At 71.2% G+C, this 57,671-nt stretch carries 47 protein-coding genes and 1 tRNA gene (2 of these 48 cut by a window edge); 28 read left to right on the forward strand and 20 right to left on the reverse strand.

The features are described 5' to 3' along the window. The 5 genes from carB to WMF28_RS11290 all read right to left on the reverse strand — a co-directional run. Window positions 1-357, reverse strand: partial view of a carbamoyl-phosphate synthase (glutamine-hydrolyzing) large subunit gene (gene carB / locus WMF28_RS11270; RefSeq protein ID WP_437602186.1) — the beginning only. 2,916 nt of this gene lie to the left of the window's left edge; 357 of the gene's 3,273 nt are visible here — the first part of the coding sequence; its start codon is at window positions 355-357; its stop codon lies off the left edge, out of view. Window positions 358-360: 3 nt separating this feature from the next. Next, window positions 361-1,524 carry a glutamine-hydrolyzing carbamoyl-phosphate synthase small subunit gene (gene carA, locus WMF28_RS11275; protein ID WP_437602187.1) on the reverse strand — a complete coding sequence of 388 codons (1,164 nt, stop codon included), beginning with the start codon at window positions 1,522-1,524 and terminating at the stop codon, window positions 361-363. A 364-nt stretch (window positions 1,525-1,888) separates the two neighbouring features. Further along, window positions 1,889-3,607, reverse strand: coding sequence for a carbamoyltransferase family protein (locus WMF28_RS11280; protein WP_437602188.1), 1,719 nt, complete (start codon window positions 3,605-3,607; stop codon window positions 1,889-1,891). A gap of 162 nt (window positions 3,608-3,769) precedes the next feature. Beyond that, window positions 3,770-4,987: a molybdopterin molybdotransferase MoeA gene (locus WMF28_RS11285; protein WP_437602189.1), complete on the reverse strand. Its 1,218-nt coding sequence runs from the start codon at window positions 4,985-4,987 to the stop codon at window positions 3,770-3,772. After that, window positions 4,984-5,532: a MogA/MoaB family molybdenum cofactor biosynthesis protein gene (locus WMF28_RS11290; RefSeq protein WP_437602190.1), complete on the reverse strand. Its 549-nt coding sequence runs from the start codon at window positions 5,530-5,532 to the stop codon at window positions 4,984-4,986. Before WMF28_RS11290 ends, WMF28_RS11285 begins: the two co-directional genes overlap by 4 nt. Window positions 5,533-5,805: 273 nt before the next feature. Here WMF28_RS11290 and WMF28_RS11295 point away from each other — a divergent pair, with 273 nt between their 5' ends. From WMF28_RS11295 to rodA, 8 genes are all read left to right on the forward strand, one after another. After that, on the forward strand, window positions 5,806-6,777 hold the full coding sequence (locus tag WMF28_RS11295; protein WP_437602191.1) for a prolipoprotein diacylglyceryl transferase: 972 nt from the start codon (window positions 5,806-5,808) through the stop codon (window positions 6,775-6,777). 659 nt (window positions 6,778-7,436) lie between these two features. Beyond that, a complete protein-coding gene (locus tag WMF28_RS11300; protein ID WP_437602192.1) occupies window positions 7,437-8,372 on the forward strand; it encodes an RNA recognition motif domain-containing protein in 936 nt (311 codons plus the stop codon). Window positions 8,373-8,564: 192 nt separating this feature from the next. Then, window positions 8,565-8,726, forward strand: a complete 162-nt coding sequence (gene rpmG, locus WMF28_RS11305) for a 50S ribosomal protein L33 (protein ID WP_437489944.1) — start codon at window positions 8,565-8,567, stop codon at window positions 8,724-8,726. A 112-nt stretch (window positions 8,727-8,838) separates the two neighbouring features. Next, a complete protein-coding gene (locus tag WMF28_RS11310) occupies window positions 8,839-9,873 on the forward strand; it encodes a rod shape-determining protein (RefSeq protein WP_061608178.1) in 1,035 nt (344 codons plus the stop codon). 141 nt (window positions 9,874-10,014) lie between these two features. Beyond that, window positions 10,015-10,872 (forward strand): rod shape-determining protein MreC, encoded by an 858-nt coding sequence (gene mreC, locus WMF28_RS11315; RefSeq protein ID WP_437602193.1) that lies wholly within the window; start codon window positions 10,015-10,017, stop codon window positions 10,870-10,872. Between the two features lie 4 nt (window positions 10,873-10,876). Continuing rightward, the gene (locus tag WMF28_RS11320; RefSeq protein ID WP_437489946.1) at window positions 10,877-11,401 is read left to right on the forward strand and encodes a hypothetical protein; all 525 of its coding nucleotides are present in this window, start codon (window positions 10,877-10,879) and stop codon (window positions 11,399-11,401) included. Next, complete coding sequence (mrdA, locus tag WMF28_RS11325) at window positions 11,398-13,353, forward strand: penicillin-binding protein 2 (RefSeq protein ID WP_437602194.1); 1,956 nt, start codon at window positions 11,398-11,400, stop codon at window positions 13,351-13,353. The genes WMF28_RS11320 and mrdA overlap by 4 nt, the downstream gene beginning before the upstream one ends. Next, on the forward strand, window positions 13,350-14,486 hold the full coding sequence (gene rodA / locus WMF28_RS11330) for a rod shape-determining protein RodA (protein ID WP_437602196.1): 1,137 nt from the start codon (window positions 13,350-13,352) through the stop codon (window positions 14,484-14,486). Before mrdA ends, rodA begins: the two co-directional genes overlap by 4 nt. Before the next feature lie 33 nt (window positions 14,487-14,519). Here rodA and WMF28_RS11335 read toward each other — a convergent pair whose 3' ends face one another. The 3 genes from WMF28_RS11335 to WMF28_RS11345 form a co-directional block, all read right to left on the reverse strand. Next, window positions 14,520-15,821 carry a GTP-binding protein gene (locus tag WMF28_RS11335; protein WP_437602197.1) on the reverse strand — a complete coding sequence of 434 codons (1,302 nt, stop codon included), beginning with the start codon at window positions 15,819-15,821 and terminating at the stop codon, window positions 14,520-14,522. 124 nt (window positions 15,822-15,945) lie between these two features. Continuing rightward, the gene (locus WMF28_RS11340; RefSeq protein ID WP_437602199.1) at window positions 15,946-16,407 is read right to left on the reverse strand and encodes a PA14 domain-containing protein; all 462 of its coding nucleotides are present in this window, start codon (window positions 16,405-16,407) and stop codon (window positions 15,946-15,948) included. A gap of 336 nt (window positions 16,408-16,743) precedes the next feature. Continuing rightward, complete coding sequence (locus WMF28_RS11345; RefSeq protein WP_437602200.1) at window positions 16,744-17,619, reverse strand: rhomboid family intramembrane serine protease; 876 nt, start codon at window positions 17,617-17,619, stop codon at window positions 16,744-16,746. 482 nt (window positions 17,620-18,101) lie between these two features. Here WMF28_RS11345 and WMF28_RS11350 point away from each other — a divergent pair, with 482 nt between their 5' ends. The 10 genes from WMF28_RS11350 to WMF28_RS11395 all read left to right on the forward strand — a co-directional run bounded on the left by WMF28_RS11350 (window position 18,102) and on the right by WMF28_RS11395 (window position 29,645). Beyond that, complete coding sequence (locus tag WMF28_RS11350; protein ID WP_437602202.1) at window positions 18,102-18,731, forward strand: RNA polymerase sigma factor; 630 nt, start codon at window positions 18,102-18,104, stop codon at window positions 18,729-18,731. Continuing rightward, the gene (locus tag WMF28_RS11355) at window positions 18,728-19,585 is read left to right on the forward strand and encodes a hypothetical protein (RefSeq protein WP_437602203.1); all 858 of its coding nucleotides are present in this window, start codon (window positions 18,728-18,730) and stop codon (window positions 19,583-19,585) included. The genes WMF28_RS11350 and WMF28_RS11355 overlap by 4 nt, the downstream gene beginning before the upstream one ends. Then, on the forward strand, window positions 19,585-20,187 hold the full coding sequence (locus tag WMF28_RS11360; protein ID WP_437602204.1) for a hypothetical protein: 603 nt from the start codon (window positions 19,585-19,587) through the stop codon (window positions 20,185-20,187). Before WMF28_RS11355 ends, WMF28_RS11360 begins: the two co-directional genes overlap by 1 nt. A gap of 95 nt (window positions 20,188-20,282) precedes the next feature. Further along, a complete protein-coding gene (locus tag WMF28_RS11365; RefSeq protein ID WP_437602205.1) occupies window positions 20,283-22,004 on the forward strand; it encodes a DnaJ domain-containing protein in 1,722 nt (573 codons plus the stop codon). Between the two features lie 166 nt (window positions 22,005-22,170). After that, window positions 22,171-24,000, forward strand: a complete 1,830-nt coding sequence (gene dnaK / locus WMF28_RS11370) for a molecular chaperone DnaK (RefSeq protein WP_437489956.1) — start codon at window positions 22,171-22,173, stop codon at window positions 23,998-24,000. A 34-nt stretch (window positions 24,001-24,034) separates the two neighbouring features. Then, window positions 24,035-25,435 (forward strand): hypothetical protein, encoded by a 1,401-nt coding sequence (locus tag WMF28_RS11375; protein ID WP_437602206.1) that lies wholly within the window; start codon window positions 24,035-24,037, stop codon window positions 25,433-25,435. 110 nt (window positions 25,436-25,545) lie between these two features. Then, window positions 25,546-27,627 (forward strand): M1 family metallopeptidase, encoded by a 2,082-nt coding sequence (locus WMF28_RS11380; RefSeq protein WP_437602207.1) that lies wholly within the window; start codon window positions 25,546-25,548, stop codon window positions 27,625-27,627. Further along, window positions 27,624-28,574 (forward strand): hypothetical protein, encoded by a 951-nt coding sequence (locus WMF28_RS11385; protein ID WP_437602208.1) that lies wholly within the window; start codon window positions 27,624-27,626, stop codon window positions 28,572-28,574. Before WMF28_RS11380 ends, WMF28_RS11385 begins: the two co-directional genes overlap by 4 nt. Before the next feature lie 177 nt (window positions 28,575-28,751). Further along, window positions 28,752-28,824 (forward strand) — tRNA-Phe (locus WMF28_RS11390). A gap of 335 nt (window positions 28,825-29,159) precedes the next feature. After that, window positions 29,160-29,645, forward strand: coding sequence for a response regulator (locus WMF28_RS11395; RefSeq protein ID WP_437602210.1), 486 nt, complete (start codon window positions 29,160-29,162; stop codon window positions 29,643-29,645). A 304-nt stretch (window positions 29,646-29,949) separates the two neighbouring features. On the opposite strand, the gene WMF28_RS11400 is transcribed toward WMF28_RS11395, so the two are convergent. From WMF28_RS11400 to WMF28_RS11430, 7 genes are all read right to left on the reverse strand, one after another. Beyond that, the gene (locus WMF28_RS11400; RefSeq protein ID WP_437602211.1) at window positions 29,950-30,285 is read right to left on the reverse strand and encodes a hypothetical protein; all 336 of its coding nucleotides are present in this window, start codon (window positions 30,283-30,285) and stop codon (window positions 29,950-29,952) included. 147 nt (window positions 30,286-30,432) lie between these two features. Next, on the reverse strand, window positions 30,433-31,005 hold the full coding sequence (locus WMF28_RS11405; protein ID WP_437602212.1) for a hypothetical protein: 573 nt from the start codon (window positions 31,003-31,005) through the stop codon (window positions 30,433-30,435). 106 nt (window positions 31,006-31,111) lie between these two features. Next, the gene (locus WMF28_RS11410; protein WP_437602213.1) at window positions 31,112-32,023 is read right to left on the reverse strand and encodes an SH3 domain-containing protein; all 912 of its coding nucleotides are present in this window, start codon (window positions 32,021-32,023) and stop codon (window positions 31,112-31,114) included. A 75-nt stretch (window positions 32,024-32,098) separates the two neighbouring features. After that, window positions 32,099-34,450, reverse strand: coding sequence for a DUF4340 domain-containing protein (locus WMF28_RS11415; protein ID WP_437602214.1), 2,352 nt, complete (start codon window positions 34,448-34,450; stop codon window positions 32,099-32,101). After that, the gene (locus tag WMF28_RS11420) at window positions 34,450-36,120 is read right to left on the reverse strand and encodes a GldG family protein (protein WP_437602215.1); all 1,671 of its coding nucleotides are present in this window, start codon (window positions 36,118-36,120) and stop codon (window positions 34,450-34,452) included. Before WMF28_RS11420 ends, WMF28_RS11415 begins: the two co-directional genes overlap by 1 nt. Next, entirely contained in the window at window positions 36,120-36,866 is a 747-nt protein-coding gene (locus WMF28_RS11425; RefSeq protein WP_437602216.1) for an ABC transporter permease, read from the reverse strand. The genes WMF28_RS11420 and WMF28_RS11425 overlap by 1 nt, the downstream gene beginning before the upstream one ends. Continuing rightward, complete coding sequence (locus WMF28_RS11430; protein ID WP_437602217.1) at window positions 36,863-37,909, reverse strand: ABC transporter ATP-binding protein; 1,047 nt, start codon at window positions 37,907-37,909, stop codon at window positions 36,863-36,865. The genes WMF28_RS11425 and WMF28_RS11430 overlap by 4 nt, the downstream gene beginning before the upstream one ends. Before the next feature lie 277 nt (window positions 37,910-38,186). Between WMF28_RS11430 and WMF28_RS11435 the strand changes: the two genes are divergently transcribed. Both WMF28_RS11435 and WMF28_RS11440 read left to right on the forward strand, forming a co-directional pair. Continuing rightward, window positions 38,187-38,654, forward strand: a complete 468-nt coding sequence (locus WMF28_RS11435; protein WP_437489968.1) for a DUF3293 domain-containing protein — start codon at window positions 38,187-38,189, stop codon at window positions 38,652-38,654. A gap of 129 nt (window positions 38,655-38,783) precedes the next feature. Beyond that, window positions 38,784-39,224 carry a hypothetical protein gene (locus WMF28_RS11440; RefSeq protein WP_437602218.1) on the forward strand — a complete coding sequence of 147 codons (441 nt, stop codon included), beginning with the start codon at window positions 38,784-38,786 and terminating at the stop codon, window positions 39,222-39,224. 49 nt (window positions 39,225-39,273) lie between these two features. Here WMF28_RS11440 and WMF28_RS11445 read toward each other — a convergent pair whose 3' ends face one another. From WMF28_RS11445 to WMF28_RS11455, 3 genes are read right to left on the reverse strand one after another with little or no spacing between them, the layout of a single operon-like run. Beyond that, window positions 39,274-40,005 (reverse strand): response regulator transcription factor, encoded by a 732-nt coding sequence (locus WMF28_RS11445; RefSeq protein ID WP_437489970.1) that lies wholly within the window; start codon window positions 40,003-40,005, stop codon window positions 39,274-39,276. A gap of 23 nt (window positions 40,006-40,028) precedes the next feature. Next, window positions 40,029-41,054 carry a sensor histidine kinase gene (locus WMF28_RS11450; protein WP_437602219.1) on the reverse strand — a complete coding sequence of 342 codons (1,026 nt, stop codon included), beginning with the start codon at window positions 41,052-41,054 and terminating at the stop codon, window positions 40,029-40,031. 41 nt (window positions 41,055-41,095) lie between these two features. Then, window positions 41,096-42,406, reverse strand: coding sequence for a thymidine phosphorylase (locus WMF28_RS11455; RefSeq protein ID WP_437602221.1), 1,311 nt, complete (start codon window positions 42,404-42,406; stop codon window positions 41,096-41,098). A gap of 144 nt (window positions 42,407-42,550) precedes the next feature. Between WMF28_RS11455 and WMF28_RS11460 the strand changes: the two genes are divergently transcribed. From WMF28_RS11460 to WMF28_RS11480, 5 genes are all read left to right on the forward strand, one after another. Continuing rightward, window positions 42,551-43,936, forward strand: coding sequence for a cytochrome ubiquinol oxidase subunit I (locus tag WMF28_RS11460; RefSeq protein WP_437602222.1), 1,386 nt, complete (start codon window positions 42,551-42,553; stop codon window positions 43,934-43,936). Then, window positions 43,926-44,963 (forward strand): cytochrome d ubiquinol oxidase subunit II, encoded by a 1,038-nt coding sequence (locus WMF28_RS11465; protein ID WP_437602223.1) that lies wholly within the window; start codon window positions 43,926-43,928, stop codon window positions 44,961-44,963. Before WMF28_RS11460 ends, WMF28_RS11465 begins: the two co-directional genes overlap by 11 nt. A 289-nt stretch (window positions 44,964-45,252) precedes the next feature. Then, window positions 45,253-47,094 (forward strand): IgGFc-binding protein, encoded by a 1,842-nt coding sequence (locus WMF28_RS11470; protein ID WP_437602224.1) that lies wholly within the window; start codon window positions 45,253-45,255, stop codon window positions 47,092-47,094. Between the two features lie 276 nt (window positions 47,095-47,370). Further along, window positions 47,371-48,144, forward strand: a complete 774-nt coding sequence (locus WMF28_RS11475; RefSeq protein ID WP_437602225.1) for an FG-GAP repeat protein — start codon at window positions 47,371-47,373, stop codon at window positions 48,142-48,144. A 13-nt stretch (window positions 48,145-48,157) separates the two neighbouring features. Beyond that, window positions 48,158-49,039, forward strand: coding sequence for a VCBS repeat-containing protein (locus tag WMF28_RS11480; RefSeq protein ID WP_437602226.1), 882 nt, complete (start codon window positions 48,158-48,160; stop codon window positions 49,037-49,039). Window positions 49,040-49,253: 214 nt separating this feature from the next. Here WMF28_RS11480 and WMF28_RS11485 read toward each other — a convergent pair whose 3' ends face one another. Beyond that, the gene (locus WMF28_RS11485; protein WP_437604243.1) at window positions 49,254-50,495 is read right to left on the reverse strand and encodes a formylglycine-generating enzyme family protein; all 1,242 of its coding nucleotides are present in this window, start codon (window positions 50,493-50,495) and stop codon (window positions 49,254-49,256) included. Window positions 50,496-50,846: 351 nt separating this feature from the next. On the opposite strand from WMF28_RS11485, the gene WMF28_RS11490 reads away from it, so the two are divergent. Next, window positions 50,847-52,583 (forward strand): OmpA family protein, encoded by a 1,737-nt coding sequence (locus WMF28_RS11490; protein ID WP_437604244.1) that lies wholly within the window; start codon window positions 50,847-50,849, stop codon window positions 52,581-52,583. A gap of 228 nt (window positions 52,584-52,811) precedes the next feature. On the opposite strand, the gene WMF28_RS11495 is transcribed toward WMF28_RS11490, so the two are convergent. Next, complete coding sequence (locus WMF28_RS11495; protein ID WP_437602227.1) at window positions 52,812-53,951, reverse strand: hypothetical protein; 1,140 nt, start codon at window positions 53,949-53,951, stop codon at window positions 52,812-52,814. A 238-nt stretch (window positions 53,952-54,189) separates the two neighbouring features. Here WMF28_RS11495 and WMF28_RS11500 point away from each other — a divergent pair, with 238 nt between their 5' ends. Together WMF28_RS11500 and WMF28_RS11505 are read left to right on the forward strand one after the other, a co-directional pair. Next, entirely contained in the window at window positions 54,190-55,848 is a 1,659-nt protein-coding gene (locus tag WMF28_RS11500; protein WP_437602228.1) for a hypothetical protein, read from the forward strand. Window positions 55,849-56,039: 191 nt separating this feature from the next. Further along, on the forward strand, window positions 56,040-57,671 hold the 5' portion of the coding sequence (locus WMF28_RS11505; RefSeq protein ID WP_437602229.1) for a MopE-related protein. The gene runs 432 nt beyond the window's last position; 1,632 of the gene's 2,064 nt are visible here — the first part of the coding sequence; the start codon lies at window positions 56,040-56,042; the stop codon falls past the right edge of the window.

Consider the following 57,671-nt stretch of genomic DNA (forward strand, 5'->3'; position numbering starts at 1 on the left):
GAGCACCCGCACGCCGTACTTGTCGAGGATCCCGGTGTCGTGGAGCTCGAGCCCGCAGTTGAGCGCCGTCTGTCCGCCGAAGGAGAGGGCGATCGCGTCGACCTCCTCCTTGACGATGATCCGCTCGACGAACTCCGGGGTGACCGCGCAGAGGTGGATACGGTCGGCGAGCCCCTCGCTCGTCTGGATGGTGGCGATGTTCGGGTTCACGAGGACGGTGGCGATCCCCTCTTCCTTGAGGGCCTTGATCGCCTGCGACCCCGAGTAGTCGAACTCGCCGGCCTGACCGATCTGCAGCGCGCCGGAGCCGAGCACGAGGACGCGCCGGGGTTTCTTGGGGAGGTAGGCGCCGTACATGGCTCAGCTCTTTCCTGCGGTGGGGGTGGGGCGGGGATCCGCGCCGGCGGTCCCTGCGGCTTTGAATCGCGCGTCGGCGGACCCCTTCATCGCGCCGCAGAGGCGCAGGAAGTCGTCGAACAGGTAGCCCGCGTCCTCTGGCCCGGGCGTCGCCTCGGGGTGGAACTGGACGCTGAAGAAGGGGCGCAGCCGCGAGCGGATGCCCTCGTTCGTGCCGTCGTTGATGTTGACGAACCAGGGCTCCCACTCGGCGGGGAGCGACTCGTGCTTCACCGCGTACCCGTGGTTCTGGCTCGTGACGTAGCAGCGGCGGCTCAGGAGGTCCTGCACCGGCTGGTTCACGCCGCGGTGGCCGTACGGCAGCTTGTAGGTGTCCCCGCCGGCGGCCAGCGCCAGGATCTGGTTGCCGAGGCAGATGCCGAAGATCGGCTTCGTGTACGTGTCGAGCAGGCCGCGCACCGCGGCGACCAGCTGGCCGAGGTCCTTCGGGTCGCCGGGTCCGTTGCCGATGAGGATGCCGTCGGCGCGCTCGGCGAGCTCGGCGATGTTCGCGTGGTAGGGGGCGCGGACGACGGTGACCCCGCGCTGGAGGAGCGAGCGGACGATGTTGTCCTTCGCGCCCGCGTCGATGAGGAGCACCTTCATGGGACCGCCCTCGTACGTGATCGGCTCGCGGGGCACCACGAGGCGGAACACGTCGCGCATGTCCACGGCCTCGGCCGAGCGCTTCACTCGCTCCAGGTCCATCTCGGCCGGGAACAGCCAGCCCTTCATGGTGCCGGCCTCCCGGAGCCGCCGCGTCAGCGTGCGCGTGTCGATCCCCGTGATCGCCGGGATGCCCTCGCTCGCGAGCCAGGCGCCGAGGGAGCGGACCGCGGCCTGGTGGCTGTAGCGCTCCACGTAGCTCTGGACCACGAGCCCCTGCAGCTGGATCCGGTCGGCCTCGTAGGGCCCGTCGACGCTGCCTGCCTGCCGCGGCGCGGGCACGCCGTAGTTGCCCACGAGCGGGTACGTGATCGCGAGGATTTGGCCTCTGTACGAGGGATCCGTGAGCGTCTCGACGTACCCCGTCATGCCGGTGTTGAAGACGACCTCGCCGCTCACCGCGCGCGGGGCGCCGAAGCACCGGCCCGTCATGGTCGTGCCGTCTTCGAGTACGAGCTTCATCCGATTCGCATCCATCCTCTTTGACCGCCTGGGCCGCCGCGGCGCGGACCCTTACGCAGGAGGGGCCGCGAGCGCGTGCCGCGCCGTGGGCCCATGGGGTACCAGGTCCGCGCGCGTTCCGCGCGGCGGGCCGGCATCATGCTCGAGGCTGGGCGTCCAAGCACCTCCGGTCGCCGGAGCCTCCAGCTCCGGCATTCCATCGAGGTGGGCATGACGCCCGGCGTCCCGTTCTTCCACATGCCGGGAACGCCCATTTGCCGTCCCCTCGCTCCACGTCAACCAGGAACTTTCGCCTGAGGCTCCCCGGCCGTTTCCTGAGCGCTTTTCGCCGCTCTTCGTGAACCGCCGGGCTGCGCGCCCCCGCCTAGGGGGCCTGCGCGCGCTCGACGTAGGCCCGCTCGAGGACGAGCACATCCATCCTCGTCCGGACGAAGCAGTCGAGCGCCTCCTTCGGGGTGCAAACGATGGGCTCGCTCGCGTTGAACGAGGTGTTCAGGAGGACCGGCGTGCCGGTCAGCCGGCCGAACTCGAGGAGGAGCGCGTGGTAGCGCGGGTTCTCCTGGGCGGTGACCGTCTGCGGGCGGCCCGTGCCGTCGACGTGCATCACGGCGGGGATCTCGGCGCGGCGCTCGGGCTTGAGCTTGTAGACCTTGACCATGAACGGGTCCGGCGAGGTCTGCTCGAAGTAGTCGCCCACGCGCTCCAGCGGGAGCGCCGGCGCGAACGGGCGGAACATCTCGCGGCGCTTGATCCGCTCGTTCATGACGTCCTTCATGTCCGGCCGCCGCGGGTCGCAGAGGATGCTGCGGTTGCCGAGCGCGCGGGGGCCGTACTCCATCCGCCCCTGGAACCAGCCGACCACCTTGCCCTCGCTGATCGCCCTGGCGACGCGGGGGATCAGGTCCTCGTCGGGGAGCGTCTCGAACGCGACCTGCTCCTTGCGGAGCACCTCCTCGATCGCCTCCTGCGAGAAGGCCGGGCCGAAGTAGCTGTGCGTCTGGTGGAAGGCGCGCGGGTTGCCGAGCTTGTGGTGGTGGACGTAGAGCGCCGCCCCGAACGACGTGCCCGCGTCGCCGGCCGCGGGCTGGATGAAGACGTCGTCGAACAGCCCCTTCGGCCGGATCTTCCCGGCGGCCACGCTGTTGAACGCGCAGCCGCCCGCGAGGGCGAGGCGCGGCGAGCCGGTGAGGTGCTTCGCCGTCGCGAGCAGCTCGAAGTAGACCTCCTCGAACACCGCCTGCGCCGAGGCGGCGACCGCCTTGAAGCGGTCCTCCACCTGGCTCTTCGGGCTGCGCGCGGGGCCGAGCAGATCGATCAGGCGCTCGGAGTGGATGGCGCCGTAGCGGGGCTCGCCCTCCCAGGTCATGGAGATGCCCTTCGTGTGGTGCTGGAAGTACTCGAGCCCGAGCTCGAAGGCCCCGTCCTTGATGCGCACCACCTGCCGGAGCTTGTCGAGCAGCTCCGGCTGACCGTAGGCCGCGAGCCCCATGACCTTGTACTCGTCGCCGAACTTCGGGAAGCCGAGGTACTGCGTCAGGCCCGAGTAGAACAGCCCGAGCGAGTGGGGGAAGCCGACGCGCCGGAGGATCTCCAGCTTGTTGCCGCGGCCGCGCGCCCACATCGTGCTCACGAAGTCGCCGAAGCCGTCGATCGACACGACGGCCGCCTCGTCGAAGCCCGAGGGGAAGAACGCGGAGGCGAGGTGCGCGCGGTGGTGCTCGACGTTGTGCGGCTCGGCGCGGATGCGCTTCGGGTCGATGCCGAGCGCGGCGCCGAGGTGCACCTTCGGGTCGCTCGCGCTGAGCGAGCCCTTGAGGAGCCCGGCCGGCGAGCGCCGCGTCAGCGCGTAGAGCAGCTTGTCGCCGAGGTGCGCCCGCGTGTCGCGCCCGATCGCGATGTGATCGATGTCCTCGACCCGCGCGCCGGCGGCGCTGAGGCAGTACTCGACCGCGAGCCGCGGGAAGCCCGCGCAGTGCTTGATCCTGCTGAACCGCTCCTCCTCCGCCGCCGCGACGAGCTGTCCGTCGACGAGCAGCGCGGCCGACGCGTCACCGTGATAGGCGTTGATCCCGAGGATGAGCATGTTTCAGCCATCTTCCGGCGCCCCTGCGCGAGGGTCAAGGCGCGCTCGCCGCGCGGGGGCGCGACAAAAAAGCACGGGATCGTAGGCAAAACCGGCCGCCGCTGGCCAACGCGACGCGGTCGCGCGCCGCCATGCGAACACGCATTCGCACGGCGCGCGCGATCAGATCTCGGCGAGGCGGATGGCCTCGAGGCGATCGCCCTCGTCGATGCGCTCCTGATCGGCCGGCACGAGGACGAGCGCCTCGGCCTCGGCGAAGCTCGTGACCGCGCCCGAGGCCTGGTTCGCGGCGATGCGCGCGACGAGCTCGCCGCTCGAGATCTCGAGGCGGGCGCGGAGGAACTCGGCGCGCCCGGGCTGGCGCCGCAGCGCGCCGGCCGCGCGGACGATCACGCGGGGCGGCAGCGGCGCGGCGTCGCCCTGGAGCGCGCGCAGGAGCGGCACGCCGAAGAGGACGAAGGTGAGCGAGGCGGAGGCCGGGTTGCCCGGCAGGCCGATCACGTGCACGACGCCGCTCCGCGAGAGCTCGGCGCGCCCCACGGCGAGCGGCTTCCCCGGCTTGATGGCGACGCGCCAGAAGTCGAGCGTCACGCCCGCGGCCTCGAGGGCGGGGCGGACCACGTCGTGGTCGCCGACGCTCACGCCCCCGACGGTCACCACAAGGTCCGACCCGCGCAGCGCCGTCGACACCGCCTCGGCGGCGCGCGCCGCGTCGTCGGGGACGAAGGGCGCGACGCGGACCGCCGCGCCCGCTGCGCGCGCGGTCGCGGCGATGAAGTAGCTGTTCGACTCCGCGACCGTGCCGGCGGGGCCGGGCGAGCCGGGCCCGCGCAGCTCGTCGCCGGAGCACAGCAACGTGACCACGGGGCGGCGCGCGACGAGGACGCTCGGTCGATCGAGCGCCGCCGCGAGCGCCACCTTCCCCGGCGTGAGGCGCGCTCCGCTGCGCAGCGCGACGGCGCCCTCCGCGAGGTCCGCGCCCCGGCGTCGCACCCAGGCGCCGGCGCGCGGCGCCTCCTTCAGGGTGATCTCGTCGCCGCTCCGCTCTGCGTCCTCCTGCGGCACGATCGCGTCCGAGCCGGGCGGCAGCCGCGCGCCCGTGAAGATCCGGCACGCCGTGCCCGGCTGGAGCGATGGCAGCGGCCGGCCGGCAGCGCTCTCGCCGCGCACGGGGAGCCTGAAGGGCCCGCCGCCCGTGAGGTCGGCCAATGCGACGGCGTAGCCGTCCATCGCGCTGTAATCGAAGGCGGGCATCGCGTCGGCCGCCGCGATGTCCTCGGCGAGCACGCGCCCGGCCGCGTCGTCGAGCGGCACCCGCTCCGGGCCGACCGGGACCGCGGCCGAGAGCAGCCGCGCGAGCGCCTCTTCGAAGGGGATCATCCGCGCTGCTCCTTGTCCTGGGTGCTGTCTTTTGTGTGCTGCGTGTGCCGGTGGTGATGGCCGCCCTTGCCCGACGCGAGCGCGACCGCGTGCGCGAGGACAGGGCCGATGAGCTGCGTGACGGCGAGCTCCACCGCCTTCGGGCTGCCCGGGAGCGCGATCACCACGAGCCCTCGCGCGACGCCCGCGGCGGCGCGCGACAGGATCGCGTTCGGCCCGATGGCGTCCCAGCTCAGGCGCCGGAACGCCTCGCCGAAGCCGTCGAGCGTCTTCTCGAAGAGCGGCGCGAGCGCCTCGACGGTCCGGTCGCGCGGCGCGATCCCGGTCCCGCCCGTCGTGACGATCGCGTCGGCCGCACCTGCGCTTGCGATCTGCTCGATCGCCGCTCGCAGCAGCTCCGGCTCCTCGCGGACGACGGCGTGGGACGTCACGGCGAAGCCGGCCTTCTCGAGGAGCTCGCCGAGGAGCTGTCCGCCCTCGTCGTCGTCGAGGGTGCGGGTGTCACTGAGCGTCAGCGTGGCGACGCGCACGGGGGAGCGGCTCATGCGGCAGATTTACGCCTCTCCCTGGCGAATGGCGAACTCTTGATGACGCCGGCGTGGTCATCGTGGTCATCTCGGGGGGCCTGCCCGCGAACGCCGCGGCCGCCCGAGCGCGGGCGGCCCTCGAGCCCCCGTCCGCCGGCGCCGCGCGGAGCGCGCGTCGTCGGCCATCGGTCGTCGAGTCGTCGACGCCGCGCGCGCGCCGTTGCCCTGTGTCGCTCCGGTGTCGTTGACGGCGGATGGCTTTCGCATCGCCGCTGCGCTAGGGGGAGCGGCGTGTCCGGCCCCCTGATCCCTTACATCGATCTCCCCGAGATCCCGCTGTCGTTCCTCGAGCACATCCCGCTCGTGGGCCAGCTCATCGATCCGGCGAAGCCGCCGTCGATCAAGCCGTTCGGCACGCTTGTGGCGCTCGGCGTCTACATCGGCGCCGTGGTCGCCACGCGGCACGCGCGCGAGCGGAAGCTGGACGAGAAGAAGATGAGCGAGTTCATCTTCTGGGTCGTGGCGGCCGGCTTCATCGGCGGGCACGTCTTCGATGCGATCTTCTATCACCCGCAGCGGGTCGCCCGCGATCCTCTCTACCTCTTCGCGCTCTGGGACGGCCTGTCGAGCTTCGGCGGCTTCACCGGCGCGCTGATCGGCGCCGCCTCCTGGCGCTTTTATCGCCGCGAGAAGATCCTGCCTTACTGCGAGGTCGTCAGCAGCGCGTTCCCGCTCGCGTGGGTCTTCGGGCGCGCCGGCTGCGCGTCGGTCCACGATCACCCGGGCCGCCTCTCCGACGCGTGGTTCGCGGTCCAATACCCGCTCGGGAGCGGTCACGTCGGCCGGTTCGATCTCGGCCTCTACGAGTGCCTGCTCACGATCCCCCTCGCGATCGCGTTCGCGGTGCTCTGGCGCCGGAATCCCCATCGTCCTCTCGGGTTCTACATCGGGATCATGTGCACCGCGTACGCGCCGGTGCGGTTCGGGCTCGACTTTCTGCGCGAGCGGGAGGGCACGCTCGTCGGCGGCGATCCGCGCTACGGCGGCCTCACCCCCGCGCAGTGGGCCTGCTTCGGTCTGCTCGCGGTGGGCATCTATTTCCTGCGCATGGCGGCGCGCGGCGAGCCGTCGAGCGCCGGGGTGGGCCCGCTCAACGGCGCTCCGCGCGTCGCGGACGATGACGCGTCCGACGACGACGAAGGGGACGATGAGGGCGACGAAACCGAGGAGCCCCGGGCGTCGCGCGCCCGGGTCAATCGGTAATCCCCCCGAGCCGCGCCCTGCGGCCCTCGTGCGCCCCGGCTGTCGAACCCTTCCTCCGGCGCTTCCATGCTGCAGCAGAGGCGGCGAATGGCGCCCTCGCAGGGCCCGTCGTCCAGGCGGCCCTTGGCTTCCTGGAAAGGCGCATCGGGGCCCACGCGTCTCGCTGTACCGCAAAAATTCATTGTATTTCAACTACTTGCGCGCCGTCGTCCGGTCGTGTCGGACAGAACGAGATCGCGCGATCCCCTCATGATGCGGCCAGCCCTGGGCGACGTGGCCCTCCCGAGCGCTGCTCTTCCCGACGCTGATGTCCGGCGCCGCCCGCCGGTGACGGGGGGTGGGCGGCGCGGCTGCCCGGTCCGCCGGAGCTGTGCCTCTGGCGTTGGGGGGGCCCGGGACCGCTCCTTACGGGCCTGCTTTTGGCTCGCTCGCCCGTGGCGGGTCCCTTGACGCGCCAGGGGCGCTAGATATCGTGGGGTGGAGTTTGCACCAGAGGGTCGGCCCGCCGACCTTCGCTCGATTGAGCTCGGTTGCCCCTTCCGCCGAAGGCGGGGTCGATCGAGGCGCGCTCGCGAAACGCTCCGCATCATCGACATCGATCACGGAGCGAGTGGACCAAATAAGAGGGAACGCAGGGGCCAACCCCAGGTTTTTCTACAATGGCTGAAGATTCGCGTAAGTTGTTCGTGGCGGGCTTGCCCGACTCCATCACCGAAGACGTTTTGCGGCAGCTCTTCGAGGCCACCGGCGGCAACGTCGTCGAGGTCAGTCTTCCGAAAGATCGTGCGACAGGTCGTCCGCGCGGCTTCGGCTTCGTCACGCTCTCGACAACCGGCGAAGCCAACGCCGCGCGCGAGTCGCTCGACGGGTCCTTTCAGGGCGGCAAGTCCATCTCGGTCCGCCCCTTCCAGGCCGAGCCCCCGCGGCGCGAGGGGCGCCCGATGGGCCCCGGCGGCGGCCCGGGCGTCGGTGGTGGTCTCGGCGGCGGCGGTGCGGGCCTCGGGCCGGCCGGAGCGCCCGATCGGACCCTCTACGTCGGCAATCTCCCCTATGACGCGAGCGTCGAGGAGGTCGAGGGGCTGATCGGCTCGACGGGCGCGGGGCCGGTGGTGCGGGTCCACCTGCCCATGGACCCTGATGGTCGCAAGCGCGGGTTCGGCTTCGTAACGATGGCCAGCGCCGAGGCGGCGCGGGGGGCGATCGATGCGCTGCGCGGTGTGGACGTGCGTGGCCGGCGCCTCGTCGTCAACCTCGCTCATCCGAAGGGCGAGCGCCCCGAGCGCGAGCAGCGCCCCGGCGGCTTCGGCGGCGGCGGCTTCCCCGGCGGTGGCGGCGGCGGTGGCTTCCCCGGCGGCGGCGGTGGCTTCCCCGGCGGCGGCGGCGGTGGTGGCGGCGGCGGCTTCGCGGGCGGCCCTGGCGGCGGCGCGCCTCCGCCTCCTGCGCGCAAGACGTTCGACGATCGCCGGCGGCGCGGCGCACACGACGGCGACGGCCCTCCCGGTGCTGGTGGCGGTGCCGCCGGCGGTGCCGGCCGTCGCAGCAACAACAAGAACTGGGATCGCGGCCGCACGGGTGACGACTGGGACGACGAATGAGCTCTCCCGGTTGACAACTGCACCATTTCTCGTAGGGTAGGCGCCCTCCAGACGGGCGGTCGGGCGTCGCTGAGCCCGCTCACGTCCACTGGTCCCCTGCCGGTTGCGGTGCCAGCGCTCCCGTGCTGCCCGCGCCTAGGTTCAACCAGGGCCGTCTGTGAAACAGATCGGCCCTGTCTTCGGAGATCTCCGATGCGCGACATCATCAAGCTGACGTGCGGTACCTGCGGCCGCGCGAACTACCACACGACGAAGAACAAGCGGACGATGACGGAGAAGTTCGTCATCAAGAAGTTTTGCCCCACCGAGCGCAAGCACACCGAGCACAAAGAAGGCAAGATCTCGAAGGGCTAGGCCCCGCTGCACTGCTGGCTGCTGCCGCCGGGCCCGCTCTTTCGGGCCTCGGGTCTGGCTCCTGCGCCCTCGCGGTGCTCGGCTTAACCTTGTCCATTTCTAGGGCGAAGCGATGATCTTCGACTGGCTCTTCGGCCTGTTCTCGAACGATCTCGCGATCGATCTCGGCACCGCCACCACCCTCATCTACGTGAAGGGCAAGGGGATCGTCTCATGCGAGCCCTCGGTGGTCGCCGTCCAGCGCGATGCTCGCGGCGGCAAGAAGGTGCTCGCCGTCGGCCGCGAGGCGAAGGAGATGCTCGGGCGCACCCCGGGCAACATCCAGGCGGTGAGACCGCTGCGCGACGGCGTCATCGCCGACTTCGAGATCACCGAGGCGATGCTCCGGTACTTCATCGCGCGCGCGCACACCCGCCGCACGCTCGTCAAGCCGCGCATCATCATCTGCGTCCCCTTCGGGATCACCGAGGTCGAGAAGCGGGCGGTGAAGGAGAGCGCCGAGGGCGCCGGCGCGCGCGAGGTCTACCTGATCGAGGAGCCGATGGCGGCGGCGATCGGCGCCGGGCTGCCGATCACCGAGCCCAGCGGCAACATGGTCGTCGACATCGGCGGCGGCACGACCGAGGTCGCCGTCATCTCCCTCGCCGGCATCGTCTACTCGCAGAGCGTTCGCGTCGGCGGCGACAAGATGGACGAGTCGATCATGGCCTACATGAAGCGCAAGTACAACATGGCCATCGGCGAGCAGACCGCGGAGCGCATCAAGATCACGGTCGGCAACGCGTACCCGCTCGAGCAGCAGCTCACGATGGAGGTCAAGGGGCGCGACATGGTCGCGGGCATCCCCAAGACGGTCGTCGTCAACTCGGACGAGATCCGCGACTCGCTGAGCGAGCCGACGAACGCCATCGTGGACGCCGTGCTCATCGCGCTGGAGCGCACGCCGCCGGAGCTCGCCGCCGACATCGTCGACAAGGGCATCGTGCTCACCGGCGGCGGCTCGCTCCTCAAGAACCTCGACGTGCTCCTCCGCGAGGAGACGGGGCTGCCCGTGATGGTGTGCGACGACCCGATCAGCGCCGTGGTGCTCGGCAGCGGCAAGGCGCTGGATCACCTCGAGCTCTTGAAAGAGGTCACGATCAGCTGACGACTGGTCTCGTGCTCCGCCCGTGAGCTTGCCGGCGGGGCTCTGCTGCTGCGGCGCGCGCCTCGCGGGGGCGGGCGCCGCGCGGCGACGACAGGGGTGGCCTCGCGGGTCGTCCCGTACTACCTGGGTCCGGGAGCCACGGTGAACCTGAAACGCTACCGCGACTTCGTGATCGTGCTGCTGGCGCTCGCGGTGCCGTTCTGGTTCCTGCGCGCCAGCATGCGCGACCCCAAGCACAACACGGGGGCCGACCGGATCATCATCGGCCTCGCGGCGCCGATCCAGTACGCGGCCGCGACCCTGGCGCGCGGCCTCTCGAACCTCTGGGGCGACTACATCTACCTGGTCGACGTCAAGGAGGACAACGCCAGGCAGGCCTCGCAGATCGCCCGCCTCCGCGAGCGGGTGCGGAAGCTCGAGGCGCTCGAGGAGGAGAACCGGCGCCTGCGCAGGCTGCTCGATCTGCGCCAGAGCCTCCGCACCGACGTGGTGAGCGCCCAGGTCGTCGGCAAGAGCACCAACGATTTCTTCCGCGTGGTGCGCGTCACCCTCGATCGCGAGGCGCGGGACATCGGCTCCAACCTGCCGGTCCTCTCCGCGGACGGCGTGGTCGGCACGACGCTGAAGAGCGCCGGCGACACGGTCGACGTGCGGCTCGTCGTCGACGGGGGCAGCGGCGTCGATGTGGTCGTCGAGCGGACCGGCGCGCGCGGCTTCGTCCGCGGCACGGGCGACGAGAGCAAGTACTCCTGCAGCGTGGAGTATGTGCAGCGCACCGACGAGATCGAGGTCGGCGACCTCCTCGTGACCAGCGGCGTCGGCCGGCGCTTTCCGAAGGGGATCCCGGTCGGGACCGTGACGCAGGTCATCCGCCGCGATTTCGGCATCTACCAGCAGGTCTACGTCGCCCCGGCCGTCGATTTCTCCCGGCTGGAGGAGGTGCTCATCGTGACGACGACGCCTCCGGAGGAGGCGCCGCCGCAGGCGCAGCGGAGGTGACGCGATGAGAAACTCCGCGTTCCTGGCGATGGGCGCCGCCCTGCTGATCGTTCAGTCGAACCTGTTCCGGCTCATCGGCAAGCTGAACATCCCCGGCTCCACGCCGAGCCTGCTCCTTCCGCTCGTCGTGTTCATGGGGGTGCACGAGTACTCGATGGCGCGGGGCGCCGCGCTCGCCTTCCTGCTCGGCTACCTGCTCGATCTCTTCACCGGCGCGCCGGTCGGCCTGTTCACCTTCATCACCGTGGCGACCTTCGTCGTGTCGCGGGCGGCCGGCGTGCGGCTCGCCGCGCAGACGCTCCTCACGAAGATCGCGCTGGCCTTCGTCTTCGGCCTCGTCGAGGGGGTGCTCATCGTGATCCTCACCGCCATCTTCGGAGGCGACGCGGCGCGCCCCCGCGCGCTCGCCTTGCTCGTGGCGCCGCACGCGGTCTCGACGGCGCTCTTCGCGCCGTTCGTCTTCGCGCTGGCCGAGCGCGTGCACCAGGCGACGATCAACGTCCCGCGGCCGGGGGAGAGCCCGCGGTGAGCCTCCTCGTCCAGCGCTCCGACGTGAGCGAGTTCCGCCGGCGCTTCCGGTGGATCGCGCTCGGCATGATGGTCGGCTTCATGCTGCTCATCGGGCGCCTGTTCTACCTCCAGGTCCTCGAGGCCGACGAGAACATGGCCATCGCCCGCGAGAACATCGTGCGGCGGGTGACGCTCGCGACCACGCGCGGCATCATCCGGGACAAGAACGGCAAGGTGCTCGCGGCGAGCCGGCCCTCGTACAACGTGTACGTCGTCCCGCGGCGCCTCGACATGGAGACGACCTGGCCGAAGATCGTCGAGTACCTCGGCGTCGGGATCGACGAGCGCGCGCGGCTCGAGGCGCTCATCACCTCGATCCGCGCCGACGAGGGCCCGCGCAAGAACCAGCAGATCCTGCTGAAGGAGGACATCTCGCGCGACGCCGTGGCGATCCTGGCGACGCATGACGCCGAGCTGCCGGGGGTCGACGTGGTGCCGGTCCCGGTGCGCTACTACCCGTACGAGGAGGTCGGCTCGCACGTCCTCGGCTACATGGCCGAGGTGGACGCCGAGCGGCTCGCGTCGCTCCGGAGCGTCGGCTACATCGAGGGCGACCGCATCGGCGTCACCGGGATCGAGCGCGCATGGGAGAGCTACCTCCGCGGCACGCGCGGCTGGGAGAAGGTGCTCGTCGACGCCAAGGGGCGGCGCCGGGCGGGCGGCGAGGGGATCATCGAGGAGCCGCGGCGGGTCGACCCGATCCCCGGGCGCGACCTCCGGCTGACGCTCGACGCCGACATCCAGAAGGCGATCGACAAGGCGATGCGCGGGGCGCTCGCCGGCGGCGTCGCGGTCATCGATGTGCGCACCGGCAGGATCCTCGGGCTCTACTCGAAGCCCGGCTACAACCCGAACGCGCTGTCGGGCGGCTCGGGCAAGCAGGTCATCCGCGACGCCTTCCGGCGGCTCTACTCCGATCCGCTGAAGCCCGCCCTCGACAAGACGCTCTCCGGGGCGTACCCGCCCGGCTCGACCTTCAAGCCGTTCACCGCGCTGGCGGCGCTCGAGAAGGGGCTCATCGATCCCCGGCAGTCCTCGCGGTGCCGGGGCGCGCTCACGTTCGGCAAGCGCACCTTCCGGTGCACGCACGTGCACGGGCCGGTCGCGATGCAGAAGGCCATCGCCGAGTCGTGCAACGTCTTCTTCTACCGGCTCGCGGCGGAGTACGGCGTCGGCATGGACGTCATCGCCGAGATGGGCCAGCGCTACGGGCTCGGCGCGCGGACGGGGCTCGGCATCAACGCCGAGGCGGGCGGCAGGATGCCGACTCGGGCGTGGATGACGCTCCGGAACAAGGGCCAGTACCGGCTCGGGTTCGGCCTGAACGCGGCGATCGGCCAGGGCGCGACGACGGTCTCCGTGCTCCAGCTCGCGCTGGCGTACGCGGCGCTCGCGAACGGCGGCACGCTGTACCAGCCGCAGATCGTGCGGGCCGTCGAGACGAGCGCCGGCACGGTCGTCCAGGAGTTCACGCCGCGCGTGCGCCGCCAGATCGACATCCGGCCGGAGAACCTCACCCTCGTGCACCGGGCGATGGTCGCCGGTGTGAACGAGGAGGGCGGCACGGCGTTCAAGGCGCGCGTCGCCGGCGTCGAGATGGCGGGCAAGACCGGGACCGCGCAGGTCTCGCACCGGCTCACGCGCGGCGTCGAGGCCGAGCGGGTCTGGTACTTCAACCGCGAGCATGCCTGGTTCGCCGGCTACGCGCCGGCGCGCGCGCCCGAGGTCGCCGTGGTCGTGCTTGTCGAGCACGGCGGCGCCGGCGGCAAGCACGCGGCGCCCGTCGCCTTCGAGGTCGTCCGCGCGTACCAGGAGCTCGCGAAGGAGCGGCGCGGCGGCCCCAGTGAGGGGCCGCGCGCGGGCAAGAGCAGCGCGGGCCGCACGCCCGCCGCGTCGGGGCGCACGCCATGATCCGGGGCGATTCCCTCTCAGCTCGTGATCGCGACCATTTCGACTGGCCGCTCTTCATCGCCGGGGTGTCGATCGCGGTGCTCGGCGTCGTCAACCTCTACAGCGCGACGAGCGTCTACTCCGGCTCGCGCGCGGAGCTCTACATCAGCCAGGTCTACTGGCTGTTCATGGGCGGCATCATCGGCGGCGTCCTGATCGCGATCGACTACCGGCACCTGGAGCGCCTCGGCTACGTTCTCTACACGTTCGGCGTCTTCTCGCTGGCGCTCGTCTTCGTGCTCGCGCGCGACGTGCGCGGCTCCGCGCGGTGGATCGAGTTCGGGGCGTTCCGCTTCCAGCCCAGCGAGTTCATGAAGGTGTTCCTGGTCATCGCGCTGGCGAAGTTCCTGCACGACGACCCGCGCAACGAGGGCCGCACTCTCCGCGATCTCGCGATCCCGGCGACGCTGACCGCGGTCCCTGCGCTCCTTGTGCTCAAGCAGCCCGATCTCGGGACGGCGACCATCCTCGTGTTCGTCTTCCTGACGATCGCGGCGCTCACGCGGGTGCGGTGGAGGAGCGCCGCGCTGTTCGTCGTGTCCATCCTCATCGCGGTGCCGATCCTCTGGGAGTACGTGCTGCTCGATTACCAGCGCGCCCGCGTCCTCGTGTTCCTCCACCCCGAGGAGGACCTCCTGCACCGCGGCTGGCACGCCCACCACTCGCGCGTGGCGATCGGCAACGGCGGGCTGTTCGGCAACGGGTATCTTCGGGGCACCCAGAACCAGTTCCTCTTCCTGCCGGACCAGTTCACCGACTTCCCGTTCCCGGTCTTCGCCGAGGAGTGGGGGTTCGTCGGGAGCGTGGTCCTCGTGTGCCTCTATGCGTTCCTGGTCGTGTGGGGGATCCGCATCGCGTCGATGGCGAAGGACCGCTTCGGCGCGGTGCTCGGCGTCGGCTGCGCGGCGATCATCTTCTGGCACGCGGTCATCAACCTCGGCATGACGTCGGGCGCGCTGCCGGTCGTCGGCGTCACGCTGCCCCTGTTCTCGTACGGCGGATCGAGCGTGACCACCGTGATGGTCGCGATCGCGCTGCTCATGAGCGTGTCGATGCGCCGCTACTCCGGCGTCGCCTCGCTCGATCGCCTGTGACGGCGGCGGGGCTGCCCTCGCACCTGCGCCGCGTCAGATCGCACTTTCGGCGAGCCGCGCTTCGATGGCGAACGCGAACGCCTTGAGCGCGTCGCGCTCGGTCACCTCGCTGCCGGAGCGCGCTCTCCGGACCGCGGCGCGGAAGCCGAGGTAGCGGCGCCCGTCCAGGCCGAGCAGCGCCGGCACCGTCGAGGCGTCGCGCGGCGCGTCGGTCGAGCCCGCGAGCTCCGCCGCCTTGTCGAGGATCCCCGCGACGAGCGCGTCGCAGCGATCGAGCGCCACGGCGTACCGCTCGGCGGCGATGTCCGCCTCGATCTCGGCGACCACCTCGCGCTCGGCGGTCGGCCACAGCGCCACGAACGAGAGGCCCGGCTGGGCGAGGTGCCTCGTGGCCGCGGACGGTCCATCCGCGCGCGCGGTCGCCGGGGCCTCCGCCGACGCGGCCAGCCTCCGGGCGGCGAGCCGCAGCGACGGCGGTATCCCGCGGCTCACCGGATCCCGGACGCCGGTGCTGCGCGGCGGGACGTCGAGACCCGGCGAGGAGGTCGCGCCGGGCGCGGCCTCTGCCTCGTCCGGGTCGTCGATCGTGGAGTGCGGGGGCATCGTCGACCACGGCTTGCTGGGCGGAGCGAGCCGCGAGATCACCGCATCGAGCTGCGCCGACGGCGGCGGCGACGCGTCGCGAAGCGCGGTGACGAGCCCGCCCTCGATCGCGTCGAACCCGCCGAGCCCGATGCCCATCGCGTCGGGCAGGCGGCTCTCGAAGGCGCGCAGCACCGTGGCGCTGATCTCCTCGAGCCCCTCGTAGATGCCGAGCCCCGTCTTCGCCGACGTGGCCAGCGAGACGGCGCGGGACGGGTTCAGCATCGCATCGAGCTCCTCCAGGGGGAGCAGATCCAGCAGATCGCGCTTGTTGTGCTGAAAGACCAGCGGGATGTGCCTCAGCTCCCGCCCCTGCTCGGCCAGGTTGTCGCGCAGGTTTTCCAGGCTTTCCATGTTTGCATCGGCGCGAACGGCCTGCGAGTCGCTGACGAACACGATGCCGTCGGCGCCCGTGAGCACCAGCTTTCGGGTCGCGTTGAAGTAGACCTGCCCCGGCACCGTGAAGAGCTGGAGCCGCACGTTCATCCCGCGCAGCTGCGGGAGTCGGACCGGCAGGAAGTCGAAGTAGAGCGTCCGGTCGACCGGCGTTGCCAGGGAGACGAGCTTGCCGCGGTACTCGGGCTTCGCGGTGGCGTGCAGGTACTCGAGCGTGGTCGTCTTCCCGCCCAGGCCGGGCCCGTAATAGACGATCTTGAATACGAGCTCGCGCGACAGTGGGTTCACCGACGCCATGGGCGGCGGCGACGATACACGAAAAGGGGATCGGGGGCGCCGTGGCGTGCGCGCGTCAGCCCGCCGCGCGCCGCGCCGGACGGCGCTGGCCGAGCTCCGGTCGGCCGGCCGGCGCGGTCCTTCGTCAGCGGAGCCCGACGAGCGGCTCGAGCTTGTCCTTCTGGCCCATCTGGAGCAGGAGCGCGACCTGGCCCCGCTGCGCCTGGAAGTAGTCGAGCCGCAGCCGGTGCGTCCCCTCGGTGAGCCGCGTCTCGCCGTCCGCGCTCTTCGCGCTGTGGACCCCGTCGTTCGCGAGCACGCGCTTGTCGTCGATGTAGAGGATCGCGCCGTCGTCCGCGGTGAGCCGGAACTGGTACATGCCCTCCTGGGGCGCCTTGAACTCGCCCTCGAAGCGGATGGCGAACCACTCGTTCTGCGCGAGCGCGCCCGGGAAGCCGGCGGAGAAGTCCTGCGACTTCACCTCGAACTTGTCCGTGTACAGCACAGCGAACGGCACGAGCCCGTCGAAGCTCGGGAGCGTCCGGCTGTTCTCGGGGATCACGTAGGCGAGCCCCCGGAAGGCGCCGTTCTCCCCGTTGCCGAACACGTTCGGGGCGGTGATGCGCGGCGCATTGTGCGTGGGCAGGCGCCACTTCGGGGATTTGCGGCGCGCTGGCTCCGGCTCCGGCTTGGCCGGCTTGCGCGACCGGGAGGCGGTCTTAGTGGGGGGAGGTGGGGGCGGCGGCGACGTCTCTGCCGGCTTGCTGCCGCTCTGGAGGGTGACGTGGCAGCCGCCGAGGAGAGACGCGGCAAGCACGCACGAGGCGATGCGCGATGAGGTTCGGACCATGACGTCTCCGGAGAGGGAACGGACCGACAGGCCCGCCCCCACGTGAATGCGAGGATGGCGCTTAGACGTTCGGGCAGGGCGCGGCAATCAGCGTCACGCCTCGTCAGGGCCGCCCGGCGCGGGCGACCCCGCCGATCGCGGCGACAGCGCCCCGGTCGTCTCCCGCGGAGCCGCCCCGGGCTCGTCGCGCTCCTCGCGTGCGGGCGCCTCGATCCGCGAGAGCCCGTCGATCGACTCCGTGGCACGCCAGAGCGGCGAGCGCTGGGCGAGCCCGAGCGCGGCGAGGCAGGCGAGCACGCCGGCGAGCGCGCCGGCGTTGATCACGCCCTCGAACCGGATCCGCGCCGGGCCCGCGTAGATCAGCCCGAGCAGCGCGCCGCTGGCCAGGCCTCCGATGTGCGCCGCGTTGTTGATGCGGATGCCGGTGTTCGACGCGTTCACGACGAAGCCGAAGAGGACGATGTAGAACACGGCCTGGAGCGCCAGGTCCTTCCAGCGCGGGTCGCGGCGGCGGAGCAGCCAGCCGAGCAGGAGGCCCATCACGCCGAACACCGCGCCGCTCGCGCCCGCGGTGCACACGACCTCGGGCTGCACGAAGAGGTTCCAGGCGGCGCTCGCGACGAATCCGAGCAGGCCCGTGAGGACGTAGGCGATCGCGAACCGCGCCGAGCCGACGGCGGGCTCGGCGGCGCGGGCGAGCATGCCGAGCGTCAGCATGTTCATGCCGAAGTGGAGGACGCCCATGTGGACGAAGACCGCGGAGAGCAGGCGGAACGGCTCGAACGGCTCTCCTGGCTCCACGAGGAGCGCGCCGAAGCGGAGGTAGTTCGACCTGTCCCACGCCGAGAGGAGGCCGAGATCGCGGGAGTGTGCGGCCACCATCTGCCCGACGAATACGAACGCCGTGAGCCCGCCGAGGATCTTGGTCGCGAGCAGGCTCCGCCCGTCGAAGGGTCCCCTCGCCGGCACGGCGCGGGCCGCAGAGAGGAGCAGCGGCGCTCCACAGCGGATGCATCGGCTGAAGTCGCTCCCGTTGAGGGCGCCGCAGCGCGCGCAATTCAGCGAGCGTCGCCGCTCGCCGGACGGCCCTGCCGTCACAGGCTGGTCCCGACGCGTCGCCCAACCCCGGGGCGTGCGCGAGACCTGAACGTTGTATCGAGGGTCACGAGGGCTTCCTTTCACGGAGAACGCTCCGCGTCGAGGCCGGCACAATGTGGAGGCTCCGGGCCGTAAGGTCCACGGCTTTGGGCCGTTGTCGAGGTGTGAATGCGGCAGCCTCCCCGCGCTCGGTCCCCGCCGCCGCGTGGCGCCCTCGCGGCGGCGCGCGGCGGCACCCCGGCGGCGCGCCCGCGTTCCACCGGGGCCGCGGGGCGCGCCGTCCCGCCGCGGGCGCAAGGCGGACTTCGGTGCGAACCGTCCCACGTCCGGGTATCGTCGCCGCTGTGACGGCGGTGGCAGCAGCGAGGCCCGATCTCGAGGCGGAGCGCCTCCAATGCGAGCGCGCCGCGCAGGGCGATCGCGCCGCGCTGGGCCAGCTGCTCCGCAGGTACGGGCCTGCGCTGTACCGCGCGGTGCTGCTGCCCCGCCTCGGCTCCGACGCGGCCGCGCAGGACGCCCTCGCCGAGACGTACGCGCGGGTGGTCGAGCGGTTCTCCCAGTTCCAGTGGCAGAGCTGCGGCATCTACCCCTGGCTCCGCGTGATCGCGCTGCGCATCGCGCTCGACATGCTCCGCGCGCGCCGCCGCGAGGCGCTCTTCGAGCCCGAGGATCTGCAGCGCGAGATCGACGCCGCCGAGACCGATCTCACCGCCCGCGGCGAGGTCGAGCTCTGCGAGAAGCGCGACCTCGCCGACGCGCGGGCGCGGGTCGATGATGCGCTCGGGCGCCTCAACCCGCGCTACGCCGAGGCGATCCGGCTCCGGGTGCTCGAGGAGCGGTCCCGCGACGAGGTGGCCCGCGCGCTCGGGGTCAGCGTGGCGACGTTCGATGTCGTCCTGCACCGCGCCATGACCGCGCTGAAGAAGGCGCTCGCCGCGGGGGTTGCCGCGCCGCACGCGGAGCATAAGGAAGGGGCGCGATGAAGCCGCGGCGGCCCTCGGATCCGCGCCCCCCGCCGACCGGAAACGGGCCCGTGGAGCGCCGCGGCGGCCCGGAGCGCGGCCGGCGGCTCGCGCTCGTCTCGCCCGAGGCGGAGCCGTTCGCGCCGGCGCCCGACGACGAGCAGCGCGCCGCGCGCGAGCTCGCGGAGGCGCTCGATCGCGGCGAGGTCCCGCTCGCGGAGGCGCTCCGGGCCGCAGCTCGGCCTCTCGGGCTCGACAGGGCCGACCACGAGGCGCTGCTCGCGCGCGCGCTCGGTGACGACGGCGCGTCGCCGACCAGGGCCGAGCGGCGCGCTGCCGAGCGCCTGCGGGAGGCGCTCGATCCTGCGGCCGCCGGCCGGGGCGGGCCCGGGCGGGGCGGCGGCTCCGGCGGCGACGGGGAGCTCGCCTCGCCCGGCGCGCGCGACGAGCTCGCGGAGCTCGCCGTCGCGCTCCGGGCCGCGTGGCGCCCGGCGCCGCTCGCGGAGCTCCGGAGCCGCGCGCTCGTCGAGGGGGCCCTCCGCGCCTCGCCCGCGCCTCGCGCCCGGCGCATCGCGCCGGTCACGATGGCGGCGCTCTCGACCCTCGCCGCGGCGGCGGCCGCCGCGGCGTTGATCTTCGGCCAGCTCCGGGAAGAGCGCGCCTCCGTCGTGCGCGCGTCCGGCGACGACGGCGCGCCGCCCGCGGCGGCCGCGCCGTTGCCCTCGCTGATCGAGGCGCGCTCGACCACCGCGCTCTTCGATCCGGCCGCGCCGTTCCCGAGGGAGGGCGGCCAGACGGAGCGGATCGATCGCATCGCCGCCGCGCGCGCGTCCGATCTGCGCCAGAACCGGTATGCGGCGTGGGGGGTGCGCTGATGCGGAGCGCCCGCCTCGTCGTCGCTTGCCTGGGGCTCCTCGCAGCGGCGCACCTCGGGTGCGCCCGGGACGACGAGCGTGCGCGCGTCGGCGCGGCCCCGGGCGATCCGGCGTGCGCGTGCGCCCCGGCGCAGATCGTCGATCCCACGCTGCTCGCCTTTCTCTCCCGGGCGCGCGCGGCGCACCACGCCGCCGACGTGGCGCTCGGCGCGGGCGATCGCGTGGTCGCGGTCCGCGCCCTCGAGGGGATCATCGCAGCGCCGAGGCCGCCGGGCACGCCGCCGGAGGTCGCCGAGGTGACGGCGGACACCTACGCCCGGCTGGCGGAGCTCCGGGGCGAGGCCGGCGAGTTCGACGCCGCGGCGCGCGACATCGACGCGGGCCTCAGGCTGGCGCCGGCGCCCTCTCATTACGAGGGCCACCTCTACGAGGTGGCGGGCGTGGTCGAGGAGCGCCGCGCGAAGGCGCTGGAAGAGAAGGGGGAGCGCGCGGCGGCGGCGCAGGCCCGCGCGCGCGCGGTCGGCCTGCTGGAGCGGGCGATCTCGATCCAGGATCACGTTATCACCGAGGCCCTGAAGGGCGCCCAGGAAAAGCCTCGCTGAAGCGCGCGCCGGCCGTGGTCTCCAATTGCGACGGGCGCGCGTTCCTCGTTAGACTCGGCGGGAGGGCGTCGCTGCCCGACCCGATGACGCTCCGTGTGCCAAGGCCGAAACCCGGGTACGACCTCAAGTCGCTCCCGCTGAAACCCGCGGACGCGTTCCTCCTGTCCCGGATCGACGGCGTCCTGACCGATCGGGATCTGTCCTTGATCACGGGCATGTCGCACGGCGACACCGTCGAGGCGCTGCGCCGCCTGCGCGATTTCGGCGCCATCCTCCTGGACGGTGAGCCCTCTGGCCCACCTCCGCCGCGGGGCGCGGCCGACGCTGCGCGGCGTGGGGCCGCGGCGGATCCGGAGCGGCCGACGTCGTCCGGGGGCGAGTCCGTCCCGCTCGGCCGCGACGCGCTCCAGCAGGTGGACTCCCTGCCGCTCTACGATCCTTCCGAGCTGGACGAGCCGGTCGAGCTCGCCCCCGACCGGAAGCGGCGGATCCTCGACCTCTACTATCGGCTCGACGATCTCAGCTACTACGCGCTGCTCGGCGTCTCGGACCAGGCGGACAAGAAGCAGATCAAGAGCGCCTATTACCAGCTCGCGCCGGAGTTCCATCCGGACACCTACTTCCGCAAGCAGCTCGGCTCGTACAAGCAGAAGATCGAGGCCCTCTTCACGCGCATCACGCTGGCGCACGACACGCTGACGTCGAAGCAGCGGCGCGCCGAGTACGACGGGTACCTCGAGCAGACCCACAAGAACCGGACGATGGCGGCGCTGATCGAGCAGACGCCCCGCGACATCGCCACGATCTCCACCGCCGTCGACGCCTCGGTGCGCGCTGCGTTCGCCGATCCGCACGACGTGGTCGGGTCGCCCGGACGTTACTCCTCCGAACGCCCACCCGCCGAGCAGGCCCCCGCCGCGGCGTTCACGCGCGCAGCGGCGCCGGCGCAGCCGTCCTACGCGGCGAGCTCGCCGGACCACGGAGGCGCGCCGGCGCGGAGCGCGTCGGCCGGCTCGCCCGCCGCGCCCGCTCCCAGCGCGAAGGATCGGCGCGAGACGTTCGCGCGCAAGCTCACCGGAGGCCTGCGGCGCGCTCCGGCGGGCGCGCCCTCCCCGGCGCCTGCCGCAGCGGCGGCCCCGGCGCCTGCCGCAGCGGCGGTCACGGCGCCCGCCGCTGCGGCGGTGTCGAGGGCCCCGGGCGGCGTCCGATCGCCCGAGTCGATGAGGGCGGTCGAGGCGCTCAAGGCGCGCTACGATTCCGCCCGCAACGAGGCGCTCCGGAACCAGATCGCGCGGCACGCCGAGGCGGCTCGGTCCGCGCTCGACCGGAACGACTACGCGGGGGCGGCCAACGCGTTCCGGATCGCCGCGTCGCTCGCGCCGGAGGACGCCGCGCTCCAGAGGGCGTCGGCCGACGTGCAGCGCCTCGCGGCGGTGGCGCTGGCGGACGGCTACCTCAAGCAGGCCCACTACGAGGCACAGACCGGGCGCTGGGTCGATGCGGCGCTGAGCTATGCGAAGGTGTGCAACGGTCGCCCGGACGACGCCGACGCGCACGAGCGGGTCGCCTACGCGACGCTCCAGGCCGGGGAGAACACGCGACGGGCGGTGGAGTTCGCACGCCGGGCGGTGGAGCTCGTGCCCGCCTCGGTGGAGTACCGGCTGACGCTCGCGCTCTCGTACGCGGCCGCGGGGCTCACGAAGAGCGCGACGGGCGAGCTCGACCGCGCGGGCGAGCTCGCAGGGAACGACGCCCGGCTGCGCGACCTCATCGCCCAGGCGCGCGAGCAGGCCAAGGCGTACGGGAAGCAAGTCTAGCGCCGCCCGGTAACGCCTGCCGCGGTCGGGCCGGGGGCGGCGCCTTCGGAAGGGGCCGAGCACGATTGGCCCGCTCGGCTCCGCGAAACGGTCTAGCATCGTGACCTCGGCGGCCGTTCGGGCCGAAGATCACTAGCCGAAGATCACAAGAGGAGCAGCGGCATCGATGGAGCGTGTCATCGGCATTGACCTTGGCACCACGAATTCGTGCGTTGCCATCGTCGAGGAGGGCGTCCCGACCGTCATCCCGAATCGCGGTGGGTACAAAACGACGCCGTCCATGGTGGCGATCACCGAGGCCGGCAAGCGGCTCTGCGGGCACATCGCGAAGCGGCAGGCGATCACCAACGCCGAGAACACGGTCTACGCCGCGAAGCGGCTGATCGGCCGCAAGTGGTCGTCCCCGCAGGTGAAGAACGCGATCCTGACTGCCTCGTACAAGATCGTCGAGGGGCCGCACGGGGACGTCCGCATCCAGCTGCGCGACAAGACGTACTCGGTCCCCGAGATCAGCGCGATGGTCCTCCAGGAGATGAAGCTGTTCGCCGAGGACTACCTCAACGAGCCCGTCTCGAAGGCGGTGATCACCGTCCCCGCCTACTTCAACGACAACCAGCGGCAGGCGACGAAGGACGCGGGCCAGATCGCGGGGCTCGACGTCATCCGCATCGTCAACGAGCCGACGGCGGCGGCGCTCGCGTACGGGTTCGGCAAGAACTTCGAGAAGACGATCGCCGTGTTCGACCTCGGCGGCGGCACGTTCGACATCTCCGTGCTCGAGATCGGCGCGGGCGGGGTCTTCAAGGTCATCGCCACCGCGGGCGACACGTTCCTCGGCGGCGAGGATTTCGACGCGCGGGTCATCGACTGGCTGGTGCAGGGCTTCAAGGAGCAGCACGACGTCGATCTGCGGCAGGACAGGATGGCGCTCCAGCGGCTCAAGGACGCGGCCGAGAAGGCGAAGTGCGAGCTGTCCAGCGTGCTGGAGACCGAGATCAACCTGCCGTTCATCATCTCGAGCGCGCGCAACGAGGCGCTCCACCTGCAGCGCACGCTCTCGCGGGTCACGCTGCAGGAGCTGTGCGAGGACCTCGTCGAGCGGTGCGTCGAGATCTGCAGCCAGACGCTCGAGGATGCGCGGCTCGATCGCGACGAGATCGAGGACGTCGTGCTCGTCGGCGGCATGACGCGCATGCCGCGGGTGCAGGAGGCCGTGCGCGACTTCTTCGAGCGCGAGCCGTGCAAGGGGGTGCACCCCGACGAGGTGGTCGCGCTCGGCGCGGCGGTGCAGGGCGCCGCGCTCGTGGACGAGACGAAGCAGATGATCCTGCTCGACGTCACGCCGCACGCGCTCGGCATCATGACCTTCGGGTCGAACTTCGAGGAGCTCATCCCGCAGAACACCACCGTGCCCACGAGCCGGTCGAAGATCTTCACGACGAGCCGCGACAACCAGACCGCGGTGAAGATCCTGGTCATGCAGGGCGAGCACCAGAAGGCGACCGACAACGAGCTGCTCGGCGAGTTCATCCTCACGGGCCTGCGCCGCGCACCGAAGGGCCAGGTCGAGATCGAGGTGACGTTCGAGATCAACAGCGACGGCATCGTCTCCGTGAGCGCGAAGGATCTGGAGACGGGCCAGCAGCAGTCGATCCAGGTCACCGCGTCGAGCGGCCTCACGAAGGAGGAGGTGGGCGAGATGATGGAGGCGGCGAAGGAGTACCTCGTCGATCGCCGCGTGAGCGACCAGTTCGAGGGCGTCCGGCAGGAGGCCGAGAAGCTCATCGCCGAGATCGAGCGGATGTTCCCGCAGGTAGAGCAGATCGTGGCGTCCAGCGATTTCGGCCGCGACGCCATCGGCAAGGCGCGCGGGATCGTGGACCGCTCGCGCCAGGCCATTGGCCGGCGCGACGCGGCCGCGGTCAAGGAGCAGATGGAGGCGCTCTCGCGCACCCACCGGATGTTCAAGGGTGTCGTAGCCAGGCCACAGGGATGAACGGTGGCCGCGATGAGGGAAGACGATGCGGTCGGTGCCGCCTGACTCCAAGACCCTGGACTCCTCCTGGGGGCACGATGAGGTGGACGAGCTCGAGGACACCCAGCCCGTCGCCTCGAAGGAGATCCTCGCGCGCATCGCGCTGACGCGCGAGGGGCAGGGCTCACCCCGCATGGCGACCCCGCCCTCCGGCTTGCCCCCGCAGCCGGACGCCGAGGGCAAGATCACCCTTCCGCCGCCAATCCCGGTCAGCGAATACGTGGCAAAGATGATGACCCGTCGCTCTCATTCGAGCTCCGAGATCACCGCCCAGCGGCCGCGCCCGCCCGAGGGGCCTCCGGAGGGGTACCCGCCCGTGCCGACGCGCAAGACGATCCCCTGGGAGCCGCCGCCCGGCAGCAGCTTCTCGGGCAAGCACGGCCCGTCCAGCCTGGAGGCCGCGCGGCTCGACCTGGAGGCCGCGCGGCTCGGCCTGGAGTGCGACGAGCCCGGGGTTCCGTCGCGGCCCGGCGGCCGGATGGGCTTCGGATCGCTCGAGGGCGAGCACGAGCTCGGGCCGGACCTCGACGATTTCCTGCGCGAGCCGGGCCAGGTGTACCCGCACAGCTTCGGGGAGATCGACGTCTTCGGTGGCCCTCCGGTCGATGCGCGGGACGTTCACGACCCCCAGAGCGCGCGGGGGCGCGGATACGCACCCGAGGACGCAGGGCCGCAGGGCATCGATTTCCGGCTCGATCTCGGCTTCGAGGAGCCGGGCCTCGCCATGGATGAGCAGCCGGTCACGCCGCCTCCCGGCACGCTCCGGTACGGCCTGATCGTGGAGGACGACGAGCCCGCCTTCCGCGGCGGGACGGGCGCGCTCGCCGGCTCCACCTCGTACCGGGTCTCCGGCGACACGCAGGGCGGGGCGCGCGCGCCGCGCCGGATCGAGACGGATCGCGCGCCGCGCCGGATCGAGACGGATCGCGCGCCGCGCCGGATCGAGACGGATCGCGCGCCGGCGGCTGCCGCGAGGGTGGACAAGGGGGTCCACTCCCGTGCGACCGAGCCCCAGCTGAGCCTCCAGGGGCCGCGCGAGCAGATGCAGCACCGGTTCGATCAGGGGGACTTCGGGGGCGCGCTCGTCCTCGCGGAGGGCCTGCTCGAGGAGAACCCGAAGGACTCGATGGCGCGGCAGTACGCCGACAGCTGCGTCGAGATGTTGCGGCAGATGTACCAGTCGCGCCTCGGCGACGGCTCGCGCGTGCTCCGCCTCGCGGTGTCGCCGGACCAGCTCCGCTCGTTGAACCTCGATCACCGCGCGGGCTTCTTGCTGTCGTGCATCGACGGGTACAGCTCGATCGACGAGATCCTCGACGTCTCGGGCATGCAGACGCTCGAGGCCTTGCGGCTCCTGTACGAGCTCATGCAGGAGGGGATCGTCGGCGGCGTGTAGGCGTCGGGATCGCCTGAGGTCCCCGGTCCCGGCCTCGAATCGTGCCGGGCGGGCTGCGGCGCGTGTTGACGCGCCTTTCCGCGATGGCGCTGGCTCGCTAGGTTGCACCGGTGCGCACGGCTCTCCAGGCCGCCATCGGTCTCCTCCTCGCGTTGCTCGCCGGCCGAACGGGGGCGTCCCTCGTCGCCACGATCGCGCGCGGCGCTCCAGCGCAGCCGCCGCCGGCCGCTCGCGCAGGCACCGTCGACGCCGCGGGCGCCACCGCAGCCGCTGCCGACGCGGAGCCCGCGGGCGTCACCGCAGCCGCTGTCGGCGCCGCCCACGTCACGCCATCGCCGGCGCCTCCTGCCGACGCCGAGCTCGCGGCGCACGCCGATCCGATCGCGAGCTACACGCTGCGCGCGAGCCTCGATCCGGTGCAGCACACGATGCGCGGCGAGGGCACGCTGGTCTGGCGGAACGCGTCGCGCGAGCCGCAGCGCGAGCTGTTCGTCCACCTCTACCTGAACGGCTTCAAGAGCGAGCGCACCGTGTTCCTCCGGTCGGCCATCGGGGGCTTTCGCGGCAACGAAATCTTGTACGATTACGGACACATCCAGGTGAAGCGCTTCGCGGTGCGCGAGATGGGAGGCGCGGACGTCTGGCCCCAGGGGCGCCCCACGACGCCCGGCGATCCCGAGGACGAGACCGACATCCGCGTGGAGCTGCCGCGGCCCGTCGCTCCAGGCGAAGCGATCACGATCGATCTCGCCTGGGACGCGCACCTCCCGTCGCTCGCGCTGAGGACGGGCCACTACGGGAGCTTTCACATGGTGGGGCAGTGGTTTCCGAAGATCGCTCGCCTCGAGCCCGACGGGACCTGGGCGCACTTCCCCTACCATCGGCTCTCGGAGTTTTACGCCGACTTCGGGGCCTACGACGTGACCGTCGACGTGCCGGAGCGGTTCGCGGTCGGCGCCACCGGCCGGCTCGTGGAAGAGCGGCGGCTCGACGGCCGCGCGATCCGCCGGTTCGTGCAGGAGGACGTCCACGACTTCGCCTTCGCCGCGTGGGACCGCTTCCGCGAGATGCGCGCGACGACCGACGACGGCGTCGCGATCCGTTGCCTCTTCCCCGAGGGAAGCGAGCGCGAGGCGGCGCTCCAGATCGACCTGGCCCGGTTCGGCCTGTCGCATTTCGGCGCGGCGTTCGGCCGCTACCCGTACGGCACGCTCACGATCGTGCATCCGCCGGAGGGCGCCGAGGAGGCCGGCGGAATGGAGTACCCGACGCTCATCACGACCGGCGGCAGCTGGCTCTGGCCCGTGGTGGGCTTGCGCTTCGTCGAGGCGGTCACGGTGCACGAGCTCGCGCACCAGTGGTTCTACGGCCTCGTCGCCACCAACGAGCACCGCTACCCGTTCCTCGATGAGGGCCTCACCACCTACGCCGAGGCCGAAGCGCTCCGCGCCCGCTACGGCGACAGCTCGGCGGCGCGGCTGCTCGGGCTCGAGATCGACCTCCGGACGCAGTACCGCGCCGACGCGCTCGCGTCGGGCCACAACGGCGCCGTCGCGCAGCCGGCGACGGGCTTCGTGGACGGGGCGGACTACGCCGGCCTCGTGTACGGAAGGCCCGCGGTCCTCCTCGCGACCCTCGCCGGCGTGTACGGCGAGGACCTCGTGCGCCGGGCCGTGGGCCGCTACGCGCGCGAGAACCGGTTCCGTCACCCCGGCCCCGAGGCGCTGCTCGAGGCCGTGCGCCGCGAGGTGGGCGACGGGGCGGCCGAGGCGCTCCGCGCCGGGCTCTTCGAGGGCGGGTGGGTCGACTACACGGTCGCGACGTTCCACTCGTGGCCCGCAGGCGACGCGGAGCCCGCTCCGGGTGAGGGCGGCCACGAGGGAGCGGGTTATCGCGGCCACGCCGTCGTGCGGCGCCGCGGCTCGCTCGTGCTCCCCGTCGACGTCGCGCTGCACGGCGAGGACGGCGGCGTGCAGCGGGTCCGGTGGCAGGCGCACGAGAGCGCCGCCCGGATCCCCTACGCCGGCGCCTCGCCGCTGGTCGCCGTGGTGATCGACCCCGACCACCGGGTGCTGCTCGACGAGGACCTCGCGAACAACGCGCGTCGGGCGGATCCGGACCTCCTCGCGCCCAGCGTGCTCTCGCGCGCGAGCTTCGCCGTGGGGCTCGCGCTCACGCTCCTCGGGCCATGAGCGAGCCGGCGGAGGAGGAGGGCGCGATGGTTCCGGGCTCGACGGCGGCCGCAGGGGGCGATCCGCCGCGCGCCCGGCCTGCCGCGCGGCGCGCCGCCGCGCACGAGCGGCCCGGCGCGATCGCGCTCTACTTCGGCTATCGCGTGCTCGCCTCGCTCGTGGTCGCGGCGCCGCTGTCCGTCTTCGCGGCCCAGGTCGTCGGCGATCATCCGCGCGGCGACGCGATCCTGTTCGATCCCGGCGGGCTGATGCTCGGCGAGCTCGGGCGCCTCGGGGCGCTCGCCGCCGCGTCCCTCGCCGCGCAGCTCGGCGTGGGCACCCTGCTCGCCGCCGCGCTCGGGCTGATCCCGCTCGCGGTGCTCCTCGCCGCGCTGAGCCAGGCGGGGCCGCTCTCGGCGCAGGCCCTGGGCGGCCGCGCGGCGCGCGCCATCGGCCCGCTCGCCTTGCTCTGGGGCGTCGCGCTCGCGGCGCAGGTCACGGCCGCCGCGCTCGTCCTGCTCCCCGGGATGAAGCTCTGCGCGGCGCTCCTGGCCCTGCCGCGCAGCCGCGACCTCGCGGCGGCGGCCGTCGCCGCGGTCGCGCTGGTGCACGTCGTGGCCATCGGTCTGCTCCACGACCTCGCGCGGGCCGCCCTCGTGGCCGAGCAGCGGGGCTTCTACACCGCGGTCGCCAGAGGGGTCGACGCGCTGTGCGCCGCGCCGCTCGCGGCCGCCTGGGCCTGCGCTTCTCGAGGCGCGCTCGCCGCCGTCGCGCTCGCAGGCGGGGCGTGGGGGATACACCTCGCCGGCGTCGGCACGGGCCCGCGCGTCGCCGCCGCGTTCGCCGCGCAGCTCGCGGCGCTCGCGGCCGCCGCCTACCTGCGCGCCTCGTGGCTCGCGGCCGCCTTCCGGCTGGTCGATCGCTCCGCGCCCGCGCAGGGCACGGGGACGGACGACACCGCCGAATGACGGCTCCGCATCGCGGCCGCGCCGGCGGTGGCTGCGCCGACAATCACCGCCGCCTCCTGGGCTTCCGACGCGGCACGAGCAGCTCGGGATGCAGAAATCCTTTGACTTACGTCTACATCCGCGTAACGTAGCCCGCCCGTGACCGACGCCTCGGCGTAAGCGCGGGGTCTGCAGCAAGCCCAGGTAGCTCAGTTGGTAGAGCAGAGGATTGAAAATCCTCGTGTGGGCGGTTCGATTCCGTCCCTGGGCACTACCCTTTCTTTCTTGTGCCGGCGATCAGGCTCCGCCGAGCCCTCTTTTCACGCTCTTGCGTGCTCCTCCGCTCCACACGGCTCGGCCGTTGTCGTGGACGCCCGGGCGATTCCACCTCTCGGCCAGGCGCCAGCCGGCCTCATCGGCTGGCCGCTGGGGAGGGCGCGGCGGTCTGTTCAGGAGTACATTCGCGGGTTTGGCCACATCGGGTGACAGTGGAACTTGGTTCCGGTGCGGTAGCGATCCTGGTAAGGTGACGAGGGGACCACTCGTTGCAACCTGAACACTCCGGAGGCGCCCTAGGGAACGGCGCCTCCTCATGGAGGCTCCCTCATGGCCGATCGTCGTGTCGACTCCTCGCGAAAGAGCTCTCCGGAAACGGCCTCCGCTTCCGACTCGGCGCCGCGGAGCCGGCCGTCCGCGCCTGGTAACCAGGCCAGCGAGGGAGCTCGAAAGAAGAAGATCCTCGTCGTCGACGACTCGCTGACTTCGCTGCTGTCACAGCAGCTGGCGCTCGGTGCGGACGACTACGACATCGTCATCGCGCGCAACGGCAAGGAGGCGATCGCGAAGGCCGTGTCGGAGCGCCCCGATCTCATCCTGATGGACGTCGTCATGCCCGCGATGGACGGCTTTCAGGCCTGCAGGTGGCTTCGCGCGTTCGACGCGACGAAGACCGTGCCGATCATCATGATGACGACGAGGAGCGATCAAACGAGCATCAAGATCGGCTTCGCCAACGGGTGCACCGACTACCTCATCAAGCCTTTCGACGGCGACCTGCTGCTCATGAAGGTCCGCACCCACCTTGGCCAATAAGGCCCTCTCGGCCACCCCGGCGCGTGACCGGTCCGCTCCGGCGACCCCCTCGCGATGGGGTCAGGACCTCCACAAGGAGGAACGCACCTTTGCCCACCCGACCTCGGCAGACGGGACCGCAGGCGCTGCGCGAGGGGACCTCAGCGTGCGCCGAGCGCGACGCGGCAGGTAGGGCGTACGGCAGGACGCGCGCGTGGAGGGCTGTCCACCGCGCACGAGGCGCTGTGTCACGATAGGCTCGAAGAGACTACGCCGATTGTCAACGCGCCGCATGGCATCCCCGGCGCCGGCGCTCTGGCCAGGGCTAGAACTGGGCCCAAACGAGAGCGCTCACCTCCAGTCCGGCGCATTCGGTTAGAGCCGCCATCGGCCGGCTGCACCCGGAGACAGCGACGTCGTCGCCGTCGCACACGAACTCATCGTCGATGCAGGAGATGAGCTCGTCGAACTGGTCCTGACAGCCTTCGTACCCTGCAGACCTCTCGGCGTCCTCGATGCGGTCGATACACTCCACCTCATCTCTCTCGCTGCAAGATCCCGTGCAGTCGCACTTGTCTTCGCACAGACTCGAGGGCGAGGCCCCACAGCCCGCGAGCATGGCGAGCGCGAGGGCGACCGTGAACGAGGGGACGAGCTTCAAAGGCGGTATCCTCCAATCGGGCCGCGCAGCGCGCGAGCTACGATGACGCTGCTCCTCTTATCGCGTTCGTGATGGAGGTACAAGCCGCACGTGGGTCGCCAGCGCTGCGCCAGGGGGCTGGCGAGCCTGCGATAGCCTCTCAGTTCCTCAGTTCCGCGTGGCGCCTTCGGCCTGCGCCGGCCAGAGCCGGCGGAAACCGACGCCGACGATGCCCCCGTCGTCGCGCTGCACCAGGCCTCCGAAGCGGCATTTCTCGACCAGCGTGCCTTCCGCCAGCTCGCCGCCGTCCTGGAACCGGATGCGCTGGCCCTCGCTCAGGGCGGCAAAGACGCGCGCATCCGCAGCGACGGCCATGAGCGACTCCAGGGCAGGGACGCGCAACGGCGCGATGTCCGCTGTGCGGGCGCGGTGAACCAGGCCCCGGTGGGTCATGGATCGCACAGAAACAGAGGGCTTATTTTTGTCCGGGGCGGATGACGTTGCTTCGGGGGAGGCAACCCACACGTCGACCGTGGCGCCACGTCTGAAGAGGACCACCCCGGGCAGCGCCTTGCTCGCGGCGGTGGTCAGGAGGACCAGCTCACCCACACCTGGCTCGGTCGACGCGCGCCCGCCGAGGCGGTCGCGCACCGCGTCGACCGTGGGCTTCGCGGCGGCAGACGCCGCGATGTCCGCGGATCGGCCCAGGGGAATCAGCGGGAGCGACAGCTTGCGCGTCATCGGACCCCGCCATTCTACGCGAACCGACGCGCGTTCGCCCGGGCGCAGGCCTTGAATCCGCGTCTGGCGCCGCCCGCGCGCGCCCGCCGGCTCGCGCCTCGCTCGGCTAAAGGCCGATGGCGCCGCGGTAGATCCAGCCCGTCTTGCCCCGGTGCTCGACCTTGTACCAGTCGTTCTGCCGGCCAACGAGCTTGACGCGCGTCCCACGCACGAGGCGCATGACCACATCGCCCTCCTTGGGCACCCCGCGGACGAGCGCGGTGTCCCAGCTGACCGTGGCCAGGCCGCTCGCTGCGCTCTCGCTCGTGGTCGCTCCGGCGGCCGGCTCCTGCACCTCGCCGCCGGCGTCCGCCTTCGCGGCCTCGGCCTGCGCGCCCGGGGGATGGAACGTGGCGGTGTACACGAGGGAGTAGCGGCGGTACTTGTGCGGGACCTCCTCGAGGGAGACGTTCGAGAACTCGCGCGCGGCGCACTGGAGAATGCCGCTGATCGTCGAGGAGGGCAGGCTCGCCTTCTTTCCCTTGACGACCTGGACCTCTTTCTTCTCGAAATTCAGCTCGAAGCCGATCGGGAGCTTGCCGTCGACGCCGAGCGCCGCCGGACACTGGGCGAGCTCCTTCAGCCGGGGCAGCGCGATCGGATCGAACTGGAGCTCTCCGCAGTTCTCGATCTTCTTGTTCTTCTTGTCGGAGCAGCGCGTGATCCTGCCGGGGCCGACCACGACCTGCTGCTGGTTCTTCGCGGGCTCCGGCGCTGTGGCGTCGGGCTCCGCCGTCCCGGGCACGGCAGCTGCGGGGGAGGGCGCCGCGGCCGCTGCCGCGGTCTCGGCGGTCGCCTTGGGGTCGCCGGGGACGCTCGGGCCGATGCGGACCCCGGCGAGCCTGGGCCAGGCGACGCCCACGACGAACCCCACGAGCGCGATCACCCCGATCCGCGACCAGACCGGCTGCTCATCGCCGGGACGGGGGATGTCGACCGTCAGCGGGCGCTGCCGCTTCGCCATGTCCGCCTTCGCCATGTCCACCACGTCGCCTAGCACAGGTGCGCCGCCAGAACGAAATAGTACGAAACAGTCCGCTCGCTCAGCGCCGCGTCAGTCGACGCCCGCCACCTCGAGGAGCGGTCGCACCCTGGACTGCGCGATGGCGTAGACCGCGCTCACGCCGTCGCGACGGGCATAGAAGACATTCGTGCCGCGGAAAGCGTCGCCCGCGCCGATCGCGATCGTGAACGACCCCTCCGACGAGCGCGGCGGGCTCGCGCCGCCTTCGCCCGCGGGCGCGGCCTGCGGCCGGGCAAGCTCGATGGTGACCCGGAGCCGCGGCGGGCCGAGGCCGTGCTGCCGCTCCGGCTGGCCCAGGGCCACGGCGCCCTCGGCGCGTAGATCGGCGAGGGCGTCCAGGACGCGCGCGGCGGTCGCGGTGGCGCTCGCCTGGTCGGCCGCCCCCGCGACGGTGAGGCCGCGCGGCGAGCCCTCGAGCACGACCGGCTTCCCGTCCCGCGGGGACAGCGTCACCCGCGCGATGTCCTCAGGAGGGACGAGGAAGACGTCGCGGCGGAGCAGCAGGCGCCCGGCCGCGGCCTCGAGCGCCGGCGGCGCGACGAAGACCGCGGCGCTGTCGCCGGTGCGCGCGAACGAGCCTGCGCCGGCGTGCGCGCCGAGCTCCACCCGGGCCGCGCGCGCCGCCGCGTCGGAGGCGCCCGCGCCCGGCTCCAGCGCGGCGGTCAGCTCGGCCTCGACAACGAGCCGGGGCGCGCCGAGCCCGTAGCTCTGGCCGGCGTCCGCGGCGACCCAGCGCTCGGCCTTGAGGCCGGCGAGCTGCCCGGCGAGCTCGTCCGCGAGCCCGCCGTCGGCCGCGAGGCCCACGCCGCTCGGCGCGACGAGCTGCCAGGCGCCCTCGCTCGTCCGGCGGAGCCGCTGGACCAGGCCGGGGCGCTCGATCCGCAGCGCGTTGATCTGATCCGGCGCGAAATCGAACACCTCCATGGAGCGCAGCGACACCTCGGAGGGGAGGAGCGCGTCAGCGGCCGGGGCCGGGACCTCGGCGATCGCGCCGTCCTCGAGCCGCCGGACGTGCACGACGCCGGCCTGCTCGGCGCCGATCTCGAGCGTCTCGATGCGCTCCTGCGGCTCGCCCTCGCCGGCGGACGCCGGCGTCGAGACGACGCGAAGGGTGGCCCGAGGCGGATCCAGGCCGAGCGCCTTCGGGGAGCTCGCCGTGGGGAGGAGGCGCGCCGCGCGGACGCCGAGGATCGCCTGCACCAGGGCGCGGCCCGTCTCGGTCGGGACAGGGCGGTCCTGCGGGGCGCGCAGGTGCCACTCGCTGCCGGTGCGCGCGAGCTCCAGCGAGCGCGCGCCGCGCTCGCCGGCCGCGAGCTTCACCTCGGCGACCTCGTCGAGCGGCGCGGCGATGAGGGCGAGATCGACGAAGCGCGCGGCCTCCTCGGTGAGCGGATCGAGCACGCTTGCGGGCACGCAGGCGGCCGCGCGCGTGGGCTCGCGCCGCGTCGCGACGACGTGGTCGGGCTTGCCCGGGCAGGCGCCGCCGACGTCGATCACGCCGCGCTTCGCCGAGGGATCGCTCGGCAGGAGCGTCAGCGTGACCCTGAGGCCGCCGGAGGCCGCGGCCTGCGCCGCTTCCTCCTCGGAGAGGAACGCCTCGGCCTGCATGCGGCCGAGCGCCGAGAGCACGAAATCCAGCGCCGGCGCGCTGACCCGGACGCCGCTGCCCTCGGGCGAGCCCTCGGCGAAGCGGAAGCCGGCGCCGCGGCCGCCACCCCACGGGGCGCGCACGAACCGCCGCGAGCCGCCCTCGCCGTCGAGCGTGAGCCCCGAGAGCTCGGCCGGGACGTAGGGGACGAAGCTCCGGGAGCGGAAGCGATCCGGCGGCACGTCGAGGGTCGCGGCGAGCTGCTTCGTGACGACGAAGACGCCGCGGCCGGCGACCTCGGCGTAGACCGCGCCGGGCGGCGTGGGGGCGCTGCCGCCGAGCAGCAGCCGCTCGCGGCGCGGGCCCATCGTGAGGGCGATCGTGAGCCGGGGCGCGGACAGGCCGAGGGCGGCCCGATCGCTCGCCTCCTCGGAGACGCGGCGCTCCGCCGTCGCGAACTCGAGCGTTCCGAGGAGCTGGTCGACCGTGGGCTCGTCGGCGGGGTAGCGCTGCCCGTCGATCTCGACGTTCCACGGGCGCTGGCCGGCGTCGTTGACGTCGCCGCGGGTGAGCCGGGCCGTCTGCTGCGCGGCGGGCGGCGCGCCGGGCGGGGCCATCGTCACGGTGAGCTCGGTGATCTCGTCGGCGCGCCACGCCTCGAACAGGTGCTTCTTGCGGCGCTCGGCCTCGTCGGTGGACACCGAGCCCCGGTCGAGCACGAGGAGCGCGACGGCCGCCGCGGCGGCGAGCGCGACAAGGATCAGCGTCGTCGCGTGCCGGCGGAGGCGCCGCATCACGACGCCCCTTCGCGCTCGGTCCCGCCCGGTGATCCGCGCCCGGCGGGGGAGCCGGGGCCGCCCTTGTCGCCGGGGCGGCGCTCGGAGCCGCGCCGCGCGAGGTGCACGGCGAGGCCGAAGAGGGCCGCGGCGAGCGGCATGTAGACGACGACGTAGCGGAAGATGCCGGCGAGCGAGTCCTCGCTGAGCCGGAGGCCGGCGGTGACCGCGGGCTTGTCGGGGATGTCGAGCATGGGCGGGCTCGCGGCGAGCCAGGACAGCGCGCTCTCGACGAACACGGCCGTCCCGCGGAGCTCGGGGCTCTGCCAGTTCGCGCCGTAGAGCGCGCTGGGCGAGCTGACCACCACGACGCGCGGCCCGTGCGCGGCGCTGGACCCCGCGGGCTTCGGCAGCTCCGCGGCGTAGGCGACCGTGAGCGGCCCCCGGTGATCGCCGTCGCGCGGCTGTGGCTCGGACGGATCCCGGGCCCAACCGAAGAAATCGACCATGCCGAAGGCCCTGTCGCTCGTGACGAGCAGCGGCGCCGGGGCCACGGGCCCGCTCGTCGTGGGCGCGAGCGAGCTGGCCACGGTGAGCACCGGGCCGAGCCCCTGATCGGCCACCTTGACGAGCCCCTCGGTGATCGGGTGCGGCCTCACCAGGGGCGAGAAGGTCTCGCCGAAGCCCTGCGTCGAGCGGAGCTTCGGGTCGAGCTCGAACACGAAGTCCGACCGGAGCTCGACGCCCGCCACGGCGAGCAGGCCCGAGAGCCCGAGATCCACGTACCGCTGATCGCTCTCGTCCGGCACCGGGCCGAGCGCGAGCAGCGCGCTGCCGCCCTGCTCGATGAACGCGCGGTAGCGGGCGACGTCGCGGGGGGGCACCGGCTGGCTCGGCTCGGCGAGGACGAGCACCCGGCAGCGGCCGAGATCGACCTCGGACGCCGGCTCCTTCGGCGCGGCGCCGGGTTCCTCGTCGTCGCCGTGGTCGTGACCGCCGCGGCCGCCGCCGAGCTCCACGACCTCATAGTTGTTCTTGTTGAGCCGGTCCTTGAGCGCCGCGAGCCCGCCGGCGCCGCCGACCTCGATCGACTTTTCGCCGTGGCCGCTCGCGAAGCAGACCCTCGGCCGATCGGCGCGGACGACGCTCCGGATCGCGCCGGTCAGCGCCTGCTCGAGCCGCGGGCGCGCCCGCAGGTCGTCCTCGTCCTCGACCTCGACGAGGTCGCTCGCGGTGAGGAAATGGGGGCGATCCCCGCGCGCGACGATGATCGCCGCGTCCGTGACGATGCGCCCGTCCTCCGTCTTGCCCGCGACGACCCCGTAGCGCTGCTGCACGGCGAGGAACTCCGCGGGGCGCCGGTCGGGATCGGTCACGTCGACCTCGAGCCGCGTCGTCTCGGCCCGGTACGCGTCGAGCAGGTGCCGCACCGAGAGCGTCAGGGGGTCGGCCTCGGAGAGCAGGACGTAAACGCGGATCGGCTCCTCGAGCGCGCGCAGCGTCGAGACGGTCGCGTCGCTCAGCGTGTACAGGCCGCCCTGCGTCCAGTCCCAGCGCTTGTAGTGGCGCGCGACGAGCAGGTTGACGAGCACCGCGAGCACCATCGCCGCGATGATCCCGACGCTCGTCGAGAGCTTCTCGCCGAGCGGGGTGCCAGGAGGAGCGCGATCGGGCCGCTCTTCGCCCATCAGCCCCACCTCCACGCATCCACCGCGCGCACGGTCACGAACAGCGGCAGCGCGATCACCGTCCCGTCGAACACGAGCCGGCGCAGGTCGACGATCCCGCGGGAGAAGTCGTTCATCTGCGTCCACACCGAGACGTAGGCGCAGAGCTCGTGCGCCGGGCCGTCCGGGAAGATGAACTCCCCGATGCCAAGGATGAACAGGCCCATCACCGCCATCGTGCTGAGCACCGCGGCCATGAGCTGGCTCTTCGTGAGCGCGCTCGTCATCGTCCCGATCGCGAGGTAGCCGGCGCCGACCGCGACGACGGCGAGGTAGCTCGACCCCACGACCCGCCAGTCGAGCTCGCCCGTCCGGGCGATGAGGACCACGTAGAGCAGCGTCGGCGCCCACATCGCGACGTACGTCACGAGCGCCGCGGCGTACTTCGCCAGCACGACGCCGGCGGAGCCCACCGGCGCCGTGAGGAGCGCCTCGATGGTGCCGCTCCGGCGCTCCTCGGCGAAGAGCCGCATCGTGAGCAGCGGGCACACGAAGAGCAGCGGCAGGTAGATCAGGATCGTCTGGCCGAAGAAGACCTGCACCGGGCCCGTGTCGGCGGAGAGCTCCACCTCGCCCGCGAACTGGGTCGCGATCAGGAAGAAATGCACGCCCTGCACGAGCAGGAACGTGGTGATCAGCACCCACGCGAGCGGCGTCACGAAGAGCGAGAAGAGCTCTCGCTTGAAGATCGGCCAGAAGCCCCTCACCGCGCCGCTCCTTCATCGCGCCGCGCCGCGCGCCCCTTCTTCCGGGCCGCCGGCCGCGGCCCGTCGCCATCGCCCGCCGCGCCGGGCTCGTCGTCCGTGGCGGTCAGCTCGGAGAACACCTGCTCCAGCGACGGGGCGTGGGGGACGAGCTCGCGCACCCCGAGGCCCGCGCCGACCAGCGCGCTCACGAGGCGCTCGGTGGCGTCGCCCGCGTCGGCGCCGGCGTCGAACTCGACCGTGAGCCGCGCCGCGTCGCCGGCCGCCTCCGCCTCGGCCGAGCGGACCCCCGCCGCCCCGCGCGCCGCCGCGAGCGCCGCGTCGACCGCGCCGCGCACGGCGACGCGCACGCCGGACGAGCGGCGCTTCGCGCGGATCTCGTCGATCGAGCCCTCCGCGACCAGCCTGCCGCGCGCGATCACGAGCGCCCTCGTGCACGTCGCCTCGACCTCGGAGAGGATGTGCGTCGAGAGGAGCACCGTGCGGCCTGGGCCGAGCCGGCGCACGAGCGCGCGCACCTCGCGGATCTGGTTCGGATCGAGGCCCGCCGTCGGCTCGTCCAGGATGAGCAGCGGCGGGTCGCTGACGAGCGCGTCCGCGAGGCCGACCCGCTGGCGGTAGCCCTTCGAGAGGTGGCCGATCATGATGCTCGCGACGTCCTCGATGCGCGCGTCGCGGAGGGCGCGCGCGACCGCGTCGCGGCGCGCGCGCCGCGGCACGAGCTTCAGCTCGGCGCGGAAGGCGAGGTACTCCGCCACGCGCATCTCCGGGTAGAGCGGCGAGGTCTCGGGCATGTACCCGAGCGACGCCCGCGCGCGCATCGGCTCCTCGGCGATGTCGTGGCCGGCGACCCGCACCCGGCCGGTGGTCGCGCCGAGGAACCCCGCGAGGATGCGGAGGGTCGTGCTCTTGCCGGCCCCGTTCGGCCCGAGGAACCCGACGATCTCGCCCTGGCTCACCCGGAAGGAGAGATCGCTCACCGCCTGGTGGGGGCCGTAGGACTTGGAGAGGTGCTCGACCTCGATCATCGGGACATCAGGGCGCAAGGGGTCAGGGCGGTCGGCGCGACGCGCGGCGGGCAGGCCGGGCGATCGCGCGGAACGCTTAGCGCACCGGGCGGGGCAGGGGAAGCGCGCGCCGGGCTTCCGCGCGGCTCTGGCGACTCGCCGCCGCGGGACGCCGGCGAGTAGCCAGAGCCGCGCGTCTCTGGTAACCCTCCGCCGTCGCGCCCGGCGGCCCGGGCGCTCACGCCATGGGCCCCTCTGCAAGGCGACGCACCCGGTGCGCCGAGCGCCGCGGCCCCCTCACACCCACCGCTCCACGATGGATCAGACGCTCCTCCGGTCGTATTTCTCGACCATTTACGAGTTCCCCACGGCGGCGGGGACGCTGCGCGTCTCGCTCGACGGCGAGATCGTCCAGGATCAGGCCGGGCTCCCCGAGCTCCTGACCCGCAAATTCGCCGTGCTCACCGCCTACAACCCGCGATCGATGCTCATCCCCCGCCGGGTCAACGATCAGCGCCACCACGTCCTCCGCGATCTCCTGATCCTCGGATGTTACCGGGTGGAGCCGTGCGTCGGATCCGAGGCGGAGCCGGAGGGCATCTGGCGCGAGCCGGCCTGGCTCGTCCACGGCATGGACCGGGACGAGGCGATCGCCTTCGGCCGCGTCTTCCGGCAGAACACGATCGTGTTCGCGCAAGGCGGCCGGCCGGAGCTCATCATCACGGATCCGACAGCTGACGACATCGGTCGAACTTTCCAGGGCAACTGGCGAGTTCGGTCATGACCGGTGCGGCGCCCGCTGACGCGGGACGCCGATTCCATGTTGAAACATACCCGCAAAATGTGGGTTCATGCCGTGGCGTTCAGGGATGGGCGGACCGGCCTCGCTCACCACATGAGGAGACACAGCAGAATGCGCACCCAGGTCACCCTCGCAGCGCTCGTCGCCGCGCTCGGGCTCGTCGCCGGCGCTGGCGGCTGCGGCCAGAACAAGGTCTCGGAGTGCAACGCGCTCATCGAGGTCATCAACAAGGGCGTCCAGAGCATCGAGAAGGGCACGAAGACCGGCGCCGATCAGGGCGGGTCGAGCGAGCTGAAGACGATGGCCGAGGCGATGGACAAGGTGGCGGCCGACGCGGCGCAGGTGAAGCTGACCACCCCGGAGCTGCAGAAGTTCTCGGGCGAGTACCAGGCCATGGCGAAGGAGGTCGCCAAGGCGGCGCGCGATCTCGCGACGGCGGCGGACGCGAACGACGCCGAGAAGAGCAACACGGCCCAGGCCGCGATCGAGAAGGCGATCAAGCAGGAAGATCCCCTCGTCGACAACATCAACAAGTTCTGTCAGGCGCCCTGAAGGGCCGCGCCCGCCAGGCCGCGCACAGCCTGGCGGGCGAGCCGAGCGATCAGGGGACGAAGCGGTAGCCGACGCCGCGCACCGTCAGGATGTGGCGCGGCGAGGTCGCGTTTTCCTCCAGCTTGTTGCGGAGCTGGAGGATGAAGTTGTCGATGGTGCGCGGGGTCCCGTGGTGGGTCGGGCCCCACACCTTGGCCTGGATCTGCTCCCTGGACAGGACCCGGCCGCCGGCCTCGGCGAGGCAGAGCAGGACGTCGAACTCGGTCGCCGTGAGCTCGAGCAGCTCCTCGCCGCGGCGGACCTCGCGCGTCGCCGCGTTGATCACGACGTCGCCGGCGCGCAGCTGCGCCCCGTCGGCGCGCGCGATCGCGTCGCGCCGGAGCACCGCCTTCACGCGGGCGAGCAGCTCGGCCAGGCTGAACGGCTTCGTGATGTAGTCCTCGGCGCCGAGCTCGAGGCCCATCACCTTGTCCATCTCGGCGCCGCGCGCGGACAGCATGATCACCGGCAGGGTGCGCCGCTCGTTGCGGAGGATGCGCAGCAGCTCGAAGCCGTTCAGGCGGGGGAGCATCACGTCGATGATGATGAGGTCGATCCCGCCGGCGCGGGCGAGCGCGAGCCCGCGCTCGCCGTCCTCGGCCACCATGACGCGGTAGCCCTCGGCGGTCAGGTTCATCTCGAGACCCATAGCGATGCTGGGATCGTCCTCGACGAGCAGGACGGTCCGCGCCGGTGCTTGAGGGTTCCGGGTCATGCTGAGCACGACCTCTAGCATGTTCATGTCCGGACCGGAGACGGCCGCGCCTACCGCGGCGCGTTCGCTCCGGCGCCCTGCTCCGCCGCTCCGGGGTGCGCCGCGGCGACGTTGTGCGCGGCGTCGGGCGGGTGTCTCCCGGCGGCGCTCGCCCTCTGCGCGCCCCGGAGCGGGAGCACGAGCGTGAACGTGCTGCCCTTCCCGGGCTCGCTGTCGACGAGGATCCTGCCCCTGTGCGCCCGGACGACGTGCTTGACGATCGACAGCCCGAGCCCGGAGCCTTCCTGCTGCCGCGCGAGGAGGTCGTCGACCCGGTAGAACTTCTCGAAGATCCGCTTGTGCTCCTTGCGGGCGATGCCCTTGCCGTTGTCGCGGACCGTGATCTGCGCCGACCGGTTGTGGACCTGGGCGGAGACGCTGATCGTCCTCGGCTGACCGCCGTACTTGTAGGCGTTCGAGAGGAGGTTCACGATCGCGTCGACGAGCGCGCTGCGGTCGCAGAACACGGGCGGCAGGTTCACGTCGACGGAGATGTCGAGCTCGACGCTGCGCTTCTCGCGGGTCGGCTCGAAGGCGTGGATCGCCTCGTCGACGACCTGCCGGAGGTGGTGCTCCGAGAGCTCGTAGACGCGCCGGCCGCTCTCCATCCGCCCCCAGTCGAGCAGCCGATCGATGAGCTGCTGGAGGCGGGCGCTCTCCTTGGTGAGCGCGTCGATGCAGCGATCCTCGCTGTGCGCGTCGCCGCGCCTGAGCTTGAGCGTCTCGGTGAACATCCGGATCGACGTGAGCGGCGTGCGCAGCTCGTGCGAGACCTTGGACACGAAATCGGCCTGGAGCTCGGACAGGTTGCGCTCGCGCCGGAGGAAGACCCAGACGAGGATGACCCCGGTCGCGAGCGTCCCGCAGAACGTGAGGACCAGGATCCCCATGATGAGGTTGTACTGGGCCTCGCCGAGGACGAGCAGGAGGAAGCCGACGCCCGACAGGAGCACGCCGGGGACGATGACCAGGTAGACGAGGAGCTGGATGATCCGCCGGTAGCCGAGCGTGGTGAGGTCGCGTCTCGGGCTTCGCATGGACGGCAGCTTAGTTGGGCGGCGCGGCGGCCGCGAGCCGCCTAGGCGTCGATCCGCTCCAGCACGAGCGCGGGCGCCTCGACGGGCGCCGGGCCGAGCCGGAAGGCCGCGCGGACGCGATCGGCCGCGGCGCGCGCGTCGTCCGCCCGGCGCGCGTGGACGCGGGCGAGGAGCGCCCCGCGGTCCACGCGATCGCCGCGCACGGCGGCGAGCTCGATGCCCACGGCGGGGTCCACGCGCTGGTCGGCGCGCGTCCGCCCGGCGCCGAGCGCGACCGCGGAGAGCCCGATCTCCAGCGGATCGACGGCGACGACGTACCCCTCGTCCTGGGCCGCGACGTCGACCACGACGGGGGCGGCGGGCAGCCGCCCGGGGTCGTTCACCACGGCCGGATCGCCCTTCTGGGCGGCGATCATCCGCGCGAGGACCTCGGCCGCGGCGCCGCTCGCGATGGCGGCCTCGAGCTTCGTCCGCGCCTCGGCCGCGCTCGCCGCGGCGCCGCCGGCGATCAGCATCTCCTCCCCGAGGGCGAGCGTGCACGCGACGAGGTCGCCCGGCCCGCGCCCGTGCAGCACCTCGATCGCCTCGCGGGTCTCGATGGCGTTGCCGACGGTGCGCCCGAGCGGGGCGCTCATGTCGGTGAGCAGCGCGGAGACGCGCTTGCCGGCCGCGGTCCCGACGCGCACGAGGGCGGTCGCGAGCGCGCGGGCGTCGTCCTGGGTCTTCATGAACGCGCCCCGCCCGACCTTGACGTCGAGCACGAGCGCGTCGATGCCCTCCGCGAGCTTCTTCGAGAGGATGCTGGCGACGATGAGCGGGATCGACTCGACCGTGGCCGTCACGTCGCGCAGCGCGTAGATGCGCTTGTCCGCGGGCGCGATCCGCTCGGTTTGCCCGATCATGCACGTCCCCACCTCGCGGACGATGCGCGCGAACGCGCCGACGTCGAGCGCCACGTCGAACCCCGGGATGGCCTCGAGCTTGTCGAGCGTGCCGCCCGTGTGGCCGAGGCCGCGACCGGACACCATCGGGACGGGGACGCCGCAGGCCGCGACGAGGGGGGCGAGGCAGATCGAGACCTTGTCGCCGACGCCGCCGGTCGAGTGCTTGTCGACCTTCCGGCCGGGCACGCCGGACAGATCGAGGACGTCGCCCGAGTGGAGCATCGCGCGGGTGAGCGCGACGGTCTCCGCGTCGTCCATGCCGCGGAAGAAGATGGCCATGAGCAGCGCGCTCATCTGGTAGTCGGCGAGCTCGCCGTCGCCGAGGGCGCGGACGAGCCGCGCGATCTCGTCCTCGGACAGCCGCCCGCCGTCACGCTTCTTCGCGACGAGCTCGACAAGGGTCTGCATCGGCCTGAAGCTTAGCCGGGTTCACCCCTATTTGTCCCCTGCGCGACCCTCCCTATTGTCCGCGGGAGCGCGCGGGCCGCCCCGCGGGAAAGCGGACACGCAGCCGGTCGCGGTCGCACTGAGAAGGGAGCCGTACGGGGCCTCATGAACAGCCTCCTCTATGCCAGGGCCCAGATGGGCCTCTCGCTGGGATTTCACATCGTCTTCGCGGCCGCCGGGGTGGCGCTGCCGCTGATCATGGTCATCGCGGACGCGCTCTGGCATCGGACGGGCGATCGCGACTATCTCGAGTTCTCGAAGCGCATGGCGAAGGGGACCGCGATCCTGTTCGCGGTGGGCGCCGTCTCGGGGACGGTGCTCTCGTTCGAGCTCGGCCTCCTGTGGCCGAGCTTCATGGGGACGTTCGGCGAGGTGATCGGGCTCCCGTTCTCGCTCGAGGGGTTCGCCTTCTTCACGGAGGCGATCTTCCTCGGCATCTATCTCTACGGGCGCGGCAAGCTCCCGCCGAAGCTGCACCTGCTCTCGGGCGCGCTCGTGGCGCTGAGCGGCGCGCTCTCGGCGTTCTTCGTGATCCTGGTGAACGCGTGCATGAACGACCCTGCCGGGTTCACGATGGTCGACGGTCGCCCGGCTGACATCGACCCGCTGGCGGCGATGTTCAGCCCGCCGTGGAAGCACGAGACGCTGCACGGCATCCTCGCGTGCTATCAGGCGACCGCGTTCGTGATGACGGGGATCCACGCGCTGGTGCTCCTGCGGCACCCGAGGAGCCCGCTGTTCCGGAAGGCGTTCGCGGTGACGCTCGCGATCGCCGGGGTGACGGCGCTGGCTCAGCCGTTCGTCGGCCACTTCGCGGCGGTGGAGGTCGGCAGGAGGCAGCCTGCGAAGCTCGCGGCGATGGAGGCGCACTTCGAGACCTCGGCCCGCGCGCCGCTGCTCGTCGGCGGCCTGCCCGACGTGGAGCGGCGCGAGGTCGACTACGCGCTCGAGATCCCGGGGGGGCTGTCGATGCTCCTGCACGCCGATCCCGACGCGGTGGTGCCCGGGCTCGACGCGATCCCGCGCGACGAGTGGCCGCCGGTGACGGCGACGCACCTCTCGTTTCAGGTGATGGTGGGCGCGGGCTCCGCGATGGCGCTGCTCGCGGTGGTCGCGGCGGGGCTCGCGTTGCGCCGGCGGGGGATCCCGGATCAGCGCCCGTTCCTCTGGGCGGTGGTCCTGGCGAGCCCGCTCGGCATCGTGGCGATGGAGGCCGGCTGGCTTGTGACCGAGTTCGGCCGCCAGCCGTGGATCGTGCGGGGCGCGATGCGCACGCGCGACGCGGTGACCCCGTTCCCGCACCTCGCGGCGCCCTTCTGGATGTTCACGGCGCTCTATGTCTTCCTCGGCGTCGTGGTGGTCTACCTGCTCGTGCGCCAGCTCCGCGCGGCGCCGCTCGCGGTGACGGGCGGCGGCGGACCGCACGGGGACCGGGCGACGGGCGGCGGCGAGCCGGGGGCGCTCGGGGGAGGCGTGGCCGATGGTCGTTGAGTGGCTCCTTGGCGGGGTGATGGTGGTGGCGCTCGTGCTGTACGCGCTGCTCGGCGGGGCGGATTTCGGCGGGGGCGTCTGGGATCTCCTCGCCTCCGGCCCGCGGAAGCAGGAGCAGCGAGCGCTCATCGAGCGGGTCATCGGCCCGATCTGGGAGGCCAACCACGTCTGGCTCATCCTGGTCGTGGTGCTGCTCTTCACCGCGTTTCCTCCGGCGTTCGCGGCGATCTCGGTCGCGCTGCACGTCCCCCTCACGCTGTTCCTCGTGGGGGTCGTGTTCCGCGGCTCGGCGTTCAGCTTCCGCAGCTACGACTCGCGGCGCGATCGGCGGCAGAAGCGCTGGGGGCTCGTCTTTTCGCTCGCGAGCGTGACCGCGCCGGTGCTGCTCGGCATGATCGTCGGCGCGGTGGCGTCGGGGCAGATCCGGGTGGCGTCGGGGGTGGTGACGAGCGGCTTCTTCGCGCCGTGGCTCTCGCTGTTTCCGTTCGTGGTCGGGCTGTTCGCGCTGGCCCTCTTTGCGTTCCTCGCGGCGGTCTACCTGACGAACGAGGCGGCGGAGCCAGCGCTGGTCGACGACTTCCGGCGGCGGGCGCTCGCCTCGGGCTGCGTGGTCGCGGCGCTCGCGCTTGCGTCCTTCGCGGCCTCGTTCCGGGGCGCCCCGCTCATCCGACAGGGGCTGACGGATCATCCGATCACGTGGCCGCTTCACCTCACGACGGGCGTCGCGGCCACCGCGGCGTTCTACGGGCTGTGGACGCGCCGCTTCCGTCTGGCGCGCTTCGCGGCCGCGGCGCAGGTCACGCTGATCCTGCTGGGGTGGGCAGCCTCGCAGTACCCGTTCCTGGTGGTGCCGGACGTGACGCTCGCGGGGGCAGCGGCGAACCCGAGGACGTTGCGATTGCTTGTCTGGGTCCTCGGCGTCGGTTTCGTGCTGCTGTTCCCGTCGCTGTATGTGCTCTTCCGTGTCTTCGGCAGCGGCCGGGCGGGTGCGGCGGCGGAGAGCGATGACGATCATGAGCGGGAGTAGGGGCGAGGTGCGTGGAAGTCGCGGGATTCGAAAGCGACGGACCACCTCGTCCTACCAAGGAGGGGTGCGAGGACGGCTCGCTGAACAGGGCCTCTCTGTCCGTCCGGGTGCTAGAGGGAGAGGGTGCGAGGTCGGGCGCGCATTGCATTCCTGAAACCTGCAACCCTCTCTCATGAGGCCGCCGAAAAATCGCCTGCGCTTTCGCGAGCCTCCCCAGGGCGGTCGAACCGTGTTACGCTCGCAGTCGCAAAGTTTTCAGGATGCTTGTGGGGGAAGGAGCCCTGTAGAGATGGCGAACATAGTTAGATACCGTCGACACGCGATTGTGGGGGTTTTTGCAGCGGCAGCCGGTGTGACGGGCTCGTTCGCCGCGTGCTCGGACTCGTACCGTGGAGAGCTCACCGGCAGCGGCTCGGGTCCCGGCGGGGCGGGTACCACCGGCACCGGCGGCGCGGGCGGGGAGGCGGGGGGGAGCACGGGGACCTTCGGGCAGGGAGGGCAGTGCGAGGCGACGTGCTCCAACGATCTGAAGAAGGTCATCAGCTGCAACGGCGCGGAGCTGCATGCTTGCGGGCCGGAAGAGGGGTGCGTCAACGCGGAGTGCATACCGGATCCATGCGAGGCGGCGAGGAGGTCGAAGAGCTCGTATGGATGCGACTACTGGGCGCTGAAGACGGCCATGGTGAACAATGGAAGCGGGACGTGCTTCGCTTCATTCGTGGCCAACACGTGGGAAATGCCCGTAAGAATCACCGTGGAGTACCAGGGGAACGAGCTGACGAACCCCGACTTGCCCTCCGACTTCATCTTTATTCCGGAGACGCAAGGCGCCACGACTACGTATCGGCCCTATGATCCTTCAGCTGGTCTTGGTGTAGGCGAGGTAGCTGTTCTGTTTCTTGCCAGGAATCCCTTCGGAGGGTCCACTGCTGACGATTGCCCCGACCCCGCAGTGGCAGCAATTCAGGACGAAGTCGGAGTCCGTGGTACGGGTCGAGGGAGTGCCTTCCACATCTCGACGGACTATCCGGTTGTCGCTTACCAGATGGCCCCGTTCAGTAGCTCAGGTGTGGCGCTCTCGTCGGCGACCCTGCTCATCCCGACGAGTGCCTGGGACGATAACTACGTAGCAATCAATGCCTATGGCTACTCTGGAGCTCCTGCCTACGGGTCCCCATCCTTGGACATTGTCGCCTACGAGGACGATACCGAGGTGACCCTTCTTCCCCGTGTTGCAATCGAAGAGGGAGACAATGTGGTGGGTTCTGAGGCGAATGAGCCTGTGACATACACTCTCGGTGTGGGTGAGTTTCTGCAGATCACTCAGCAGGCTGAGCTGACCGGGAGCCCTATCGCGTCGACGAAGCCTGTGGGGGTCTTCGGCGGGCATGAGTGCATGAAGGTGCCCGATGATGTGAATGATTGTGATGCTGCTCAGCAGCAGATCGCGCCGGTTCGTGCGACGGGCAATGAGTACGTCGGCGTGCGTTATCGCGGGCGTGGTGGGAACGACGACGAGGCTCCCCCCTGGCGTATTGTCGGCATGGTGGACGATACGGAATTGACATGGATCCCGAGCGCTCCGGAAGGCGCCCCCACAGCGATCAAATCGGGTGAAACATACCAGTTCAACGCTAGCGGTCCGTTCACGGTCAAGAGCCAGAGCTCGAACAATCCCTTCTATCTGGGCGCCTACATGACGGGTGGTGTGCCGTTCGGTAGAGAAGGCGACCCCGAGTGGGTGAACGTTGTTCCTCCGATCCAGTTCTTGGACTATTACGTGTTCTTTACCGATCCCAACTTTCCTGAGACGAGCCTCGTGGTCGTTCGGACGCCATCCAAGCGCGATGGCTCGTTTGCTGACGTGGAGCTTGATTGTGCCGGACCGCTCACCGGCTGGGAGGATATCGATGGGTACCAGTACACGCGCGTTAATATCGTAAGCGGGAACTTCGAGGGGTTTGCTGACTGCTCGAACGGACGTCGTGAGATGATTAGTGAGCTTCCGTTCGGCGTTACCGTTTGGGGCTGGGGCGCGATCCAGAATCACCAGCTGGTCTCGTATGCATACCCAGCTGGAGCTGGCTTTCAGCCTATCAACGAGGTCGTTGTTCCCCCCACCGTTCAGTGATGACTGATGTCGTCATCCGAGTCGTTGGGGTGAGGTTCCATGCTGGCTGAAAATGATGGCCGTCGGTGCATGCACAGCCGATGCATGCACAGTCGAGCAGTGCGACGGCCGTCGCCAGCGTGAAGCGAATCCGTTGCTGCGGAGATCCGCAGGGGTGGAGGCATCCGCACGCCAAAATTAGCGGGACGCACTCGCCTCAGAAGAAGCGCATGAACAAGCATCCTGTTGTAGCCATCGCGAACGATTGCGCTTCTTGGAACGTCCTTCAGCTGCGGAATGATCTTCGGCCTCGATGAGTTCGCCGACGCGGCAGGCTCGGGCGTCGGTGGCTCGACGGCGGACTCTGGCAGCGGGGCGTCGATAACGACGGGCGGCGCAGATGCGGGTCTGGTCCCGACTGTGCCGGTCCCGAGGCTTCCCATGAACGGTGCAGATGTCGGCACGATGCGGAAGAGCGGATCGCGACGCCCCAGGTTCGCATGGGAAGCTTCGACGGCGGGGACGGACTGGCCGATCGAGTACGAACTCCAGTACAGCACCGACCCGACGATGGCTGATGCTGCAACGATTTTCTCCACGCGAGCCGAGTACCAGCTCGATTCCGATCTGGAAGGGGAGCTGCTTCCGCCTGTCGGAAGACGCTATTATTGGCGAGTGCGGGCCTGTTCGCAAGGAGAGTGCTCTCCGTTCTCTCCTGTGCGGTGGTTCAACGTCGGTCGGGTGAGGTGCGATTTCAATGCGGATGATTATGATGATATCGCGGTGGGTGCTATCTCGGTCACGATGACTCGGAGCAATGCTGTCTACTTCTACTACGGAGCCGCCGGGGCGGAGTTCGACGCGACTCCCAATGGCATGAAAACAAGGCCGAATGACTCGGTCAGCGGGTTCGGTGCGGCCCTTTCATGCGCGGGCGACGTCGACGGCGACGGCTTCGCGGACATCCTGGTAGGGGCGCCGTTCAGCGCCAGCTTGGAGGGCGAGGCCTGGGTCTATTTCAGCGATGGCGGCGACATTTTTTTCTGGCAGATCCTCCGGTGGTCTTCGTGATTCGCACGAGGGGGTGGAATTCGGCAGCACCCTGTCCGCTGCTGGAGATGTCAATGGGGACGGGTTCGACGACATCATCATAGGGGAGTGGGACGGACCCTATGCGTACCTCTACATGGGACACTCCTCCGGGCGACTTTCACCTCCCACGGCGCTCTCTCTGGACATGAACGTGTCGAGCATGGCTTCGACAGTATCGTCGGCCGGCGATGTGAACGACGATGGCTTCTCCGATGTGATGGTAGCTTTTCAGCCTGTCTCGTCTCTTGGGCGTCAGGCGGTGGGCCTGTACTTCGGGGGGTCTGGTTTCGATGCTGTGCCAGACGTGGAGCTCGCCGCGCCCATGGAGGACTCAAATTTCGGCTTCGCAATCTCCTCAGCAGGCGATGTGAATGGTGATGGCTTCGGGGATGTGATCGTCGGATCGCACGGGCTCGATCGTGCGTACATATACGTTGGAGGGTCTGATGGGTTGGATACCGCCCCATTCTTGACGCTTGAGGGGAAGGAAGGTACGAATTTCGGTCTGGCAGTTGCTTCGGCGGGGGACATGAATGGGGACGGGTTCGGCGACGTTGCGGTCGGTACGAGCGATTATGCTGGGGATCCTGGGACGGTTTACGTCTACATGGGCGGTGCGGGAACGATGCTGAATGACCGCGCGGACGTGGCCTTCCATAGGCCTGCCCGAGGGGGTGGTTTTGGGCCTGTCCTGGGTTCGTCGGGAGATGTGAACGGCGATGGCTTCTCGGACCTCACGGTCGCTGCGCCGCAGGATGATGCCGTTTACATGTTCTTCGGCAAGTCGGAGAGCGAGAACCCTGATCCGGAGGACGGCTCCGTGGTGCAGCCGTTGCTGGACTTGACATTCGGCGCCTCGGTGTCAAAGCGGTAACGTAACACTCCGCTTTGAGCTATATGCTTCGGGGAGGTCAGAGTTTCATACTTCTTCGGTGGTAGGTGCTTTTGTGTCGCCAGCCTCATGAGGCTGGCCTGTCCGCTCGTGTTCCCGTGGCGAGATTGCCGCGTTCAGCTGTGCATTTGTATGGCAGGTACGGGGCCGTGGGACATGTGAAGCCTAGATTTTACGGACCGATTCCTTTGATTATTTAGGGTTTTCTCGCGCAGCGTACGCCCTGAGTCCGGCTTGTGCGGTATTCCCTGTTTCTGAACGTTGTGTCGTAGAGCGGTGCGATGGCATTCCCTCCGCGTACCACGTGTTCAATTGATCCCGAGCAGCCATGGTTCGAGCAGTTCTCGCACGGTACTGGATAGTCTCCGCTGCAATCCAGGGTCCACTCCGAGGTGTTCCCTAGCATATCGGCATGGCCCCACCTGGCGTCGCCAGACGGCGAGAACGAGCCAACGGGTAGGAAAGCGGAGATGTTGCATCCAGTAGAGGAGCCGTTGCCTCTGCATCCATGCGCAGCGAATCCAGGCTCCCTCGAGGAGCCCCACGGATATGTCCTTTGCTCCGCGCCGCCAGCGGCGGCGTAGTTCCACTCCGCCTCGGTGGGCAAGTGACCCCCGTCCCATACGCAGAACGCGAATGCCTCGTACCATGTGACGCAATGGATCGGCCGGTTTTCATTGGGGCCTGGTGTGGCTGTCCATGTCGGATAGTAGTCGCACTCGAGCTGTGTCTTGAGCTCCGTCGTGTTCGCGGCCAGCGCAGACGTCCAGCCGAATTCCCACCCGCTGTCTGCGACCCCGGGGCGCTCCCCAGCTCCAGGCGGTGGCGGATCGGCCTGCGTCCCCTTCAAGGCGTCCACAAAGGCCCGAAATCGCCCCACGGTGACTTCGTACCTGTCTAGCCGGAACTGGCTGACGGTGGCTGGGTATCTGTCATTGTTGCCCCGGTAAAACGTGCCCCCCGGCACCACATCCATGGCGCAGCAGTCCGTACGCCCGTCGGCACCACAGTCAATCCCGGTGCCAGGCGCTTCCCCGAACTGACAGCTTGTGGGAACGCATTGCCCATCGCGGCATCCGGGGAGCGGTGTCACGCACGCCGCTTGCTCGATCCACGCCCCGCCTTCGCATCGTTGCGGCCTGTTCCCTGCACAGCCGCGCTCACCCTCGGTGCATGGCACGCAGCCGCCTTGCGCGCAGACTGGGGCCTCTCCGCTGCAAGGCCGCTGGTGAACCCACTCCCCGTCTGCGCACTGCCGCGGCGTGTCGCCGACGCAGTCGCGCGCGCCGTGCGCGCAGCCCGGCGCACCCGAGCTGCCGCTGCTCTCGCCGCCGGCGCCAGTCCCACCAGCGCTCGCTCGGGGCGCATCTTCGAAGTCGTCAAGCCCGAGCAGCAGGCCGCAGCTCACCTGCGCGGCCGCCACGCATGTCAGAGCCATCCGGGTGCCCGCGCGTCGACGTATGCACTGTCTCTCCACCTTCGCCACGCACCCCACGCTACACGTTCGCCGCGCGTCCACGCTACGCTCCCCCGCCGCTTACGAAGGCGCCGGCGTGCCCGCCTCCTGGCCGCCGCGCCCGCCGCGCCCGCCGCGCCCGCCGCGCGCGCCGCGCGCGCGCCCCGGACACAGCCGCGCCCGCTCCGCGGGGCTTCTCGCACCTCCTGGCTCGACCCAGGAGACATCCTCCCCCGGCCCGAGTAATCTCCCGCCCGGACGCCGGCCCGCATGCGGCGGAACGCCCGCGTCAACCTCGTTTCTCGAGCGTTGCTTGGAGGACAGCTCACCGTGATGGATCGAAGAACCCTGCCGGGCGGTAAGCCGCGACGCCGGTCGCGCCTTCGCTGCGCGCTGACCGCAGCAGCCCTGGCCGCACCGGCCCTCGTCGCGCTTGCGCCCTCCGCCGCGCGCGCGCAGGAGCGGACCTTCTACCTCGATCGCCTCAGGATGGCCGGCGCCCCCGACGACGGGTTCGGGGTCTGGCGCCCCCACATGGGGGAAAAGACGCGCATCTTCGGGCAGCTCGGGCTGGGCGTGTCGGTCCACCCGCTCCGCAACGACAACTACGTTGACGATCTCGCCATCGAGGAGCAGCTCGAAGGCGACGGACCCGTCACCTCGCAGCTCATCACCTACCTGAACGCGGGCGTCGAGATCCTCGGCCGCGGCGCCCTCCAGGCCTCGTTCCCGATCGTCGTCTTCCAGGACGGCAACGAGACCTGCCACCCCGATCCGTCCCTCGGCCTGAACCAGTGCGTCAACCTGAGGACCGCAACCCCCATGGACCTCCGGCTCGAGGCGCGCCTCGTCGCGCTGGAGCTCGACGAGCGCCGCTTCCGGCTGGGGCTCTCCGCCGCGGTCTTCGCGCCCATCGGCAACACCTACTCCTTCGGCGGCGACCGGACCGTGAGCAGCGCGTTCGGCCTCGGCGCCGAGTACGACTTCACGGATTTCCTCGTCACCCTCAACACCGGCGTCGCGATCCGGCCGCCCGTGCAGCTCCACGAGCTCCGCGTCGGCAGCGAGCTCACGTACGGCGTCGGCGGCTACGTCCCGCTGCGCGACGGCACGATCCGCGTCGGGGCCGAGATCTTCGGCTCGTTCGGCCTCCTCAAGGACACGCTCGGCGAGCTCGACGCCTCGCCCATCGAGTGGCAGCTGAACGGCAGGATGGCCCTCACCCAGGACAAGGCGCTCTACGCCGGCGCCGGCGTGGGCACCCGGCTGAGCGGCGGCTACGCCCCCGATTTCCGGGGGGTCGCCGTCGTCGGCTACTCGTTCAGCATCACCGACTCCAACGCCCGCTCGCCCGGCTTCAACTACGTCATCGAGGCGGAGAAGGACGCCGACGGCGACGGCTACCCCGACGTCATCGACCTCTGCCCGGAGGACCCCGAGGACGGCAAGCAGCCGAAGCCGAGCGACGGCTGCCCGGACATGCCCGATCGCGACGGCGACGGCATCCCCGATGTGGTCGACAAGTGCCCCGATGACCCCGAGGACAAGGACGGCATCGACGATCGCGACGGCTGCCCCGAGGAGGACGCGGACCAGGACGGCATCCCCGACGCCGAAGACAAGTGCCCGAAGGAGCCGGGGCAGGTCGTCGTCGACGATCCCGAGAAGAACGGCTGCCCGTACTACATCCGCAGGATCACGGGCTCCGCCGAGATCGAGATCATGAAGCAGGTCGAGTTCGAGTTCGACAGCTCCAGGATCCTCCCGCAGAGCTATCCGATCCTCGACGAGGTCGAGCGGCTGCTCAAGGCGAACCCGGAGATCAAGCTGCTCAGCATCGAAGGGCACACCGACAACCAGGGCACCGCCGACTACAACGACCGGCTCGCGCACAACCGGGCGATCGCGGTCAGGGTCTACCTGGTCAACAAGGGCATCCAGTCGGAGCGGCTCACCTCCGTGGGCTACGGCTCCCGCCGGCCGCTCGTCGCCAACGACACGCCGGAAGGCCGGCAGCGCAATCGGCGCGTCGAGTTCCACATCAAGTCGCAATCGATCGAGGGCCGTTAGGCTCCCGCCGGAGCGGCCGGCCGGCTCTCCGCCAAGAGCAACCGACGTTTGCATGCACGTGCCTCGCCACGCGCATGCAAACGTCGCCACCGCGCGCCCGCAGGCTTCGTCCTGGCCGGGCGAGCGCGCAGCGGGCGTGTGGCTCGCGCGAGAGCCGCTCTCGCGGAGCGCGCTAGCGGGCGCGCCGCTCGCGCGGCCTTATCCGGGCGCGCGCCGCCCGACCGGCGTTCAGTCGTCGTGGTGCCCGAGCGCCGGGCGGCGATGGTCGCGCTTGCCGGGGATCGGGAAGCCGCAGACGGCCTCTTCGAGCAGGCAATCCTGCTGTGCCGGACACTGCTCCGGGTCGAGGACGCCCGGATCGCACGGACGAGAGCAGAAGTCGGGCCTCGGCAGCGGAGCGTCGTAGCGGCCGTCGCCGTCGATGCCGATGATCACCACCCAGGAGTCGCGCTCTGGCACCGTGAAGGTGACCTTGCCGCGCACGTCGACGAGCGCGCTCGGCCGCATCTCCGGGTCCAGCAGGCGGATCATCGCGCCGTTCAGGTAGATCTCCACCCGATCGACGCCGAACCAGCTCGCCGTCTGGACATCAAAGAGCAGCTCGCTCGATTTCCCGGTGCTCGCCGCCGCCACCTCACCATAGGTCTTGCCGCCGATCGTCGCCAGGATGAGGGGGCCGTACGTCGGGATGGCGTGCGCGCCCCGCAGGCCCTCGACGGCGGCCGGCGTCTGGAGCGCGGCCGGGGAGTCGGTCGCGCTGCGGAAATAGGTCCGCGGAAAGCCCGGCTCCTTCGAGCCGTCGTGGCTGTCGCTGCTCGCGATCTGCGCCGGAACGAAGCCCCGCTCGAGGTAGCGGAAGCGGTCGTCCACCTGGCCCGCCCGGTACGTGCAGGGCTCATCACGCGCCTCCGCGGCGACCGGCTCGTCGCCGAGCGCGGCGGGCCCGCAGAGCTCCTGGCTCTCGGGAGTCGTGCCGGGGAAGCTCCAGTTCTTCGCCTGCTCGTCCGGCGTTCGAGCGAGGACGCGCTTCACGAGCGCCCACGCGAGCTCGGTCCGGGCGTCGAGCGCGCGCGCCGCCGTCACGCCTCCCCACGCCTCGTGGATGCGCGCTGTCTCCTCGTCGCCCCCGGCGAGATCCATCGAGATGGCGAGCCGGACGAGCCCCGCGACGTCGCCGCGCAGCCCGGCGCGGACACGGCGCAGGCGGAAGCCGGGCTGCGCGGCGCTGTCCCCGGCCTGGGTCGTCGCCTGCTGCCCGCGCCTCGGCCGGCGTCGATCCCTCGGCGGCGCGCTCCTCGGCGGCGCGCTCGGGCTCCTGCGCGCGCCGAGGAGAGGGCCAGCAGGACGGCGGCGCAGCCTGCGACGCAAGCAAGGTGCCTCATGGCTTCAGGTCTCCTGGAGGGCTGCGTGGGGCGCCCCGTGCCGCTCCGGATGGCCGGTGGGTGTCATCGCGTGCCGTGTCCGCCTGGCGAGGTGCCCGGGAAACTAGAGGAAGACACGCGTCGCTGCCAATCGGCGCTGCGTCCTGTGCTAAGGCTCGCATCGCCTCGCGGGCCTGCCCGCGCCTCGCGCCGCACGCGAAGGGCAGGGGAGGGCCACCGTTCTCATGGAAATGCCCGGTTCGAGCCCGCCCGAGAGCGACCTCACGCCCGGGGTCGGCGCGCCCGCCTCCGTGTCACGCCGGCGCGCCGGCGAGGCGGAGCCCCCCGCGCCGCGGCGAGGGCCGCGCTGGGCGAGCGATCGCGGTTTCATCGCGACGTTCGCGCTCCTCGCCGTCGCGGCCATCGTGCCGATATGGCGCGTGCGGTTCCTGCCCTTGCTCGATCTGCCGAATCACCTCGCGGCCGTCCATATCTGGCATTACTTCGATGCGCCGTGGACTCGCTACCAGGACTTCTACGAGCTCAGCCTCCGCCCGGCCCCCTACGGTGCCTATCACGTCCTGACGCACCTCATCGCTTTCGCCGTCGATCTCGAGGCCGCGAATCGGATCGTGCTCTCCGCTTATGTGCTCTCCATCCCCGCGGCGGCGCTCGGCTGGGCGCACCGGACGCGGCGCAGCCCGTGGCTCTCGCTCCTCACCTTCCCGCTGGCGTTCAGCCTCTCCTGGGCGTGCGGCTTCCTGCCGTTCCTCGTCGGCCTCTCGCTGCTGCTCGCCGGCGTCGTCGCGCTCGACGCCTATCTCGAGCGGCCGAGCCGCGGGCGCGCCGCCGCCGTGGCGTTGCTCAGCGTCGGATGCGGCCTCAGCCATCCGCTCATCCTCTTTGGTTATTACGTCTGCGTCGCCGTCCTGATGCTCTGTTACCTGCCCCGGTGGTCGCGGATCGCCGGCGCGCTGCCGCTCTTCGCGCCCGCCGTCGCGCTCCTCGTCTGGCAGCTCGTCGCCTTCGAGAGCCCCATGGTCGATCTGCGGAGCGGCCCGCGATTCAAGGGCGCCTGGGTGCCCTGGCACGAGATGCTCCGCTCCTTCCCCGAGTACACGCTCAACTCGGTATCGGGCGATCTCGACACCCAGCTCTTCTGGGGGCTGCTCGCGGCGGCGTCGTCGCTGGCGCTCTGGAGCTTCGCTCGGCGCTCCGGCTTCCTGCCCACGCGCGAGCCAGCCACGCCCGCCGGCTCGCCTCTCGGCCGGCTGCACAACCACCGCTCCCTCGTCCTGTGCGCGGCGATGGTGGCCTGCTATTTTCTCGTGCCGCTGCACCTGGCTCGCCCGTTCGACTGGTGGTTCGTGAGCGGACGCTTCTCGCCGCTCATCTGCTTCTTCGGATTCCTGTCCATCACGGCGCCGCTCCGGGGCCTCTCTCGCCTCCTGATGGTCCCCGCCGCGGCGGTCGCGCTCGTGCTGCCGCTCCACCTCTCGGAGAAATATGCGAGCTTCGACGAGCGGATCGAGCCGTTTGCCCGCATGGTCGGGCGGATCCCGCCGGGCGCAGAGGTCCTCTTCGTGTCGCTGCCCCCTCGGACCGACGAGGCCCTGATCATCGAGGGCACGAACCACTTCTCCTCGTGGGTGCAGGTTATGCGCGGCGGCTTCAGCGCGGATGGCTGGCACAACGTGGGTTTCCCCTTCAAGCTGAAGCGCCGTCTCCCCGCGCCGCCGTCGAACCGCGGTGAGTGGTTCAAGCCGGATGTCCACGGCGTCGCGTACGACTACGTGATCCTCCGCAACGAGCGGCTGGAGAAGCCGGTGTTTTCCGCGGCGCGCACCTCGTTTCGCCGGATCGAGCGCGAGGGCGCCTTCTCCTTGTACGAGCGCGCGCGCTGACCGACGTCTCGGTCGCACGTCCGCTCGGCCCGGCCGCTTGCGCCGCGCGGCGCAAGCGTCATCGCCTGTCCAGCGACGCGACTCCTCTCCGCGGATCTGCCGTCGTCCGCGGCGCCGGCGGGGTATTCTACGATCCTTGCGGGCAGGCGCCCCTCGGGGGCGCCGCGCCCGCGGAGGGGAGCCGCTCGCCGATGTCGACCAGAACCCGCGCTGTCCGTCGCCGCCCGCTGGCCTGGACTGGAGGGCTGGCCGCCGCCCTGGCGGGGCTCGCGCTGGCGCCCGGGGTGGCGCCGTCCTGCACCGCCACCGGAGCCCCCGACGTCCCCCGGGGCGGCGGCGGCGAGGGCGGCGTCGACTGCCCGACCGACTGCGCCGCGGACTCGAGCGCTCCGCTCTGCGATCGCGCGACGGGCAGCTGCGTCGCGTGTCTCCCCGGCCCTGACGCGTGCCCGGCCGGCCAGGTGTGCGACCCCGAGGCGAAGCGCTGCGTGGCCGGATGTGAATCCAAGGGCGACTGCCCCGCTCCGCTCCTCTGCGATCCGGAGCAGCATACCTGTGTTGGCTGCATCACGGACGGTGACTGTCCTCCTGGCACGCTGTGCACCGGAGAGGGCGAGTGCGTTCACGGCTGCTCGGCGACGCGCCCGTGCGACGGCGGCGCGGCGTGCTGCGATGGGCTCTGCCGGGATCTCGAGACGGACGCGCAGAGCTGCGGCGTGTGCGGTCGGGCCTGTCCCGAGCTCGGGCACGGCGAGAGCGCCTGCGTCGCGGGCGGGTGCGTGCTCAGCGCCTGCGACAGCGGCTTCATCGACTGCAACAAGGACCCGGCGGACGGGTGCGAGCACGACGTCGCGGCGCACGGGCCCTGCTCGTGCACGCCGGGCGAGACGAGGGCGTGTTACCAGGGGCCGCCGGGCACCGAGGGGGTCGCCCCCTGCGCCCCCGGGGTCTCCACCTGCAGGTCGAGCGGCCTCGGCTGGGGCCCGTGCCTTGACCAGGTGCTGCCGGAGCTCGACGCGTGCGCCGACGGCATCGACAACGACTGCGATGGAACGGTCGACAACACACCCGATCAGGACGGCGACGGGTGGACGAGCTGCGAGGGCGATTGCTGCGACGCCACGTCGGACAGGTGCGGCTCCCCGTCCCTCGTGAACCCCGGCGCCTTCGAGGTGGCGGACAACGGGGTCGACGACGACTGCGACGGCACGGTCGACAACGCCTCTCCTTGCGACGAGGGGCTCGCGAGCGACTCGGCGACCGCGCTCGACTACGCGAAGGCGATGGATCTCTGCGCCACAACGACGGCGAGCCCGTCGTCTCCCGCGCCGCGCTCGTGGGGCGTCATCTCCGCGAGCTTCCGCCGCGCCGACGGCACCGGCGCGCCCGCGGCGGCCCAGCGGTCGATCCGCCGGGGCTTCGGCTCGGGCATCCTGCCGCTCCAGGGCGCGCGGCTCGCGGTGCTCTCGACGGGCGTCGCCGCCGCGCAGGCGTCGCCGAACAACACGAGGCCGAGCTTCGCCCCCTTCCAGGGCGGCCAGGACATGGGGACGTCGAGCGGCATGCCCGCGGACTGGCTCGAGGCGAACGGCGGCAACCTCCCGAACGCGCCCGGCTGTCCGGAGCCGCAGGGCGGCACGACGGCCCACGATCCCGTGATGTTGCGGCTCCGCGTGCGCGCGCCGACGAACGCGAGCTCGTTCAGCGTCTCGACGTTCTTCCTCTCGTCCGAATACCCGGAGTGGGTGTGCAGCGCGTTCAACGACTTCTTCCTCGGGCTGCTCGACTCGACGTTCGACCCCTTCCCGGGCGAGACGCCGAAC

Source organism: Sorangium sp. So ce590, from assembly GCF_051521365.1.
Lineage (GTDB): Bacteria > Myxococcota_A > Polyangia > Polyangiales > Polyangiaceae > Sorangium.

Excerpts from the sequence above, each read along its gene's own strand:
- carA (WP_437602187.1), bottom strand. The coding sequence starts at position 1,524 with ATGAAGCTCGTACTCGAAGACGGCACGACCATGACGGGCCGGTGCTTC.
- WMF28_RS11310 (WP_061608178.1), top strand. The coding sequence starts at position 8,839 with ATGATCTTCGACTGGCTCTTCGGCCTGTTCTCGAACGATCTCGCGATC.
- WMF28_RS11320 (WP_437489946.1), top strand. The coding sequence starts at position 10,877 with ATGAGAAACTCCGCGTTCCTGGCGATGGGCGCCGCCCTGCTGATCGTT.
- WMF28_RS11415 (WP_437602214.1), bottom strand. The coding sequence starts at position 34,450 with ATGCGGCGCCTCCGCCGGCACGCGACGACGCTGATCCTTGTCGCGCTC.
- WMF28_RS11475 (WP_437602225.1), top strand. The coding sequence starts at position 47,371 with ATGATCTTCGGCCTCGATGAGTTCGCCGACGCGGCAGGCTCGGGCGTC.
- WMF28_RS11420 (WP_437602215.1), bottom strand. The coding sequence starts at position 36,120 with ATGGGCGAAGAGCGGCCCGATCGCGCTCCTCCTGGCACCCCGCTCGGC.
- WMF28_RS11280 (WP_437602188.1), bottom strand. The coding sequence starts at position 3,607 with ATGCTCATCCTCGGGATCAACGCCTATCACGGTGACGCGTCGGCCGCG.
- WMF28_RS11445 (WP_437489970.1), bottom strand. The coding sequence starts at position 40,005 with ATGAACATGCTAGAGGTCGTGCTCAGCATGACCCGGAACCCTCAAGCA.
- rpmG (WP_437489944.1), top strand. The coding sequence starts at position 8,565 with ATGCGCGACATCATCAAGCTGACGTGCGGTACCTGCGGCCGCGCGAAC.
- WMF28_RS11360 (WP_437602204.1), top strand. The coding sequence starts at position 19,585 with ATGCGGAGCGCCCGCCTCGTCGTCGCTTGCCTGGGGCTCCTCGCAGCG.
- WMF28_RS11290 (WP_437602190.1), bottom strand. The coding sequence starts at position 5,532 with ATGAGCCGCTCCCCCGTGCGCGTCGCCACGCTGACGCTCAGTGACACC.
- WMF28_RS11355 (WP_437602203.1), top strand. The coding sequence starts at position 18,728 with ATGAAGCCGCGGCGGCCCTCGGATCCGCGCCCCCCGCCGACCGGAAAC.
- WMF28_RS11465 (WP_437602223.1), top strand. The coding sequence starts at position 43,926 with ATGGTCGTTGAGTGGCTCCTTGGCGGGGTGATGGTGGTGGCGCTCGTG.
- WMF28_RS11455 (WP_437602221.1), bottom strand. The coding sequence starts at position 42,406 with ATGCAGACCCTTGTCGAGCTCGTCGCGAAGAAGCGTGACGGCGGGCGG.
- WMF28_RS11450 (WP_437602219.1), bottom strand. The coding sequence starts at position 41,054 with ATGCGAAGCCCGAGACGCGACCTCACCACGCTCGGCTACCGGCGGATC.
- WMF28_RS11435 (WP_437489968.1), top strand. The coding sequence starts at position 38,187 with ATGGATCAGACGCTCCTCCGGTCGTATTTCTCGACCATTTACGAGTTC.
- WMF28_RS11410 (WP_437602213.1), bottom strand. The coding sequence starts at position 32,023 with ATGGCGAAGGCGGACATGGCGAAGCGGCAGCGCCCGCTGACGGTCGAC.
- WMF28_RS11405 (WP_437602212.1), bottom strand. The coding sequence starts at position 31,005 with ATGACGCGCAAGCTGTCGCTCCCGCTGATTCCCCTGGGCCGATCCGCG.
- WMF28_RS11500 (WP_437602228.1), top strand. The coding sequence starts at position 54,190 with ATGGAAATGCCCGGTTCGAGCCCGCCCGAGAGCGACCTCACGCCCGGG.
- WMF28_RS11470 (WP_437602224.1), top strand. The coding sequence starts at position 45,253 with ATGGCGAACATAGTTAGATACCGTCGACACGCGATTGTGGGGGTTTTT.
- WMF28_RS11300 (WP_437602192.1), top strand. The coding sequence starts at position 7,437 with ATGGCTGAAGATTCGCGTAAGTTGTTCGTGGCGGGCTTGCCCGACTCC.
- WMF28_RS11490 (WP_437604244.1), top strand. The coding sequence starts at position 50,847 with ATGGATCGAAGAACCCTGCCGGGCGGTAAGCCGCGACGCCGGTCGCGC.
- dnaK (WP_437489956.1), top strand. The coding sequence starts at position 22,171 with ATGGAGCGTGTCATCGGCATTGACCTTGGCACCACGAATTCGTGCGTT.
- WMF28_RS11335 (WP_437602197.1), bottom strand. The coding sequence starts at position 15,821 with ATGGCGTCGGTGAACCCACTGTCGCGCGAGCTCGTATTCAAGATCGTC.
- rodA (WP_437602196.1), top strand. The coding sequence starts at position 13,350 with ATGATCCGGGGCGATTCCCTCTCAGCTCGTGATCGCGACCATTTCGAC.
- WMF28_RS11285 (WP_437602189.1), bottom strand. The coding sequence starts at position 4,987 with ATGATCCCCTTCGAAGAGGCGCTCGCGCGGCTGCTCTCGGCCGCGGTC.
- WMF28_RS11395 (WP_437602210.1), top strand. The coding sequence starts at position 29,160 with ATGGCCGATCGTCGTGTCGACTCCTCGCGAAAGAGCTCTCCGGAAACG.
- WMF28_RS11385 (WP_437602208.1), top strand. The coding sequence starts at position 27,624 with ATGAGCGAGCCGGCGGAGGAGGAGGGCGCGATGGTTCCGGGCTCGACG.
- WMF28_RS11440 (WP_437602218.1), top strand. The coding sequence starts at position 38,784 with ATGCGCACCCAGGTCACCCTCGCAGCGCTCGTCGCCGCGCTCGGGCTC.
- WMF28_RS11460 (WP_437602222.1), top strand. The coding sequence starts at position 42,551 with ATGAACAGCCTCCTCTATGCCAGGGCCCAGATGGGCCTCTCGCTGGGA.
- WMF28_RS11485 (WP_437604243.1), bottom strand. The coding sequence starts at position 50,495 with ATGGCTCTGACATGCGTGGCGGCCGCGCAGGTGAGCTGCGGCCTGCTG.